Source organism: Bacillus sp. ISL-34, assembly GCF_018613325.1.
Taxonomy (GTDB): Bacteria; Bacillota; Bacilli; order Bacillales; family DSM-1321; genus Peribacillus.
In genome coordinates this window covers 115344-173014 of sequence record NZ_JAGGQJ010000026.1, presented here as the reverse complement: position 1 = coordinate 173014, position 57671 = coordinate 115344, and the positions used below count along the sequence as shown (strand labels likewise).

The 57671-nt window shown below is 39.3% G+C and carries 50 protein-coding genes (1 of these 50 only partly in view); 10 read left to right on the top strand and 40 right to left on the bottom strand.

All coding sequences use genetic code 11. From position 1 onward, the window contains the following. Positions 1-30 precede the first annotated feature (30 nt). The 6 genes from J7E52_RS19295 to J7E52_RS19270 form a co-directional block, all read right to left on the bottom strand. Positions 31-681, bottom strand: a complete 651-nt coding sequence (locus tag J7E52_RS19295; protein WP_214750063.1) for an amino acid ABC transporter permease — start codon at positions 679-681, stop codon at positions 31-33. A 14-nt stretch (positions 682-695) separates the two neighbouring features. Beyond that, entirely contained in the window at positions 696-1334 is a 639-nt protein-coding gene (locus tag J7E52_RS19290; protein WP_214750061.1) for an amino acid ABC transporter permease, read from the bottom strand. A gap of 106 nt (positions 1335-1440) precedes the next feature. Further along, on the bottom strand, positions 1441-2268 hold the full coding sequence (locus tag J7E52_RS19285) for a transporter substrate-binding domain-containing protein (RefSeq protein ID WP_101225415.1): 828 nt from the start codon (positions 2266-2268) through the stop codon (positions 1441-1443). A 22-nt stretch (positions 2269-2290) separates the two neighbouring features. Further along, positions 2291-3019 (bottom strand): amino acid ABC transporter ATP-binding protein, encoded by a 729-nt coding sequence (locus tag J7E52_RS19280; protein ID WP_214750059.1) that lies wholly within the window; start codon positions 3017-3019, stop codon positions 2291-2293. 415 nt (positions 3020-3434) lie between these two features. Beyond that, positions 3435-3845: a hypothetical protein gene (locus J7E52_RS19275; protein ID WP_214750057.1), complete on the bottom strand. Its 411-nt coding sequence runs from the start codon at positions 3843-3845 to the stop codon at positions 3435-3437. A 278-nt stretch (positions 3846-4123) separates the two neighbouring features. After that, the gene (locus J7E52_RS19270; RefSeq protein ID WP_076369576.1) at positions 4124-5026 is read right to left on the bottom strand and encodes an AEC family transporter; all 903 of its coding nucleotides are present in this window, start codon (positions 5024-5026) and stop codon (positions 4124-4126) included. A gap of 227 nt (positions 5027-5253) precedes the next feature. On the opposite strand from J7E52_RS19270, the gene J7E52_RS19265 reads away from it, so the two are divergent. The 3 genes from J7E52_RS19265 (at position 5254) to J7E52_RS19255 (ending at position 8733) form a co-directional block, all read left to right on the top strand. Next, positions 5254-5739, top strand: a complete 486-nt coding sequence (locus J7E52_RS19265) for a nucleoside deaminase (RefSeq protein ID WP_214750055.1) — start codon at positions 5254-5256, stop codon at positions 5737-5739. 31 nt (positions 5740-5770) lie between these two features. Next, a complete protein-coding gene (ade, locus tag J7E52_RS19260; protein ID WP_214750053.1) occupies positions 5771-7522 on the top strand; it encodes an adenine deaminase in 1752 nt (583 codons plus the stop codon). Positions 7523-7674: 152 nt separating this feature from the next. Continuing rightward, positions 7675-8733, top strand: coding sequence for a lactonase family protein (locus J7E52_RS19255; RefSeq protein ID WP_214750051.1), 1059 nt, complete (start codon positions 7675-7677; stop codon positions 8731-8733). Between the two features lie 63 nt (positions 8734-8796). Here J7E52_RS19255 and J7E52_RS19250 read toward each other — a convergent pair whose 3' ends face one another. The 5 genes from J7E52_RS19250 to J7E52_RS19230 all read right to left on the bottom strand — a co-directional run bounded on the left by J7E52_RS19250 (position 8797) and on the right by J7E52_RS19230 (position 14216). Further along, positions 8797-9594: an endonuclease I family protein gene (locus J7E52_RS19250; protein ID WP_214750049.1), complete on the bottom strand. Its 798-nt coding sequence runs from the start codon at positions 9592-9594 to the stop codon at positions 8797-8799. A 93-nt stretch (positions 9595-9687) separates the two neighbouring features. Further along, positions 9688-10302, bottom strand: coding sequence for an NUDIX hydrolase (locus J7E52_RS19245; protein WP_214750047.1), 615 nt, complete (start codon positions 10300-10302; stop codon positions 9688-9690). Between the two features lie 285 nt (positions 10303-10587). After that, complete coding sequence (locus J7E52_RS19240) at positions 10588-11928, bottom strand: aspartate aminotransferase family protein (protein ID WP_214750045.1); 1341 nt, start codon at positions 11926-11928, stop codon at positions 10588-10590. Positions 11929-11999: 71 nt separating this feature from the next. After that, positions 12000-13457 carry a CoA-acylating methylmalonate-semialdehyde dehydrogenase gene (locus tag J7E52_RS19235; RefSeq protein ID WP_286197903.1) on the bottom strand — a complete coding sequence of 486 codons (1458 nt, stop codon included), beginning with the start codon at positions 13455-13457 and terminating at the stop codon, positions 12000-12002. 210 nt (positions 13458-13667) lie between these two features. Next, on the bottom strand, positions 13668-14216 hold the full coding sequence (locus J7E52_RS19230) for a GNAT family N-acetyltransferase (protein WP_214750043.1): 549 nt from the start codon (positions 14214-14216) through the stop codon (positions 13668-13670). Positions 14217-14337: 121 nt separating this feature from the next. On the opposite strand from J7E52_RS19230, the gene J7E52_RS19225 reads away from it, so the two are divergent. Both J7E52_RS19225 and J7E52_RS19220 read left to right on the top strand, forming a co-directional pair. Beyond that, positions 14338-15294, top strand: coding sequence for a D-2-hydroxyacid dehydrogenase (locus J7E52_RS19225; protein WP_214750041.1), 957 nt, complete (start codon positions 14338-14340; stop codon positions 15292-15294). Positions 15295-15479: 185 nt separating this feature from the next. Beyond that, positions 15480-15680, top strand: a complete 201-nt coding sequence (locus J7E52_RS19220) for a cold-shock protein (protein ID WP_029714163.1) — start codon at positions 15480-15482, stop codon at positions 15678-15680. Positions 15681-15900: 220 nt separating this feature from the next. On the opposite strand, the gene J7E52_RS19215 is transcribed toward J7E52_RS19220, so the two are convergent. The 8 genes from J7E52_RS19215 to J7E52_RS19180 form a co-directional block, all read right to left on the bottom strand. After that, positions 15901-16755, bottom strand: a complete 855-nt coding sequence (locus J7E52_RS19215) for a crotonase/enoyl-CoA hydratase family protein (protein WP_214750039.1) — start codon at positions 16753-16755, stop codon at positions 15901-15903. Positions 16756-16969: 214 nt separating this feature from the next. Continuing rightward, the gene (locus J7E52_RS19210; protein ID WP_076369598.1) at positions 16970-17962 is read right to left on the bottom strand and encodes an ABC transporter ATP-binding protein; all 993 of its coding nucleotides are present in this window, start codon (positions 17960-17962) and stop codon (positions 16970-16972) included. Between the two features lie 13 nt (positions 17963-17975). Continuing rightward, complete coding sequence (locus J7E52_RS19205) at positions 17976-18989, bottom strand: ABC transporter ATP-binding protein (RefSeq protein WP_214750090.1); 1014 nt, start codon at positions 18987-18989, stop codon at positions 17976-17978. Positions 18990-19038: 49 nt separating this feature from the next. After that, positions 19039-19968, bottom strand: a complete 930-nt coding sequence (locus tag J7E52_RS19200) for an ABC transporter permease (protein ID WP_214750037.1) — start codon at positions 19966-19968, stop codon at positions 19039-19041. Beyond that, positions 19968-20897, bottom strand: coding sequence for an ABC transporter permease (locus J7E52_RS19195; RefSeq protein WP_141994689.1), 930 nt, complete (start codon positions 20895-20897; stop codon positions 19968-19970). Before J7E52_RS19195 ends, J7E52_RS19200 begins: the two co-directional genes overlap by 1 nt. Before the next feature lie 133 nt (positions 20898-21030). Then, positions 21031-22662, bottom strand: coding sequence for a peptide ABC transporter substrate-binding protein (locus J7E52_RS19190; RefSeq protein ID WP_286197900.1), 1632 nt, complete (start codon positions 22660-22662; stop codon positions 21031-21033). A gap of 706 nt (positions 22663-23368) precedes the next feature. Next, a complete protein-coding gene (locus J7E52_RS19185; RefSeq protein ID WP_214750035.1) occupies positions 23369-23803 on the bottom strand; it encodes a DMT family transporter in 435 nt (144 codons plus the stop codon). Positions 23804-23976: 173 nt separating this feature from the next. Beyond that, on the bottom strand, positions 23977-24555 hold the full coding sequence (locus J7E52_RS19180; protein WP_214750033.1) for a GNAT family N-acetyltransferase: 579 nt from the start codon (positions 24553-24555) through the stop codon (positions 23977-23979). Between the two features lie 518 nt (positions 24556-25073). Between J7E52_RS19180 and J7E52_RS19175 the strand changes: the two genes are divergently transcribed. From J7E52_RS19175 to J7E52_RS19165, 3 genes are all read left to right on the top strand, one after another. Further along, positions 25074-25700: a CAP domain-containing protein gene (locus J7E52_RS19175; protein ID WP_214750031.1), complete on the top strand. Its 627-nt coding sequence runs from the start codon at positions 25074-25076 to the stop codon at positions 25698-25700. 281 nt (positions 25701-25981) lie between these two features. Next, positions 25982-26863 (top strand): helix-turn-helix domain-containing protein, encoded by an 882-nt coding sequence (locus tag J7E52_RS19170; RefSeq protein WP_214750029.1) that lies wholly within the window; start codon positions 25982-25984, stop codon positions 26861-26863. A gap of 216 nt (positions 26864-27079) precedes the next feature. After that, a complete protein-coding gene (locus J7E52_RS19165; RefSeq protein WP_214750028.1) occupies positions 27080-27679 on the top strand; it encodes an exonuclease domain-containing protein in 600 nt (199 codons plus the stop codon). 153 nt (positions 27680-27832) lie between these two features. Here J7E52_RS19165 and J7E52_RS19160 read toward each other — a convergent pair whose 3' ends face one another. The 8 genes from J7E52_RS19160 to J7E52_RS19125 form a co-directional block, all read right to left on the bottom strand. Beyond that, a complete protein-coding gene (locus tag J7E52_RS19160; protein WP_214750026.1) occupies positions 27833-30229 on the bottom strand; it encodes a YhgE/Pip domain-containing protein in 2397 nt (798 codons plus the stop codon). A 410-nt stretch (positions 30230-30639) separates the two neighbouring features. Next, positions 30640-31638, bottom strand: a complete 999-nt coding sequence (locus tag J7E52_RS19155) for an NAD(P)H-dependent flavin oxidoreductase (RefSeq protein WP_214750024.1) — start codon at positions 31636-31638, stop codon at positions 30640-30642. A 171-nt stretch (positions 31639-31809) separates the two neighbouring features. Further along, positions 31810-32553, bottom strand: coding sequence for a Cof-type HAD-IIB family hydrolase (locus J7E52_RS19150; protein WP_214750022.1), 744 nt, complete (start codon positions 32551-32553; stop codon positions 31810-31812). A gap of 175 nt (positions 32554-32728) precedes the next feature. Further along, positions 32729-33724, bottom strand: coding sequence for a cation diffusion facilitator family transporter (locus J7E52_RS19145; RefSeq protein WP_214750020.1), 996 nt, complete (start codon positions 33722-33724; stop codon positions 32729-32731). Positions 33725-33995: 271 nt separating this feature from the next. Beyond that, complete coding sequence (locus J7E52_RS19140; protein WP_214750018.1) at positions 33996-34748, bottom strand: hypothetical protein; 753 nt, start codon at positions 34746-34748, stop codon at positions 33996-33998. Positions 34749-35028: 280 nt separating this feature from the next. Continuing rightward, positions 35029-36450, bottom strand: a complete 1422-nt coding sequence (locus J7E52_RS19135; RefSeq protein WP_396020296.1) for an APC family permease — start codon at positions 36448-36450, stop codon at positions 35029-35031. A 668-nt stretch (positions 36451-37118) separates the two neighbouring features. Further along, on the bottom strand, positions 37119-38249 hold the full coding sequence (locus tag J7E52_RS19130) for a histidine kinase N-terminal domain-containing protein (RefSeq protein ID WP_214750016.1): 1131 nt from the start codon (positions 38247-38249) through the stop codon (positions 37119-37121). Between the two features lie 251 nt (positions 38250-38500). Continuing rightward, a complete protein-coding gene (locus J7E52_RS19125) occupies positions 38501-40333 on the bottom strand; it encodes a sigma-54-dependent Fis family transcriptional regulator (protein ID WP_214750014.1) in 1833 nt (610 codons plus the stop codon). A 504-nt stretch (positions 40334-40837) separates the two neighbouring features. On the opposite strand from J7E52_RS19125, the gene J7E52_RS19120 reads away from it, so the two are divergent. Beyond that, entirely contained in the window at positions 40838-42319 is a 1482-nt protein-coding gene (locus tag J7E52_RS19120; protein WP_214750012.1) for an aldehyde dehydrogenase family protein, read from the top strand. A 388-nt stretch (positions 42320-42707) separates the two neighbouring features. Here J7E52_RS19120 and J7E52_RS19115 read toward each other — a convergent pair whose 3' ends face one another. From J7E52_RS19115 to J7E52_RS19070, 10 genes are all read right to left on the bottom strand, one after another. Continuing rightward, positions 42708-43355: a GntR family transcriptional regulator gene (locus tag J7E52_RS19115; protein WP_214750010.1), complete on the bottom strand. Its 648-nt coding sequence runs from the start codon at positions 43353-43355 to the stop codon at positions 42708-42710. Positions 43356-43525: 170 nt separating this feature from the next. Next, positions 43526-44272, bottom strand: a complete 747-nt coding sequence (locus J7E52_RS19110; protein ID WP_214750008.1) for a tyrosine-protein phosphatase — start codon at positions 44270-44272, stop codon at positions 43526-43528. Between the two features lie 21 nt (positions 44273-44293). Further along, a complete protein-coding gene (locus J7E52_RS19105) occupies positions 44294-45088 on the bottom strand; it encodes an ABC transporter permease subunit (RefSeq protein WP_214750006.1) in 795 nt (264 codons plus the stop codon). 25 nt (positions 45089-45113) lie between these two features. Next, positions 45114-45911, bottom strand: coding sequence for a phosphonate ABC transporter, permease protein PhnE (gene phnE / locus J7E52_RS19100; protein ID WP_214750004.1), 798 nt, complete (start codon positions 45909-45911; stop codon positions 45114-45116). Then, complete coding sequence (gene phnC, locus J7E52_RS19095; protein ID WP_214750002.1) at positions 45904-46725, bottom strand: phosphonate ABC transporter ATP-binding protein; 822 nt, start codon at positions 46723-46725, stop codon at positions 45904-45906. Before phnC ends, phnE begins: the two co-directional genes overlap by 8 nt. Then, the gene (locus tag J7E52_RS19090) at positions 46722-47657 is read right to left on the bottom strand and encodes a phosphate/phosphite/phosphonate ABC transporter substrate-binding protein (RefSeq protein ID WP_214750000.1); all 936 of its coding nucleotides are present in this window, start codon (positions 47655-47657) and stop codon (positions 46722-46724) included. Before J7E52_RS19090 ends, phnC begins: the two co-directional genes overlap by 4 nt. Before the next feature lie 507 nt (positions 47658-48164). Further along, positions 48165-48869, bottom strand: a complete 705-nt coding sequence (locus J7E52_RS19085) for a TerC family protein (RefSeq protein ID WP_214749998.1) — start codon at positions 48867-48869, stop codon at positions 48165-48167. Positions 48870-49179: 310 nt separating this feature from the next. Further along, positions 49180-50667 (bottom strand): tagaturonate reductase, encoded by a 1488-nt coding sequence (locus J7E52_RS19080; RefSeq protein WP_214749996.1) that lies wholly within the window; start codon positions 50665-50667, stop codon positions 49180-49182. An 83-nt stretch (positions 50668-50750) separates the two neighbouring features. Further along, positions 50751-51764: a zinc-binding alcohol dehydrogenase family protein gene (locus J7E52_RS19075; protein ID WP_214749994.1), complete on the bottom strand. Its 1014-nt coding sequence runs from the start codon at positions 51762-51764 to the stop codon at positions 50751-50753. Positions 51765-51808: 44 nt separating this feature from the next. Then, on the bottom strand, positions 51809-53314 hold the full coding sequence (locus tag J7E52_RS19070) for a UxaA family hydrolase (RefSeq protein WP_214749992.1): 1506 nt from the start codon (positions 53312-53314) through the stop codon (positions 51809-51811). A 231-nt stretch (positions 53315-53545) separates the two neighbouring features. On the opposite strand from J7E52_RS19070, the gene J7E52_RS19065 reads away from it, so the two are divergent. Next, entirely contained in the window at positions 53546-54415 is an 870-nt protein-coding gene (locus J7E52_RS19065; RefSeq protein WP_214749990.1) for an AraC family transcriptional regulator, read from the top strand. Positions 54416-54496: 81 nt separating this feature from the next. Here the strand turns inward: J7E52_RS19065 and J7E52_RS19060 are convergent, their stop codons facing one another. The 3 genes from J7E52_RS19060 to J7E52_RS19050 all read right to left on the bottom strand — a co-directional run. Then, positions 54497-55738 (bottom strand): MFS transporter, encoded by a 1242-nt coding sequence (locus tag J7E52_RS19060; protein ID WP_214749988.1) that lies wholly within the window; start codon positions 55736-55738, stop codon positions 54497-54499. Between the two features lie 154 nt (positions 55739-55892). Beyond that, a complete protein-coding gene (locus J7E52_RS19055) occupies positions 55893-56894 on the bottom strand; it encodes a LacI family DNA-binding transcriptional regulator (protein ID WP_214749986.1) in 1002 nt (333 codons plus the stop codon). 187 nt (positions 56895-57081) lie between these two features. Beyond that, positions 57082-57671 carry the 3' portion of an SDR family oxidoreductase gene (locus J7E52_RS19050; RefSeq protein ID WP_214749984.1) on the bottom strand. Its footprint extends 247 nt past the window's final position, so the window shows 590 of its 837 coding nt (coding positions 248-837); its start codon lies off the right edge, out of view — the gene reads right to left on this strand; the stop codon is at positions 57082-57084.

Below are 57671 nucleotides of genomic sequence, written 5' to 3'. Positions count from 1 at the left end.
CTGAAACGACTCATTACTGAGTCGTTTTTTTTAGGTTCGTTTCAATTCAAGTCTCTGGGCTACCAAAGAAAGGCTATAGTTCACTATGAAGTACATGAGAGCCACCAGGATCAAAATCGGTATTAAATACTTTTGACTTTGCCCATATATAATTTGACCATGATGGGTCAGTTCAGGCAAAGAAATGACAACAGCTAAAGAAGTATCCTTTAATAAAGAAATGAATTGGCTGACAATAGGAGGAACCATGCGGCGCAGCGCTTGGGGCAGAATAATATGTATCAATGCCTGTGTATAGCTCAAGCCTGATGAACGGGCAGCTTCCATTTGGCCTTTATCAATGGATTTCAGCCCACTTCGAATGACTTCAGAAAGCATGGCTGACTCGAAAATTGTCAAGGCAACAATGGCTGCTGGAATGATTTCCAGTTTAATCCGTACCTCCGGCAAAGCAAAATACGTAAAAAATATGATTAATAACAGAGGTAAATTACGTACCGTTTCTACAATCAAAGCTAATACTTGTGATAACACCGGCACCTTTGCGTAACGGATTATTCCTACAAGCCCGCCAATAATGAAACTTAGAATAATGGAGATAAAAGCTACCTGGAGCGTTACCCAAAATCCTTCTAATAAAAACTTAAGATTATCTGGTGAATAGGCACCTGCAAAATCCATATCTTATACCTCCCTCAATTACTCTTAGCCAGACGTTTTTCCAAATAACCAACGCCATAACTTAAAGGAATGGTAAGTATTAAGTAAAACGCTGCAACGAAAATGTACACATCAAACACGACGAATGTCCTTGAAGAAATCAAATCCCCGTGGTACATAAGATCGAGTCCTGCAACGACGGCTAAAATGGAAGAATTCTTTACTAGATTGATAAATTGGTTTCCTAAAGGAGGAATGACTATTTTAACGGCCTGCGGCAGTATGACGAGCCTCATTGCCTGTCCATATGTCAGACCTGAAGAACGGGCAGCTTCCATTTGGCCCTTTGGCACGGAAAGTATGCCTGCTCGAATTGCCTCAGCTATGAAAGATGAAGTGTAAATGGTCAGAGCTAAAGTCCCTGCGTATAGACCGCTTAGTTTAAGACCGAGAAAGAAGAAAAAGGTAATGATCAATAACGGTATGTTACGAATGAACTCGACATAAGCGGTACCCAGCCAGTTTAGTGGCTTTATTGGCGCAATCCTCATGATGGCAATTAGCACACCAAGAATCAAACTCGCTACCAGCGCGACCAAACTAGACATGATCGTATTTTTAAAGCCTAATAAATACATATCCAAATTCTCTGTTAAAATGGAGAAATCAAGCACGGCATACACTCCTTTAACTAGTAAGGATGAGCAAAACGCTCATCCTCACAGACAAATGTTCAAATGTTATTTCAGGTCAGCTTCCCTTATACATTTGCTAAAATGATTAATGTTTAATCCATTTATCATGGATTTCATCGTACTTGCCTGAATCTTTAAGTGACTTAAGGGCTTTATTCAACTCTTCAACAAATTCAGCATTTCCTTTTTTCACGGCAATCCCATAAGGCTCTTCCGTAAATGTACCGCCAACAAGCTCATAACTTGGATCTTCATCTGCCATTCCATAAAGGATGGAATCATCCGTGGTCAATGCATCCCCTTGTCCGGATTTAAGTGCAGCGAACGCTTCGGAATAGTTTTCAAATTCAAGCACTTGTGCTTCAGGAGCTTTTTCACGGATATTTATGGAAGAAGTAGAACCCTTGACGGCCAATACCTTTTTCCCTTTTAAACTATCAATACCCTTGATATCGCTGCCCTTTTTGACTAACAAAGATTGTCCGGCATCAAAGTAAACATCAGTGAAGTCAACTTCTTTTTTACGATCTTCCGTGATTGTCATGGTTGCTACAATCGCGTCAATATCACCATTATTCAATAATGCCATCCTAGTTTTAGAAGTCACTTCTTTAAATTCAACTTTATTCTCATCACCAAGGATTTCTGCTGCAAGTGCTTTGGCAATATCAATATCAAAGCCTTCTACTTCTCCAGTACTAGGGTTCTTTAATCCGAATAGCCTTGTATCATTTTTCACCCCAAAAACGATCTTATCCTTTTCCTTCACTTGTGCGAGAACATCTTTTTCTTTGTCTTTACCTCCACCCTCTTCAGCTTTGTCTGAATCATTCCCCCCGCCGCATCCAGCTAATAAAATGACAGCCAGTAATGATAACAAAGATAATTTTAACCATTTCTTTTTCTTCAACATGTAATTCACCCCTGTTTTTTATTTAATGATTTAATATACGGCTAAGGAATAAACGAGCCCTCTCTTCACGAGGATTGGCGTAAAACTCAGCCGGTGATGCCTCTTCTAAAACCCTGCCTTCGTCCATGAATACGATTCGATCCGCCACTTCACGGGCAAATCCCATTTCGTGCGTGACCACCACCATCGTCATTCCTTCATGGGCAAGTGCTTTCATTACATCCAGTACCTCGCCAATCATTTCTGGATCCAAGGCTGAGGTAGGTTCATCAAATAGCATGATTTCGGGCCCCATTGCCAAGCCTCTGGCAATCGCTACCCGTTGCTGCTGTCCACCTGAAAGCTGGGAAGGAAATGAATTCGCTTTATCTCCAATCCCCACTTTGTCCAGATATTTCAGTGCAATCTTTTTCGCTTCCTCTTCGGATTGCCCTAGAACCTTCCTGGGAGCAAGCATGATATTTTCGAGCACGGTTTTATGAGGATACAAGTGAAAATGCTGGAAAACCATGCCGATATTCCGCCGGAGTTTGTTTATGTCCGTTTTTTTATCCGCTACATTTAAACCATTTATGGAAAGGGAACCTTCCGAAATGGTCTCTAGACGATTAATGCATCGAAGCAGCGTGCTTTTCCCCGAACCGGAAGGTCCGATGACCACTACCACCTCCCCCTTCTTAATTGTAAGATTAATTTCTTTCAACACATGGAAATCGCCATAATACTTATTCACTCGGTCAAAAACTATCATAATTAGCCCCCCGTCCAAAACTGAAAATTTATAATAATCAGAATTCTAAATATAGCATTCTCTTTACTGTAATCAAATCTTATGTATAATCCTTTCTTCAAATATTATTTCCCAATATTTCGTTAATGATAGTGAAAAGACGAGATTTATTGTTATTTTAAACTAGTAATTTAAATAATATATTCAATATTCACATTTTTCATTATATATAATATTTCTTAAAATTACCATATAAACTTTAAATTGTTAAAAACGATATCATATTTCATGATATTATTGTTATATTTCATAAAACTGATAAATTTAAACTGATATTCCCTTAAAAAATTCCCTCTTTTTGTAAAAAAACATTTATTTCCCGAAAGCTTAATAATCTTTTAAAAATACAAAAAGACAGCAATTGCTGTCTTTTTCATCATTCCTTTATCGCATCTTCAAATGGTGCTGTATATAAACCCCTTGGCGCCAGCATATCCGTATCCGATTCACGGATTTCCCCGCCGTGAGTATATGGACCTGCTGGAAAAAAATCAAACAAATCACTTTCCTTATGTATGATCAAGAAATAATCGTATAAATCATCCATAAGTTCCTGATGTTCATCCAATTTCATGATTTCGCCACATTCATCAATTTCAAAGTTTGCATTAATTGCATCCTGAAGTTCCTCATTATTTGAGTACGCTATATAAAAATCGACATCTCCGCACTCCATGCATAGCAAGAGTTTTTCTTCTAGTGCTTCTTCATAGGTTTTCAGAACGATTCCCTTTAAAATGGCATCAATCTTTCCAGTATTAGTCAGTTCAATTTTAGTCTGGAACACAAAACCCCTCCAATCAAATACAGGCATTTAAAAAAGTAAACGCCAGTTTAACAAGCTCACCCTTTAATATTAAATGAATATAGTTGAAAATCAGTTTCCGATTAACACTTAAATCAAGTCCCTAAGTTCGTTCCCTAACCGCAAAGGGAACCTAGCCCAAGACTTGTCCATCAAAAGGGCAATTCATATAATCTGTCCTGATCCCTCTTTTAGTTAGCCAGGATTCCTCCGCTTCTTGTATATAATAAGTTTGCCCACATAATTAGAATGATAATCTCCTATAATACAAAGAAAAAGATGATTGGAAGCGTAATCAGGCTTAATGATGTACTTATGAATGTGGCACTTGATACGAATTCAGGCTCCGTATTGAATTGGAGCGCATACATCGTAGTGTTCGCGGCCGTTGGCATGGCGGCTACGATTATCATGATATGCCTGACCATATCACCCACTGGCAAGGCAAGAGATAACAGGAAGGCAATGGCTGGTGAAACGGCAAGTTTAAGGAGCAGCGAAACTGATAGCTTTCGATAGGCAATTTTTTTCAGTGAAATGTTTGCCAGCTGCATTCCCAGTGTAATCATGATTGTAGGGATCGCTGCATTTGCAACAAGGTTAATAGCTTCCATAACCGAATTGCTTAAAGGTATGTTCACGAACTGAAATACCGTACCTGCAATAGCTCCATAGACAATTGGCATTCGACATACTGCTTTAATCGCTGTTTGAACTCCATTACCTTCCGGGCTGCCCTTTGCTGCGAAATAAATGCCGATCGTGCACATCACTAACTGCTGTCCCACCATTAGGATGATTGCATAATCGAGCCCTGCTGCTCCGAATAACAGGAAAATGACGGGCGTTCCATAATTTCCGTTATTCATGAATGCCGATGCCAATATCATGCCGCTTGTCTCAGTGACTGTATAATTGCGGAAAAAAGATATGATGTAGACTACCAGTATGAGAGATAGGCAAAGTACTATCGTGAATAAGAACAGGTAAAAATAATTGATAGTAAATTCTGCTGAATAAAAAGTCCGGAACACAAGAAAAGGTGACATTAAATATAATGCCATCGTGGAAATCGATTTTGTATCAAGTTTGAACTTTTTCTGACCGATGAACCCTAAAACAAAAATACCGAATATCGGTAAAAGAACTCCCAAAAACCCCATGCACATCACCTTCATAATCCCAATGATTTTCTTCTAACAATATCAGTTTTATTATTATTTGTAAAAATTCTTTTAAATCATTTTGATTGCACGTCATATATTCTAACACAAAGTGTTTTTTCTTTATTTTCAGAAAATAATATTCCATTTCCCTATGCATATGGTATATTGTTTATTATATTTACGTTAATAAACGTAACATCAGTACTTTTCGGTTATCAATATATATGAAGGGGTGTTTTTTAGTGGATGTAAAATTCATGGAGATGGCTGTTCGGCTTGCATATGAAAATGTATTGGCGAAGAACGGAGGACCTTTTGGTGCTATAATCGTAAAAGATGGCAAAGTCGTAGGCAGAGGATGTAACAATGTGACAACTGCCAACGATCCTACAGCTCACGCCGAAGTACAGGCGATTCGTGATGCATGCAGGAATCTCGACAGCTTCCAGCTTACAGATTGTGAAATATACACTAGCTGCGAACCTTGCCCCATGTGCATCGGTGCTATTTATTGGGCACGTCCAAAAGCCATTTATTACGCATGTACTAAAGAAGACGCTGCAATTATAGGCTTTGATGATCACTTTATATACCAAGAACTTGCCCTGCCAATGGAAAATCGCACAATTAAAATGAAACAATTGTCTTTTAATGACCACGATTTACCATTCCGAACATGGGAAACCAATACTGAAAAAGTGAAATATTAACCGGTTATATTTTGCCAAAGGGGTTACGAATATGCAAAAAAACTTGCTTAAAAGGAGAATTGACGTTGCAACAGGAAGAAGACCAGCAGATTGCGTCATTAAAAACGGGCAAATCATAGATGTTTTCAATGGTGATATCTATACAGGCGACATTGCGATCGTCGATGGTTTCTTTGCTGGAATTGGGCGTTATGAGGGTATTTCGGAAATTGATGCTGCAGGAAAATTCGTATGCCCTTCATTCATTGATGGCCATGTCCATATTGAATCATCGATGGTCAGTCCTTCTGAACTCGCAAAAATCCTCCTTTTACATGGTGTGACCTGCATCGTTGCAGATCCTCATGAAATTGCCAATGTTTCTGGCAAAAAGGGCATGGAATATATGATTGAACAATCCGATCAACTTCCTTTTGACTTTTACTTCATGATGCCCTCTTGTGTACCTGCTACGGAGTTTGAACATTCTGGTGCTGTCTTAAGAAGTGAAGATTTAATTTCATTTTATCAAAACCCGAGAGTGCTTGGTTTAGCCGAAGTCATGAATTTCCCGGCCGTTTCACATACGGAGGAGGATATGCTGCAAAAAATATACGATGCAAATAGACTAGGCAAAAGCATCGATGGCCATGCAGCTGGATTATCCGAACAACAGCTCGATGTTTATATGAGTGCAGGCATTAAAACGGATCATGAATGCACTACAGCGGAAGAGGCAAAAGAAAGACTGCGTAAAGGAATGTATCTTATGATCAGGGAAGGCACGGTTGCCAAAGACTTAATAAACCTGGTTCCAGTTATTAATGAGAAGAACTCCCGCCGTTGTTTATTCGTAACCGATGACCGGCACCTAGATGATATTGTATCTGAGGGAAGTATCGATCACAACGTTCGACTTTCCATAGAAACAGGTGTCCCGCCAATTACCGCCATCCAAATGGCGACCATTAATGCAGCAGAATGCTTTGGTTTAAAAGAACATGGTGCAATTGCACCTGGATACAAGGCAGACTTCCTTCTATTGGATGATCTTAATTCAGTCATCATCCACTCGGTCTTTAAAGATGGAAAGCTTATGGTTCTGAACAATCGTTTGCTTAACTTTCCAGCTGATAAGAAACAGTTTATTGATGACGGGTTGAAACACTCTGTTCAATTTCATGAAATAACCGGAGATGATTTGGCGATACATTTTAAAAATGAGTTCGCTAATATTATTGAGATAACTCCAAACAGCTTGATTACAAAGCATACGATTGAACCGGTCACACTTAATCATGATGGTCTATTCCAGTTCTCCGAACATGTTGATCATCTAAAACTTGCTGTTATTGAAAGGCATCATCTGACCAAACAATTAGGTCTTGGAATCGTCAAAGGGCTCGGGTTGAAATCAGGTGCAATTGCCACGACAGTAGCCCATGATTCACATAATTTGATCATTGCCGGGACGAATGACCAGGATATGCTGCTGGCAGCTAAGGAAATCAAAAAAATGCAGGGTGGATTGATCGTAATCCAAAATGGGGAAATTCTCGCTTCCCTTCCCCTTCCAATAGCTGGATTGATGAGTGAATGCAATTATATGGATGTGGTTCATTCATTGAAAAAAATCGATGAAGCCCTATTGAAACTCGGTGCTTACAGGCATTTCAATCCATTTCTTACACTAGCATTTTTGGCGTTACCTGTCATCCCTGAAATTAAACTGACGGATCAGGGTTTATTTTCCGTTTCTGATTTTAGGCATATTCCTATTCAAGCCTCAAAGCCAGTCGATTAAATTTGACCCCCTAGTCGGGGGTTTTTTCTTCGCACCCCAAAAGTTTCTAAAAGAAAAAGGTTCCAACTCAACATAAACCGGGAAAAGGATATAATGGGTATCATCTATGTTAAAATAAAAATAAACACAAATCTTTCTTGGAGGAGATAAATATGGCAAAACATGATCAACAGAACATCATTGGATACATAGGCACTTACACAAAAGGAAACAGCGAAGGTATTTACCGCTTTACTTTAGATACAGTAGAAGGAAAACTCAGCACACCGGTTCTTGCAGCAGAATTGACGGATCCGACTTATGTCGCCATCAGCCAGGACAAAAAGAATCTCTACGCCATTTTAAAAGAAGCGGGCAGCGGTGGAGTTTCAGCCTATTCGATTAATGAAGAATCAGGCGAGCTTACATTCTTGGGCAAACAACTGACATCAAATGGCTCTTCCTGCCATATAAGTGTTGACAGCAAGAAACAGGTCTTGGTCACTTCCAGTTATGGAGAAGGCGTGATTGAATCATATCCGCTTCATGAAGATGCGACCCCTTTGCCTGTATCATCCTCTGTTCAACATGAAGGACAAGGACCGAATGAAGAACGTCAGGAAAAAGCACACACTCACTTCGCTGGTTTCACACCGGATGAAAGGTTCATTGCTGTAGTCGACCTCGGAATAGATAAAGTAATAACCTATAAAATAAATAGTGGGGTTTTGGAAGAAGTAAACAGCTTATCTGTTGCGCCCGGCAGCGGACCACGGCATTTGACCTTCCACCCAAATGGTAAATTTGCGTATGTCATGGCAGAACTTGTACCGGAAGTCATTGTTTTGAGCTTCGACAGTCAAACTGGAAGTTTTTCTGAATTACAAACGGTTCGGACCGTCCCGGAAGATTTCAAGGAAAATAACCAAGGAAGCGCCATTCATATTTCTGATGACGGGCAATTCATATATGCCGCAAACCGCGGACATGATAGTATTGCCGTTTACCAAATCAATCAAGAAACAGGCAAACTGGCATTCGTGGAACTGGTTTCTACCGAAGGACATTGGCCACGTGATTTTTCATTGGACCCTAGCGGAAAATTCCTGATCGCTTCTAATGAACAATCAGGAAACCTGACACTATATGCACGGAATGAACATGACGGAAAATTAACATTATTGCAAAAAGATGTTCAAGTTCCCTTCCCTGTTTGCGTAAAATTCTTATAATCTATTATAAAAAAGGATTGAAGCTTGTACTACAGCTTCAATCCTCTTTTTTATAATCCTTCTTTAATTCCATTTCTCCGCCATTTCGGGAAAATCTATAAATGGGTTACGATTACCCTGCATTTCATGTATAGCCTGGTTTCTATGTTTTTCATAAGTGCTGACCGGAAAAAGCCGATGCCATTCCAAAAGCAGTCCCAGGTCAATTTTGCCGCTATCGATGATTCCCTCGTATCTGAGTAAAAAGTACAAAGTAGCCCTCGCCACGATGCCTTTTCCGTATTCAGGCTCGAATTTACCTTCGTCTGATTTCCCGCAACCCGCTTTTATACCGGCAGCCGATTTTTCAGGGATATAATCCTCAAAATCATGGTATGGATAGTTACTCCGGCTGCTGTTACAAGTTGGTTCACAGGCGAACAGATGATGCAAATCCCCCCTCATCGGTTCTTTTTTATCGAACCATGATTGAGGTACGACATGTTCACAATTAACGAGAATATTCTCCGAATTTGTTGATGCAATGCCTCTTGACAACACTTCCAGTATACGGATATCTTCCTCAATGACTCGTACAGGATCCATCCCTTTACCGGAATACAGACTTTTCAGCTGGCCATTTTCCTGTAAGTCCACCCATGGGTAAACATGACGATGTGGTGAGTAGTTCAGCTGGTTTTTATGGGTTGCCACAAGTAGGTCCTTCAAACCTTCTCGGTCCAAGGAACCATCTTTGTAGTATGCTAGCTTTAGCTCCTGATCTTTGGTTTCATCATAGTATTCGCGGTTTTCATTGAAGTTGACTAGTGCAGCCATTGCCATTTCCCGTTCTTTTTCAAGTACTTCAAAACTATACTTCATCCACTCATCCCCCCGCTTCTATTAAAACCTAACTTTTACCATAATTAAAGTTTAATAGAAATCGACCGAGAAAAAAAGGTGCTTTAGAAGGGTCTAACGAAGAATTTCAATAAAATGGGTAAGGATTTTCGCCGTCATTCCCCAGATTACCCGACCATTATATAAGTAAAAATATTCTTCCATCTGTTTCGGCTGCCATTTATAATTCTCCCCGCCAACGACTAAATCATGGGGGAAGTTTTCATGCGGTTCTACTTTATATTTCACATGATAAATTTCTGGAGGTTTTTCCATGAAAAAGGATAGCGGGACCGTAAAAATGGTTTCTACCTCAGCTGGATTAGGTATTATCCGTTGATGGTTACGAACAAATCCTGCATAAGGATAGACAATCATGCCAAATGGGGATACCAAATAATCGATTGGAAAGACATTATCAATATCTTCTCTTCTCAAATTAAGTTCCTCATATGTTTCCCTTAAGGCAGCCGCCTGTTCATCATGGTCCAGCTTGTCTATCTTCCCGCCCGGAAAACATATATCCCCCGGCTGCCTTCTCAGTTTGTGTGAACGTTCTTCGAAAAGAACATGAATTCCATCTTCTTTCTCTATAAGCGGTACCAATACAGCATACTTTGAAAAATTCCCACTCCCTAAAATTTCAGGGATATGTAATGTTAGTTTTTTTGTTATATCTTCATTGTTCATGTCCCTCACCTCTTCTGCCGGTTAATATTGATTTTCTACCACTCCTTATCATTCCATTTTCGAACATCCGCTATAACTAAGCAAGGAAAACGATTCCAAAATATCGCCTTTAATTCATAATAGATCCCTTTTCCTCTTTTTCTTCCTTGATCATAGAAAAAAGCACCGATCAAAGCTCTGAACGGTACTAAAACTAAACGCAGCGGTCTCACCAAAAAAGTAAAGTATGTGTATCAGCAGGTACATACATGAATTTGACCGAATTTTCAGTTTTTTAACTTGTTTTCATAGTTCAGCTAGCGTTCGCTTTACCGTCGCTATGATGAATGAAAAATCCTCTTCAGTTATACTAAGTGGGGGAGCAAGAGTCAGGACATTATTGAAACCTGCTACTGTATCACCATTTTTACCTATGATCAGCCCCTTTTCTTTGCATGATGAAATCACTTTATTGATTTTGGAAAGTTCGATCGGTTGTTTAGTCAGTTTATCTTCCACTAATTCAATCCCTACCAACAAACCTTTCCCTCGTACATCCCCAACATTTGGATGAGATTTGATTTCTTCAAACTCTTGCAGAAGACGGAGCCCTAACTCCTTGGACCTTTCTATAAGTTTTTCATTTTCATATATTTCAATATTCTTCAAAGCGACGGCACAGGCAGCCGGATTGCCGCCAAATGTATTTACATGTCGAAAGCGGTCATATACGTCTGAGCCAATATATGCTTCATAAATTTCACGTTTGACGGCGGTAGCGGATAATGGCAGATAAGCGCTCGTTATTCCTTTAGCCATTGTTACGATGTCTGGTTTTACATCATAGTTCATAAATCCGAATTTCTTACCAGTACGGCCAAACCCGCAAATAACCTCATCCGAAATGAGAAGGACACCATTTTTCTTACAAATTTCTTTGACACGTTTCATATAACCATCAGGAGGCATCAAAATTCCTCCCCCAGTGATGATTGGTTCCATGATGACCGCAGCCACCGTTTCGCTCAGCTCCCATGTAATGGTACGTTCAATTTCCGCTGCACTTTTTTCACCGCTTTCATCCTCTGGATTTCGATAAGAATCTGGCGGTGATACATGAAGAAATCCTGGGGCGAGTGGTTCATATTTATATTTTCGCTGTGCCTGCCCGGTAGCTGACAGGGCTCCCATTGAATTGCCATGATAGCCGCGATAACGGGAAATGAATTTATAACGTCCATGTTCTCCTTTTTGCTGATGATACTGCCGCGCAATTTTAAAGGCAGTCTCATTTGCTTCTGAACCGCTGTTAGAGAAGAAAATCACATAATCCCCACCAAGCCATTCATTTAATTTCTCTGCTAGCTTAATAGCCGGAATGTGGCTATTCGTTAAAGGCGCATAAGGAAGTTCCTTCAGCTGCTCGTAAGCTGCTTCAGCCAGTTCCGTACGGCCATAACCAACGTTGACACACCATAAACCTGACATCCCATCCAGAAATCGATTCCCATCAACATCCGTAATCCATGCTCCTTGCCCTTTTTTTATCACCATTGCCCCGGGGCTGGGTTCAGCCCCTTTCATATGATGCCACACATATTTACTATCCATCGCTTTAAGATCCTGACTCTGTTTTTCAACCTGCATAAGCTACACTCCTCCTAAAATGATGTATAAAGGAAGGCCGACCACAATTTGCGTCGACCCCCTTTTTCCTATCAGTATCGTGCCGTTAACATTTTCTTTCTAGTGTAAAATTCCACGCCGTCTTTCCCATTGGCATGAAGGTCTCCATAAAACGAACTTTTATAGCCGGAAAATGGAAAGAATGCCATTGGAGCGGGTACTCCAAGATTAATTCCAAGCATCCCTGCATCAATTTCTTCGCGAAATTCCCTGATGGCTTTTGCACTATCCGTATAGAGGCAGGCACCATTGGCAAATTCGGATTGATTGGTCAATTCGATTGCTTCTTCAAGGGTATTAACCCGTACTATGGATAAGACAGGAGCAAAAATTTCATCACTCCATATTTTCATATTTGTTTTTACATGATCAAATAATGTCGGTCCAACGTAATAGCCATTTTCCTGATCGCCTTCATTCCTGCCATCACGAAGGAGGACAGCTCCTTCTTTTTCCCCGATTTCAATATATTGTTCTGTTCTCTTTTTATGGGTATCACGAATCACAGGTCCCAGGAAAACGTCCTTATCCATTCCATTTCCAATCTTGATGTCATCCGCTGCAGCCTTTAATCTCTCAACGAGCGAATCTCCCACTTCCCCCACCGCAACAACCACTGACGCAGCCATGCAGCGCTCGCCTGCAGATCCGAAAGCGGCATTCGTTATGTTCGTTACCGCATTATCCAAATCCGCATCAGGCATGACGATTGAATGATTTTTCGCTCCTGATAAAGCCTGGACACGCTTTTTATTGGCAGCTGCCGTTTTGTATACATACTCTGCGACAGGCTGGGATCCAACAAATGATACCGCTTTAATGTCTTCATGTTCCAATATCCCATTCACGACATCGTGGGCACCATGGACAATATTGACAACACCATCCGGAACACCGGCTTCCGTCAATAATTCCACAAGACGGTTGGCTAAGAGCGGTGTCCGTTCTGAAGGTTTTAAGATAAACGTATTTCCACAAGCGATTGCCAGCGGGAACATCCAACATGGCACCATCATCGGGAAATTAAACGGCGTAATCCCTGCAACGACACCCATTGGATAACGATACATGCCAGATTCAATGCCTGGGGAAATATCAGGAAGCTGGCTGCCCATCATCAAGGTGGGCGCACCTGCTGCAAACTCCACGCATTCAATCCCACGCTGAACCTCACCATATGCTTCTGTATAGCTTTTCCCGTTTTCGATCGTGACCAGCTTTGCAAGCTCATCCCAGTGTTCTATCAATAATTGCTGGTAACGGAATAAGAAGCGGGCTCTTTTTGGAACGGCCACCTTTTTCCATTCTTTATACGCCTTTTTCGCAACCTGCACCGCTTGGTTTACATCTTCCTTTGTTGAAAGGGGTACAAGTGCCAAAGCTTCTCCTGTTGCCGGATTAGGCACTTGTTCATGTTTCGATGTTGTGGAATCCACCCATTTGCCACCGATATAATTTTTCAACGTTTCTACATCATTAATTACTGCCATTAAAGAAGCCCTCCATTTCAACACGATTTCATAGTTTCATTATATTTTTCAAACGGCCTTTTTACATTAGACGTTTTGTATAGTTTTTGATTCAATATTTGCACATATTGTTTGTTTTTGATTTCCCATATACATAATAATCATGAACAGAAATACACGCTTAAACCGATGTATATTTCCTTCTCCTTTAATCAGCAGACCTCAAATCCATCATTTTATAATGGAATATAGCTTTAGGTCTTGATGCTTTCCCTTAACAAACATTCCTTTTCTTATGATCCCCTCAAATGACATGCCAGCCTTTTGCATGACTCGCTCTGAACCCAAATTTTCAACGAAACAGCGCGCTTGTATTCGAACTAGGTTCATATTTTCGAAGCCAAAGGCGATTATCTTCTGGGCTGCCTCCGTCATCAAGCCACTCCCCCAATATTCGGGTGCAAGCACATACCCGATTTCTGCACTATGATGATCAACCTGCCATGAAACAAAATCAATAGTACCAATCAACTTACCACTTTCTTTGTGTTCTATGCCCCATGGAGCGATTTTCTTATCCTCATAATTTTGTAGGATAAATCGGATAAAATCTTTCGTATCACTTAGGGAACGATGAGCTTCCCATGTGACGTAACGGGAAACTTCACTGATGGATGCATAAGCGAACATGTCTTCGGCATCATTCATGGTGACTTTCCTCATAACCAAACGTTTTGATTCTATAATAGGCAGCTGTCCATATATGTCTTTCACGTTCATGAATACACCCCATTCCATTGATTATAAGTATTATAGCAAGATTGTTAAGCAATCGCTTTCCCAATTGAAATATTTTCGAAACTTACGTATAATTCAGAAAAAATGAAGCAGGAGGTTAATTATGCCAAAAAGAAAACTCATAATAAGCCAAAATTTGAATGAGCTTTTATTACGGAAAATTAAAGAAGTGGTTCCCGAGTGGACGGTTATCACCGGAAGATCTCCGGAAATATGGAGAGATCATATAGCCGATGCTGAAGTGATTGCAGGCTGGAAAGCGGAAATGTCTGTATCGATTGATGCAAGCGAAGTAAAATGGATCCAGACATGGAGCGCCGGAGTGAATGCTTTACCCCTGGAAAATTTAGAACAAAAGAATGTTCAGATTACAACTGCAAACGGTGTTCATGCGTATCCCATTTCAGAAACGATTTTCGCGTTAATGCTTGCCTTAACAAGAAAAGTAGATACATATATTAAGCAACAGCAGGAAAAGACTTGGCATCACGCACATATGAAGCAGGAAATTCATGAAAAGACCATCGGAATCATCGGCGTCGGAAAAATCGGAAAGGAAACCGCTAAAATTGCCAAGGCTTTTGGCATGACCGTATTAGGAATGCGCCATTCCGGTAAATCAGAAGAATTTGTCGATGAGATGTTCACACAAAAACAATTGAACGACCTTCTTCCTAGGTGCGATTATATTGTCGTGACATTACCATTGACCCCAGAAACACGGAATATGTTCGGGAAAAAGGAATTCGAGTTAATGAAGCCCTCCGCTTTTTTCATTAATATAGGAAGGGGAAATATCGTCATTCAGAATGAATTGGTCCAAGCGCTAAAGGACAAAGATATTGCGGGTGCTGGACTTGATGTGTTTGAAACGGAGCCACTTCCTGAGAATAGCCCATTATGGGAGTTGAACAATGTAATCATAACGCCGCACACATCCGGAAATACGGAATTTTACGACCAACGGCTTATTCAGGATATTTTCATGCCGAATTTAAAGAACTATCTAAATGGGAAAAAACCTTCAACAAATTTACTTGATTACAAAAAAGGGTATTAAGAATTGTTCATTCTATATGTACAATAAATAATCTTCCTTTGTTTGCTTGCAGATTCCGACATTATCTGTTATATTTAAAAAGAATTATTTTTGTTCGGGAAGATTGATAAGTGAAAAACTTTTCGTCTAATGATTGAGCAAGGGTAGTAACACAATGTGTGGATTCACACTAGGAGGCAACAACAATGGAACAAGGTAAAGTAAAATGGTTTAACGCAGAAAAAGGATTTGGCTTCATCGAACGCGAAAACGGAGACGATGTATTCGTACATTTCTCAGCTATCCAAAGCGAAGGATTCAAATCATTAGACGAAGGTCAAGAAGTTACTTTTGAAGTTGAGCAAGGTCAACGTGGACCCCAAGCTACTAACGTTCAAAAAGCGTAATTTTAAATACAATATATAACGGACCCTACTTGTAGGGTCTGTTTTTTTTGATTGAAAAAGCAATCATTAAAAAAACCCTATTCACAGGGAATAGGGAACATGAAACAAGTTTAGTAAATGGTAAACCCAGTATAACACACTAAGAAAAGAAACCCTAATTTATCCGAAAAGTAAAAATTGTCACGCACTTCCCCTGGATTCCCTGACCCATACGATTCAATCATTTCTTATCCACTTCATATGTTCGATCCGTTCCCCATGGATAAAACGGAGGCATATCAGTACTGCTTTTCATTTTGAAATCAGCTTTCCTTTTTTCGAGGAAAGCTTCGATCCCTTCTAGTGCATCCGCTTGTTTTCCAGTCCAATGAATCATTTTCGATTCTATTTTGTGTGATTCAACAGGATGGTTTGCACCGAGCATGGTCCACATTAACTGCCGGGATAACGTCACAGAGACGGAAGATGTATTTTCCGCAATGTCTGTTGCAATTTCCATTGCAGCAGACATCAATTCGTCTGGCTCGACGATCTTGTTTACCAGCCTTCCCTCATATGCTTCACTGGCCGAAATCATCCTTCCTGTAAAAATCCATTCGGAAGCTTTACCCATTCCGACAAGCCTAGGTAAGAACCAGCCGCTGCATGCCTCCATCGTTATCCCCCGCCTAGCAAATACAAAACCCATTTTTGCATCTGTTGAAGCGATTCTAATGTCCATGGGCAAAGTCATTGTTATCCCAATCCCGACTGCCGCTCCATTTATGGCAGCAATCATAGGTTTCTTCATCTCAAAAATCCGTAATGACAACATTCCCCCTGCATCGCGATATTCAACCAAAGGAGTGTGATCCATAAAGGTTTCTGCACCTTTTTCCAAATCCATTCCAGCACAATAAGCATCCCCAGCGCCAGTTAAAATGACGGCTCGTACGTCATCATTTTCATCCGCTTCATCAAAAGCGCGAATCATCTCCTCACACATCTTTTCATTGAAAGCATTCATTCTGTCAGGACGATTAAGAGTAACAATCATGACACGATCGACGATTTCACAAGTTATCGTGGAATACAATAACATTCCCTCCTTCTCTCACAAATTGAAACATTCAACAGAATTTAATTTTACATATAATTACATTTTATATGTTTTATTTTCAGATTCCTAGTTATTTATTTTGACATACTGATAAATAATTTAAGTCTGCAGGATAATCGCTTCTATTCTAAAAATATTTTACATAAATGTGTAAAAAAAGACCAGTCGCAAATGCAACTGGTTTTTTTGTTTACCAATATAAATGACACGCAACGAAATGCCCCGGTTTTTGTTCTTTCCATTCAGGTACAGCACTGGAGCATATCTCCATCGCTTTAGGGCAGCGAGTGCGGAATACACAGCCGCTCGGCGGATTGATCGGACTTGGTACATCGCCTTTTAGTACGATTCTTTCCCGTTTAATAGTGGGGTCTGGAATCGGCACTGCAGAAAGCAAGGCCTGCGTGTAAGGGTGTAGCGGATCTTTCGTTAAAGAATCACTATCCGAAAGTTCCATCATTCTTCCAAGGTACATGACTAAAATGCGATCTGAAATATACTTGACCATCGATAAATCATGCGCAATGAATAAATAAGTCAATCCCATTTCTTTTTGCAGCTCTTTTAATAAGTTGACCACTTGAGCCTGTATCGAAACATCCAAGGCAGAAATTGGTTCATCACAAACGATGAATTTAGGATTTAAAGCCAACGCCCTTGCTATTCCAATACGCTGGCGTTGTCCACCACTGAATTCATGCGGAAAACGAGTGATATGTTCGGGACTTAAACCAACTAGCTTTAACAGGTCTTCCACCCGTTTTCTTCGCTCTTTACCTTTTGATATCCCATGAATGGCAAGTGGTTCCCCAATCAATTCCTCCACCTTCATCCTTGGGTTCAAGGATGCGTAGGGATCTTGGAAAATCATTTGTATTTCACGGCGGATATGTGACATTTCCCCGGGTTTGTAATCGAAAATATTTTTCCCCTGAAAAAGAACTTCTCCATCCGTCGGTTCATAAAGCCGCGTGATTGTACGACCTGCAGTCGACTTACCGCAACCGCTTTCCCCAACAAGACCGACAGTTTCCCCTGGATAGATTTTGAGATCCAAACCATCTACCGCTTTCAGCGATTGAGATCCAATAGGAAAATGCTTTTTCAGATTCTTTATTTCAACAAGAGGAGAATTTTCGTTGTCTGTCTTTTCTTTTACGGCCTTATTTTTCAGTGAAACCATTGGTTCTCCTCCTTTATACATTAGTCTGTGCTTGTACCTGTGCCGCCTTTGCCATTGGGTGGTGCAGCCAGCATGCGGCTGTCTGACCTACTTCCACTACTTCAAGCTCCGGATCATGGTCTTTGCACACTTTCATTGCTGATTCACATCTTGGATAAAATGGGCATCCTTTTGGCGGATCCAATAAATCCGGTGGTGATCCGATAATCGGAACCAACGGAGCCGTTTTTTCCATATCCAGCCTTGGCACCGTTTTAAGCAGACCTCTTGTATATGGATGCTGCGGGTTTGAAAATATAGCTTCTACCGTACCCGTCTCCACAACTTTGCCTGCATACATGACGACTACCCGTTCACAAGTTTCTGCAACCACACCTAAATCATGAGTGATTAAAATGATGGAAGTATCCATTCGCCGTTGGATATCTTTCATCAGTTCCAAAATTTGCGCTTGTATCGTTACATCCAAAGCAGTTGTAGGTTCATCGGCAATCAGCAATTTCGGTTCACAAGCAAGGGCCATCGCTATCATTGCTCTTTGGCGCATACCACCTGAAAACTCATGCGGATATTGCTGCATCCTTTTTTCCGGCTGAGGAATACCTACCAGTTTGAGCGTTTCCAACGCCCGTTCGTATGCATCATTTCGGGACATGTTTTTATTATGCTTTAAAATGCCTTCCATGATCTGGCTGCCGATTTTTGTCGTTGGATTGAGCGAAGTCATCGGGTCCTGGAAAATCATGCTAATTTCATTTCCGCGAATCTTCTGCATTTCCTTTTCACTCATTTTAAGAAGGTCATTACCGCCAAAGTTTATCGACCCTTTTCCATACTCTGCTGGAGGTGTTTCCAGTAATCTCATGATAGATTTCGCTGTAACACTTTTGCCGCATCCGGACTCCCCAACAATTGCAACGGCTTCACCTTTTTTCACATCAAAGTTCACGCCGCGAACCGCTTGCACTTTTCCTGCATAAGTATGGAAGGTGATGTGTAAATCGTTGACTTCTAATAGGTTCTCCATCATCGTCCCTCCTATTCTAGTAATATCAAATCTTTATGTTAGGACTCATTTATTTCCGTAGTTTTGGATCTAGGGCATCCTGCAATCCGTCTCCAGCCACATTGAACGCGAACATGGTTAAGGAAATCAATATTGCCGGGATTAAAAGTTGATAGAAATTCCCTACCAGAATGCTTCCCAGGGCATCACTTGTCAATGTTCCCCAGCTTGCCTGAGGTGCGGGCACTCCCAGTCCCAAAAAGCTAAGAGTAGCTTCGGCAAAAATAGCAGTAGGTACAGTCAACGTTAAATTGACAAGAATCGGTCCCATTGTATTTGGAATCATGTGTTTTCTTAAAGTCCAGCTCGTATTGGCTCCAGAGATGGTTGCAGCATGGATATATTCATTCTCTTTTAGTTGTAAAACCTGTCCCCGTACCAGTCGCGCCATCGGAATCCACCCTGTGATCGACATCGCAATGATGATCGGCAGAATACCAGGTTTTAATACGACCATCATTAAGATAACCATCAATAGGTATGGGATCGCATAGATTACCTCGGCAAACCGCATCATGATATTATCTGTGCGTCCACCGCGAATGGCTGAAATCCCGCCATAAAGGACACCAATTAAAAAGTCAATCAGCGCTGCCATCAATCCAATGAACAAGGATATCCTCGCACCGTACCATGCCCGCGTAAATAGATCCCTTCCTGATGAATCCGTTCCAAACCAATGCTCGCTATTTGGGCTAAGATTCCTTTTCTCGAAATCTTGTCCATAATAAGTATATCCGTTAATATACGGACCAAAAATCGCCATCAAGACCAAGAGGATTATAAGAACAAACCCCGTCATCGCCAGCTTATTTTCTTTAAAACGACGCCAGACGTCAGACCAATATGAAACAGTAGGTCTGGCTATTTTTTCGGCTTCCTTAAAGTTGCCTTCAGCGGGTTGGAACATATCTTCGGTTAAATGCACTTTATCTGCCATTATTTCTTCTCCCCCGTCACTTTAATTCTAGGATCAATCAACGTATAGGCTATATCAACGATGAATATCAATAGGATAAGTACCGCACTATACACAATTGTGGAACCAAGAATGACCGGGTAGTCTCTGTTGGATATTCCCTTTACGAACATATCTCCCATGCCCGGAATACCAAAAATACGTTCAATGATGAAGCTTCCTGTCACGATATTAGCCGTTAGGATGCCCAGAATCGTGATAATCGGCAATAACGCATTCCGAATCGCATGTTTGATTATGACACCGCTCCGTTTCAATCCTTTGGCCTTTGCTGTCAAAATGTAATCCTGCCCCATTACTTCAAGCATGCTTGTCCGCATCAATCTCGCGATGAAAGCAAGCGGCATCATCGAAAGGGCAATGGATGGTAAAATTGTATGCTGCCATGTCGCCCATGTAGCGACAGGGAATATATTCCATTTTATTGCAAAATAATTGATTAAAATAGTCGCCAGTATAAAGTTAGGAACGGAAATCCCTACGATGGCAATGACCATTGATAAATAGTCGGGCCATTTATTTCTTTTCAGTGAAGCCACTACACCCAAAATTAGCCCAAAGAAGATGGCAATCACCAATGCTTGTGCCCCTAAGTGCAAGGACACTGGAAATCCCTTCAAAATGTAATCATTCACAGAAATGGATGAGGATTTCAATGAAGGACCAAAATCAAATTGAACGACTTCCAATAAATAATTCCCATATTGGGTCAACAACGGCTTGTCCAATCCATAGTGGACTTGAAGGTTTTCATAAACAGCAGGAGGCATTGCTCCTTCTTTCGCAAATGGATTTCCCGGAATCGTATGCATTATGATGAACGTTAATGTAATAACAGCCCATAAAGTAATAATCGCCCATTTAAAACGGTTTAATGTATATCTCAACATGGTAATCACCCCAATCATCGATTTTCTAAGGAGTTGAAAACGGAAATGAATTCATGAAATATTCAAATTCGCAATTGAAAAATGGGGTATGTCCTTAATCGGACATACCTCCCATTTCACTTTTATCCTTCTATTATTTTTTATCCGCGTAAATAAAGTTCGGATAAGCATTAATCGGAGCAAAAACTCCAGTAACATTCGATTTAACCATATATGGTTTTGTATAGAAGTAAATCGGAAGGATCGGCATTTCTTCGATCAGAACTTCCTCTGCTTTATGTAAAGCAGCCATGCGTTCTTTTGGATCCAGTGTAGATTTTGCCTCTTTTAATAAACCATCATATTCTTTGTTCGACCAATTTGCATCATTATGGGCACCGTCCGTTTCCCAAAGCATGAAGGTCATTGGGTCAACATAGTCACCAACCCATCCTGCACGGGAAATTTCAAAGTCGCCAGCTTTTTCACGATCAAGCTTAACTTGGAATTCTGCATTTTCAAGTGTCACTTCAACACCCAGGTTATCGCGCCACATTCCTTGAACGGCTTCAGCAATTTTCTTATGAGTATCTAAAGTGTTATACAAAATTGAAAACTCAGGTAATTCTTTCATGCCTTCTTCAGCAAGACCTTCTTTTAATAATTTCTTGGCTTCAGCAACGTTTTCCTCAAATAGGTTACCTGTATTTTCCTGGAAATCTCCAGTTGCATCAGGAATGCCCGGCGGGATTACTCCATAGGCAGGCTTTTGACCGCCTTGAGCAACATTTTCGGTAATTTTTTTACGTTCGATAGCCATTGAGAGCGCTTTCCTAACCTTTGCATTGTTGAAAGGTTTTACTTCCGTATTAAAGTTGTAATAGTAAACAGCAAGTTCTTCGCCGTTTTTGAATTCTTTGTCTCCTGAATTAACCAATTGGCCTTGCACGTCAACTGGCAGCGGATAAGCGATATCCAATTCGCCACTTTGGTACATTTGCCATGCTGTATTTTCATCTTCAATTAGAGCAAAGTTAACCGCATCCAATTTGATTTTATCTTTATCGTAGTAATTTTCATTCTTTTCAATTTTCAGGCTTTCTTTATGTTTCCACTCTGTTAATTTGAACGGACCGTTCGATACGTGCGTTTTTGCATCCAAAGCCCATTTTGGATTTTCTTCCTGTACCTTTTTATTGATTGGATAGAAAGTATAGAAAGAAGTCAAGTCAAGGAAATATGGTGTAGGCTGTTCCAAAGTAACCACTAACGTATGTTCGTCTGTCGCTTTAACGCCTACGTCCTCTTCCTTCCCTTTCTTACTGTTATATGCTTCCCCGCCTTTAAGATAATAAAGTTGGTAAGCATAATCTGCAGCTGTTTCCGGTTTCAAAGCATATTTCCAAGCATATTCGAAGTCATTGGCTGTAAGCGGATCTCCATTTGACCATTTCAAACCATCTTTCAATTTGAATGTCCATGTTAATCCATCTTCACTGATTTCCCATGATTCTGCAGAACCAGGTACGATTTTGCCTTCTTCTGTTTTCTTTGTCAGTCCCTCAAACGTATGTTCAAGGATCCATGATTCATGAGTACCTTGTGCATTGGCAGGGTGAAGCGAACCAGGTTCACTCGAGTTGTTCACGTTTAATACTTTTGAGGCTGAGTCACCCGAGCCGCCTTCTTTTTCATTCGAAGTTTCCTTCGAACCGCCGTTGCATGCCGCTAGCATGAGCATGATGGCCATAAGAAGAGCAAGCACTGAAAATTTAGACTTTTTCAAACAATATTCCCCCTCATCTTTAATCTTTCTTTGAATATTCCCATTTAAGAGATTATCCATCTACCACCTATTAATCTTCCATATAGTACATATAATGTCAGCGAGGTAAGTTAGAAGCATACATTGCAGGAATTCACTAAAAACAACTAGCGAACCGTTTGCATAAATCTGAAACTCTTCCTAAAAAAGAGATTAATGCAGTTTACTAGTAAAAAACCACCCTCTTTCCAACCTCGCTAAGGGTACTATACCTCGAATTAAAGATGTTGAATTTTAAGTATATTACGAATAAATCAAAAAATCAATAAACCGATGAGTACTTTTTCACAATATAGTAATTTATTGCTAATCAATTCGATCTAGATCCTAGGTAAAAAGAAATGAAAGCCTATTTGACGTAAAAAGGACTTCCGCCTTCCAGTAGTTTTTTCTACCTCTTTTATACCAGTATTCATATAGGTTCGCTTGCCTATTTATTTCTAAATATTCTAATAATTCAAGCGATCTTGGTTGCTAAGACCAATTTCCTAGCAAACCATTCCTAATCAAATAATATATTTTAGTAGAATAATGCATTTCTTCACCATAAAATCGAGTTCTTTTTAAATCAATTCCAAATAATGGGTAAAAACTATGTAAGAATAGAAATATCCATCAGTCTCTATACTATATGTACGCGTTAAACCCAATGGTTAACGACCCCGCCTCATTTATGATTAAATAAATATAAAGATACGAAAAGTAAACAAATGCCTGCCACCTTTTTCGCATCCAATGGGATACGTACTCCTCCAAATAAACCGAAGTGGTCAATGACGGCCCCAATCAGTATCTGGCCTGCAATGACCCCGACCATTGCAGGGGCCACTCCAATCTGGGGAACGACCAATACTATCACAATGACATAAATCGCCCCTAAGATTCCGCCTATCAATTGCCATCTGGGTACAGACGCGACGGCAGAAATATTTCCATTTCCTGCAAATAAAACAATAAATAATAAAGCGAGTGTCCCGATTCCAAACGAAATGAAAGAAGCTTCAATGACCCCTACTTTTTTCCCTAATCCACCATTGATTTGCCCTTGTATGGCAATGGTGATGCCGCCTAGGACCGCAAGCAACGGAAATAATATCTTCACAATGATTTTGCTCCTTTTTATGTCCATCCGGACTGATTAATGAATCCGCATTCCATTTTAACATGAAAAATATGCATAATGTCCTTTACTGATATAAAAACATCTGTAAGTGAGAGATAATCTACAAATAAAAAAACTGGCACTTTGGGCCAGCTGCAATGTTCTATACTAAACTAAAATCTATTTGATCCGTGAACACTTTGTTTGCGTAACCGGCAATACTCTGAGCTTAACAAGGAAAATACCAGGGCATCATGCGATTGTTCACGAAGAAAAAGATAACTTCGGAGGCTGCCTTCCTCTTTAAACCCAAATTTCTTCAATAGGTTTCTGGATGCAATATTATCCTTGAAAGTTAAAGCGGCGATTCTGTTTAGTCTCAATTCTTCAAAGCAATAGCGCAACACTTCGTTGACAGCTTCAGACGTAAAGTGTTTCCTCCAATATTCAGGATGGATTTCATATCCTATTTCGGCGCGTTTGTTGGCAAGGCTCAATTGATTTAGGCCAACGGTCCCGATGAATTTTCCTGAATCCTTTAAAATGACTCCCCACCGCATCCCACGCTTGTTTATGTAAGCACTTTTAAACGAATCGATTAAGCGGCGGGCATCTTCAACTCGAGTTAAACTTTCTATCCCATCATATTTGGTCACTTCATCTTTAGAGAGGATTTCAAACAGACTCTCAGCATGATGGTGACCTATTTCGATTAAACGCAGCCTTTCTGTTTCCAATTCCTTAAACCACATCGAAGAATCCCCCCGTATATTCAGCTGTCTACTTAATTCTATTCATGAAGAAGAGATACCTGTCTTAATGGACAATACTTTTAGAAAAAATCCCATTCCTTAACATACAATGCCGATTCCTCATGTCCAAATCCCTGATGATTTGTAAAAGAATGGCACTAAAAGCCGTCCGTTTCCGCAATACCAATAATAAAAAAACTAAAAGGATGATATTTTTTGCTCAGTTCCATATAACCATCTATCATTTTTGATTTCCTTATTATTTATCCTGACAAACAAAGTCAGCAATCGTAAAATGATTCTTTATCTACATGAGATAATTCTTCCGATCTATCAAAAAGCCCTATGATTTTGGATTGCCATTAACACTTCCAGGTTATTTGGACCCTTAACATTCTGTTCCCATTCAATACCTTTTTCCCATAGCAACTAAGAACGTGAAAGAGCTAGTTTTACACAAAACTATTTTTATAGCATACTATACTTCCAATCCAGAAATTCTACTAGGAGGAAACAAAATGAAGAAAATCATCCTTTTATCGGCACTGTCTCTATCACTATTATCTCCAAAAGTTGCACTGGGAGCCAATACTTACGAGGTGGCAAAAGGAGATACCTTATCGAAAATTGCTTCTGAATATGAAGTCAGCATTGACGAATTACTCAAAACGAACTCTGCTATAAACGATGCAAATCAAATTCGAATCGGACAAATCATCAATCTTCCCACATCCAACACCACAGTTAAACGTGAAGAAAGTCAATCAGTTGAACAGCAGGTTCTTAGTTTAGTAAACGAAGAACGTTCAAAATCGGGCCTCCCTCCCCTTAAAATGGATACAGCCATTTCCAACGTAGCAATCCTGAAATCTGAGGATATGCGTGATAATAATTATTTCAATCATACAAGCCCAAGTTATGGATCGCCTTTCGATATGATGAAATCCTTTGGAATCAGCTACGAGTACGCAGGGGAAAATATCGCAGCAGGTCAACCTAGTCCGGATGCTGTCATGAAATCATGGATGAACAGCCCAGGACATAAGGCCAATATCCTGAACAAGAACTATACACATATTGGAATTGGGCATGTGACAGGGGGGAAATACGCCCACTATTGGACCCAGCAATTTATTGGAAATTAAAAACGTTAGAGGCGGCAGTTTGCCGCCTCTTTTTTTATCTTTATATTCCAAATCTAAAGCTTGCTATTATCCGTGATCATAGACCTTTCTCACTTTATATAGAAAAGACGTCATTTTAATTTGATCGCTTCAATAAAACGTTATTCATTATTTTTTATTGTAGGGATACGCTAGGAAAACAAGTAAAGTAGTTATATCATACCATCTTTCAATTATCTTACTGACAAAAATAAATTATGTTAAAATAGAATTCTAGAAATAGGTACAAAGGGGCAATTGTAATGAAAATAGAGGTTGGCTCTGTTATCAACGAATTACGAATAAAACAAAATCTTACAAGGGAAGAGCTGGCTAAGGATATATGTGAACCTGATGCCCTGTCAGATTATGAAAGAAGCATCACTTCTCCGACCATTGATGAATTGGCACTTTTTGCGGATAAACTAAAAGTTGACCTGCCGTATTTCTTCACTACCAAAAATGAACCGATTTATAATTACATAGAAACCATTAAACTTTTGGTAAACAAATATAAACGCACACGTAATTATGAAGCAATTTATGAAATTGTCCAAAAAGAAATGGCAACGGCACCGGAAAAATCGATATCATTTTATCAATTCTTGAAATGGCATGAAGGAATCTCTTTTTTTTATTTGTACAATGACAAACAAAAGGCTATAGAATTATTGAATGAGGCCATTCAGATTACAATGGGTAAACGGGTCATCCTTCATCAGCAGGAGATAGAAGTTTTAAATAGTATCGGAATCATTCATTTTAAAACGAAGAGTTATGAAGAGGCTCTCACCATTTTCAATGAAGCATTGGAATTTATCGAGAATATTCCCCATGTGAATCAGGAAGGTACCATTATCGTGAAGATCATTCATGGATTAGCACAAACTTTGACTGAACTTCATTACTATCAGGAATCATTAGTTTATACCCTTAAAGGGATCAACATTTGTAATTCGATAGAATCATTATATTTATATGCGGAACTCCATCTTTTAACTGGCAAGAATCTGATCCATCTTCAACAACCTGAAGAGGGAATCCACTATATAGAGCAATCCAAGAACATTTTCAGTCTTCAAAAAAACGAAGAATTCGTACAAATTGCCGAACATGAATTGGAAAACATTTTGCAATGCTTGTGAACTACAACAATGGATAAAAAAAGATAGAGATTGCTTTGTAAAAAGCAAAACTCTATCTTTTTTTAATGTCGTTAGTTATCCCTTGCCTTCAATCAATTTCAGGATGTCTAATCATTTTCACGTTAAAAATGATACTATAAAACAATCATTACACTTTCAATAGCTATTATATGTCAGCTATAATAGAAGAATGTAACCCAACTGGAGGAAAAAAAATTGTCTAATAGATTAGGTTTAGTGCTTGACGTAGAAACAACTGGTTTACGTCCCTCTTCAGATGAAATTATTGAGCTTGCTCTTATACTCTTTACATACAGCAGTGAAACAGGGGAAATTATTAATCTTATTGATCAGGAATCATTTTTAAGGGAGCCTATCTCTTATGGAGCAAGAAGGAATTATGATCAAGCATACAGAATTCATGGAATTCCATACAGCTCCGTCGAAGGAAAAAGTTTTCACGATGAAAAAATTAAATCCTTCATTTCCCGTACCGATTCGATTTTCGCACATAATGCCTCTTTCGATAGAAGTTTTCTCTATCAAATGTATCCGGAAATCAATGATCAAAAGTGGTTCTGTACGATGCGGAATGTACCTTGGAAGCAATACGGCTTTGAGAATAGTAAACTCTTAACATTACTGCAGGCACATAATATCACCAATTTTCAAACACACAGGGCTATGGACGATATATCTTACCTTATTGACCTTATGAGAAAACCAGGACCTTCTGGCCATCCTTATTTAAAGGATGTCATTTCAAAAAATCCGATGAAGAAATATGCACCTGCATCTCAAAAGACAAGGGTATAGCTGTTTTAATAATTTTCATCCTTGTACAGGCTGTACTAAAGATTCGTCACAAATTCTCATTTCATGAGAACAGGAATACATATCTTTACGATGGCGTTATTATCATGTAATTGATCAAAAAACAGCGACCCATGACGGGTCGCTGTTTTTTGATCATTGTACAGTTGCTTCTTCCTGTTTTTCATTAAATGCGCCGTTTAATTTCTTATACCGATACATAAAGTAAAGAAGTGATAATATTAATGCTGCAACGAGGAAAATGGCCAATATGCCAAGATTTTGCCACATGAAGCTAAAATCTCCTGTTGAGATCACTGACCGAAAAGCATTAATAGAGTAAGTCATCGGTAAGAACGGTGTGAATCCTTGCAGGAAGCCAGGAACCAATTCATTTGGGAATGTTCCGCCACTGCTGGTCAGTTGAAGAATCAAAATCAATAATGCTATGAACCGGCCAGGATTGTCAAAGGCTGAACCAAGGAACTGAATGATTGCCATGAATGTGCAGCTAGCAAGAATGCTTACTGCAAAAAATAGCGGCAGGCTCGTAACATTTATTCCAAGGCCTAAAATTAAAATCGAGTCCACCAATATGGCTTGACAGATTCCTATGAGTGCCATGACGCTGTATTTACTAATAAACCAGCTAAATCCACTTGCAGGTTTAACAGCAGGATCTCTTAACGGGAAAATGATCGTCAGAACGATAGCCCCGATAAATAAACTTAATGAAATTAGATATGGTGCAAAACTAGTGCCATAGTTCGGTACATTATTGATTGGTAATTTATCCACTTTAACCGGGCTTGCAAACATGTCATATACTTCTTCATTGGATTTTATCTTGCCTGCTTCGTTTGCCCCATCATTTAATTCCTCATGTAATTCTGCAGATCCATCTGAAAGTTTGGCGATTCCATCTTGCAACTTAATGGCACCATTCGCCAGTTCTCCCATGCCACTAGTAAGGCTGGAGGAACCTTCCTTCAACTTATCCGTTCCTGTAACCAGACCTTTCGAACCTTCGGAAAGCTGTGAGGTTCCACTAGATAATTGCTTGGAGCCATCTTCAAGCTGATCAAGCCCGCTAACCAAGTTATTGCTGCCTTCGGTTAACTGTCCAAGCCCACTCTGCGCTGAATCGATACTATCGCCAAAAGTTGTCAATCCAGACACCAATTGACCTTGACCATTTTTCAGTTCATTCGCCCCATTGGCGAGTTTATCCTGAGCTTGCTTTAATTGAGTGAAACCACCGCTTAATGCACTTGTGCCTTCACCTAGCTGATTTGCTCCATCACTAAGGCTATTTGAGCCTTTAGCAATTTCCTTTGCACTGGCTGATAGTTTCCCTACTCCTTCAGAAACTCCTTTACTACCTTCACTGATGCGGGTTAGAGAAGAAATCACTTCCTCCAAACGCGCTTTCTCGGCAGTATCATCCGCAGCTTCAGATTGTTGTTTCAATCCGGAAATAACCTCATCCAAACCTGCTGAAACTTCAGATGCCCCCGCTTTTGCTTCGTTCGATGCTGCACTCCAATCAGACAATGAACCTGAAAGCTGTGCAGCACCAGCCGCTACACCATTTGCTCCCTCAGTCAAGGCGGGAAGCTTTTCTTCTATTTGATTGAACCCCTCCAATGACTGTTGCAGTCCAGAGGCCAATTCACCAGTTCCCGCTTCAGATTTCTTGGCTCCTTGCAAAAGCTCTGATTGCCCATCTTTCATTTGTCCGACACCCGAGCTAAACTGTTGTAACCCATGATTGAGTTCTTTTGATCCTGCAGCTGCCGAACCGACCCCATTCGAAAAGGTCAATGATTTTTCAGCTAATTTTTCCAGGTTTTCATGAATTTCGACAGAACCTGAATGAAGGGAATCAATTCCTTCATCCACTTTTTTGGAACCTTCTTTAGCCGAGTTTATCCCTTCACCAAGTTCACTGGATCCGTTCTGCACTGAATCTGTCCCATCTTTCAATTCCCCAGCTCCATCACTGGCACTTTTGAGTCCGTCAGCCACTTCGTTCAAATTATCGAACATTGACTCCGCATAGGTTTTCGTAACGGCTGACGAAACCTCCCCTTTAATTCTCTCCGAAGCTGCGTCACCAATTTTAGTGGATATATAGTTGAACCCTTCATTGGACGTATAAATTAAATCAAGTTTTTCCGGATTGTCCTCCTGTAAGGTCGTTGCATTCTTCGAAAAGTTTTTCGGGATTTCTATTTTCATGTAATAATCTTGATTTTCCAAGCCTTCATTGGCTTCTTTTTGACTGACGAAATGCCAATCGAAATCCTTCTTATCCTTTAATTCCTTGACTAAATCTTTTCCTATTGTAAGTTCCGATTCGTTGAACTCCGCACCCTCATCCATATTGACAATGGCAACAGGCAATTGGTCCACCTTACCATATGGATCCCAAAATGCCCACAGGAACGTGCCGCTATATAATAAAGGAATCAGTATGATCCCTATTATGGAAATGAGTATCATAGGATGTTTTATTATGGCTAAAAATTCACCCTTTAAAGATTTTAACACGCCTACCAAGCCCTCCTATACGACGCATATGCTGTCGTTTATTAATCTATCCCGGTGAAAACGATTGAAGGATACATAATTAAGTCATTTGCTTCAGCAATATATATTTAAAATACTTCATCTTCACCTTAATATATTACTTTTTAAACAACCAATAATTAATGACTATATTGTTCATTTGGTCATTATCACGAAAATAATATAACATTTATCCTTCTTTTTATCAATATTTTTTCACAGTCTTACATCCTTTATTTACTGCTTTTCTCTTTATATCCTATTTAGATTGCCTTTTTAGCTGATAAAGACCTTATCATGAATTAACTCTGATATTACATGTCAAAAAAGGGTATCCATGAAGGATACCCTTTTTGTTAGCTATATTAACATTTTAATAAAGCGCTTTCATATCATTTCGATATAATTCCTTTTAATTTTTCGGCCTGCCCGGTCAATTTCTTCAAGGACTCCTGATACTCTTTTTCTAATTGTTTAATGATGCCGGCAGCGGTATCTATTTTTTTAATTGCCCCTACACCGTGACCCGCTGACCAAATATCACGCCACGCTTTAGATTCGTTTGATTTGGACATGCTGTCAAAATCGACTTTTTCTTTTTTGGCTAATTGTTCTGGATCCATGCCTTCCTTTCTGATGCTCGGTTTCAGCATATTACAATTAACACCTGAAAATGCATCAGTCAAGATGATGTCATCATGATCACAATCGACAAGCATTTCACGATAATCATCATTTGCCCTGCTCTCTTTTGCTACGATAAAACGTGTTCCCATATATGCAAGATCTGCTCCTGCAGCCTGAGCTGCCAAGATACTGTGACCAGTACTGATGGATCCGGCAAGCAAAATGATTCCCTCCCAGAATGTCCTTACACTGTCCACGAAAGCAAAGCTATTTATCTCACCCGCATGCCCACCGGCTCCCGCAGCAACCAAGATCAAACCGTCCACTCCTGACTCTGCAGCTTTTTTTGCAAAATCCACAGAGCTGACATCCGAAAAGACCAAGCCGCCATAGCTATGTACAACATCCACCACATGTTTTGGTGAACCTAATGAGGTAATGACGATGGGAGGCTGATGCTTTTTGACCAATTCCAATTCTTCGTCAAGCCGGCTATATGTGCGGTGGACAACCATATTCATTGCCCATGGAGCAATCTTTGAGCCTGGTTCTTTATCCTTTGCTGCATTCAATGTATCGTTTATGTCACCCATCCATTGATCCAGCACCTCTATCGGCCGCGCATTCGGTGCTGGAAAAGAGCCGATCACCCCATTCAAACAGCATTCTTTCACTAACTCAGGACCGGATATCAAAAACATAGGTGCTGAGATAACTGGTAAAGATAATTGATTCCACCACTGTTCAGGCACACTTCTAGTCATCCATTAAACCTCCCATTATTAATATATTACCAAAATATAACACTACAAGATTATCATACTTCTAAAATACACAATTTTCAAGAAATTAATCCAGCAGCTAAAAATTCTTTGTCATGCAGCCCCATTCAATAAAAAACTGTATATGGAATACGTCCCATATACAGTGTCGATTCAATTTGAAAGCGCCCATTTACGAATGGCCTTAGCCACACCATCTTCATCGTTTGTTGCTGTAACCCAATCTGCTTTTTCTTTCACAATTTCTTGGGCGTTTCCCATTGCCACACCCACTTTTGCTTCAGAAATCATCGCAAGGTCATTTAGGCTGTCACCTACTGCCATAACATTATCCATAGTAATATCGAGCAATGAACATACAAGCTTTATCGCTTTTGCTTTATTGACGCCCATGGCATTCACTTCAATATTCGTTGGACTTGAATTGCTTATTTCAAAGTTTCCTTTTGATACCAGTTCATCCATGATGATTTGGCGGATGCTTTCATCATTTGTATCAAATCCGAATTTAAGCCATTGCGAATCATGAATTCTTTCAGGCATTTCAGCCCTGTAAATATTATCGCAGCTAATTGCCCAAAAATGTGTACCATGTTTTTGGCTTAATTCCCACATCCATTGTATGGACTCACTATCGACGATATTCCTTTCCACCAGTTTTCCTTGATTATCGTAAACTTCGCTTCCGTTTACCGTAATGAGGTATGATTGGAGTTCCATTGACTTTGCAAAATCACTGCATGTCGCATAGGATCTTCCTGTGCTCAATACCACAAAGATCCCTTGATTTTCAGCTTCTTTTATCGCTCTCCGATTTCCTTCAGATATCTCTCCAGCCTTATTGAGAAGCGTGCCATCCATATCAAGTGCAACTAGCTTAATATCTTGTTTCTCCATTCTTATTCACCCTTCCATAATCCTTCTTTATGTACCTAAGTCCATGATAGCTTATAATGCATACTCAAGGAAAGTACGTGAAGAATTGAACAGGCAATATCATTAGTGACATGATTTTATAATCAACGATATATCCTTATCGAGACACTTTGTATTCTGCCATTCTAAACATCTTCTACTCCCTGTCTTTTTTCATTTCATTCAATTCTTTTTTTATCTGACCTTCCCATTTTGGGACACCATCATTTTCATCAAATTCTATAATGACATCCGTTACCCCTCTTTCCTTGAATATCTCATTAAACAGCCGATCTTTAATGTCATCCGCTTGGGCGATTGAAATATGGGGATCAAGTTCAACTTCAAGTTCTACATGAAAGTCTTCCCCTTCTTTTATTACGGCCAGTTTCTGTATATCCCTTACGTCTGGATCATCCATGACCATCGTTCCAATTTTTTTTCGCATGTCAATATCGGCTTCCCCAAGAGCACCTGCAGCATTATCAAGAAAAACCCTTCCAACCACATAGAACATACCGAGACCGATCATGACGGAAGCAACTCCTTCCGCTTGGATAAAAGGCGTAAAGTTTGCTAATAAAATGGCAATGATTGCAAGTACCCCACCACCGGTTGCTACCATATCTTCCATAAATACTAATTTTGTCGCTGGTTTTGCTCTTTTTAAACCAGTGAAGCTCTTAAATATGACGGCTGCTCCTTTAGCTTCGATTCCAGTCTCATGCACCACTTCTTTCATCGCTTTAAATAATACATATGTTTCCAACACAACCGCTAACGAAAGGACGGACAAGTTAATAAGGATACCAGTTGATTCTGCAGGGTGCAAAATGTGATGGAACCCTTCTTTAATCGTTTCATAAGACATGATCCCGACAACCAATACTGCCCCTAATAATACGAGGTTAACCAAACGTCCAAAACCATCAGGGAATCGATCAGTTGGTGACTTTTTACTTAGTGCGGAACCTATGAAGACGAAAAACTGATTCGCAGCATCGCCCAAAGTATGTAAAGTTTCAGCAAACATAGCGACATTCCCTGTCATGAAATAAGCAATCCCCTTTAGCACAGCGATGATACTATTCACACAGGCAGCAATGAACGCCGATTTATTACCTTGTTTTAATAACCGAAATAATTCTTTCATATAAAAACCCCCCCTAATCTTTATAAATCCATTATCATAATGTATTATCCCCAACACTGGAATATATGAAACCACAAAAGCGAAACCCTTAACAATACGATTCGAGAATAACTTGCATTACTTCTCCCACAAACGAATATATTCCAGGATCGGACTCATCTATTCTAATAAGTTCACGATGAAAGCATCCATTTCTTTAGAGAACTGATTAATGCAACAAAAAATGGAGTAAGCGGTGGCTTACTCCCTATCATCCAAGAACTTCATGCGTTTAAGCTTCCTTTTTCACTAACTTAGATGGATTATTTACTTTATACCGTATTTCTTTATTGTATTTTTTATCAACCACTTTTCCATCAAATTCGATTTCGTCCCCTTCTTCGAGCTCAGCTTTTTTCAATGTCTTGCTATATCCACACCAAGCATCGCCGATAGTCAATTCAGGTTCCGTTGTCACTTTGACATTCTCCAAAAGTATGACTTCATCTTCTTCACCAGTAAAATGGTTCACTTTCGCCGTGAACTCCTTGATGGTCGCGATAAAATGCACCTTTTCCCCAGGTAGGTCCAACTTAGGTTTTGCTGTCGTTTTTTTAGTTTTGGTTTTTGCCTTTTTTGGTTCTTCACTTAGCTGATCGGAGCCTTCCGTAATTGGTGCTTCCATCACCTGCTCAGTTTCATTAGGAACTGCGGCTGTTTCGGAAACCGGGCCACTCAACAATTCTTTTCCGAAATTGGAGCTTTGCATTTCCTTTAAATAGGAAGGGTTAATGCAACTAAGCTTACCATTTTCAAATTGAACGACTACAGTGTCAAGTCCGTTGCCATATTGTTCATAACCTGCCAATTTGACTTTTGCTTGAAAACTTCCGCTTTTATATAATAGTTCTCTTTTTACCGAACGGGCAGTGAATAATTTCCATTCCAATCCTTTAGCGATATAGTCCGTATCATCTGAAAAAGGGATATACTCTCCTTTTGGTGCGATATAATGAATCAAATCTTCAGCTGGAGTTTCAGCCACAGTCACCACTCCTAATCTTTTCTATAGATTATATTCTAGCAAAGGATTTCAAAGTTGCAAATGAATGGTATCATAATTACAATCTGCACCAAAAATCAGCCAGACATGAGAGTAATAGAAAACTGTTTATATCCAAATTTCCCACGAGTTTTTTGCGAAATAATTGCCATCCTGTTGGACCAAGCAAAAAAGCTGCTCACTAAGAGCAGCCCATTAATAACAATAATCAATCTTTGTGGCATATGGTTCGCCAAAAATGCCTCAGATTAATTCATTCCTTTTACCCTTCTTTCACCTCATCCATTGGCAACTGGTCTGCGTTGTACTTCATTTCGCCAGAACTATAATTTTTTCTCATTTTAAACATGAGGAGAAAACCAATAGCCCACCAGCCTGCAAAAATCAGCCATTCATAAGGCCAAATTAAAGCCGCTGGCATACCTGGTAAGTATAAGGCAATAAATCCTATGCTAAGAACCAATGCGATCCAGCCCACGATATTTGATTTTCCAGCACGGAATGGCCTTGCCATCTCAGGAGCATTTTTTCTCAATTGAACAAAGGCAATTGCAACGAATAAATATGCCAATACAATAGCCAGTCCGCCAGCATCCACCAGCCAAACTAACATAGGTCTCCCTAATAAAGGACTAATCATGGATAAAGCACCTATAAACAATACAGCATTTGTAGGCGTATTTGTTTTCGGATGTAATTTACCAAACCAAGCTGGAATCATCTTTTTTTCCGCCATTGAATAGAGAACTCGGCTGCCACCAATGATAAATGCATTCCAACTCGTCAAAATACCTGCAACACCACCTATTATCAAGATGGTTGCAAAAATGCTCGATCCATAGACGGTGGCCATTGCATCTGCCGTTGGTAATACAGAAGTTGTTATTAAATTTTTATCTAAAGATACTCCTACCGCGTATATAATGGCAATATACCAGATAACGGCAAGGCTTACTGAAAATACAAGAATTTTCCCAATTAATTTCGGCTCAACATTCATTTCTTCAGCTGTTTGAGGTATTACATCAAAGCCCACAAACATGAACGGAGTCATGATCAGTACAGTTATGATTCCTACTGTGCCATCCAAAAATAGTGGTTTCGCATCTCCCAAATCACTAGTGAATCCGGCTCCAAAGATTAACATCAAACCAATGAGACCTATTACAATGGTTAAAACCATTTGGAGAATGGCTGCCGATTTCACACCAAAATAATTAATCAGTGTAACTAAAATGGAACCTATTACCCCAACAAGCACCCATGTTAAATACACATCATATCCAGTAATAGAATACATGAATCCTACCTTATAATTAGGAAATACATATTCAATGACAGTTGGCAAAGCAACCGCTTCGAAAGCAACCACAGATATATAACCTAATGCGAGGGCCCATGATGCTACAAATGCAGCTTTTGGACCGACGCCCCTTAATACATATGATAGAGCACCTCCAGCAGCCGGCATAGCTGAAGCTAATTCTGCATAGGTCAGACCTACAAAAGTGACCAATACTCCACCTATTAAAAATGCTATCATCGCTCCAAGTGTACCTGCTGATTCAATCCATGTACCTGATAATACTACCCAACCCCAACCAATCATGGCCCCGAATGCCAAAAATAATATATCTACCTTAGAAAGAACTTTATTTAGACTTTTAGTTTCTTTAATGGTAATCCATCCCTTTCTTGAAAGACTGTAGACCAAAACAAAAACTTGAGAACTTTTTTCAAAGAAATAATGATAGAAATAATAATAAAAAAGCATTTGGTTGATATGTATAGAACTTATGGACATTTCTGCATTATTAAGGATTAATTGATTATGTATCTGAATCCACCAAATTCATCTATACCTGACTATTTTCCCAAATAAAAACATCCTTTCTCACTAAAAAATTTGTAATAATATAAATAAAAGCAATATCCATGCCAAAAAAAGGATAGTTATTTTATTAGGGTTTAACGCTTTTATCCATTTAAAACGATTCAATATTGAATTATAGATTCAATTTTCGATTCATATATTAATTATCGACCTTTTTTGATTCATAATCGAATCAAATAACTGACAATATAGTTGTTTTCTTTTAATATTTCGACACACTTATATTCTGAAAAATAACAGGTATAAAAAAGAAGATGCTAAAAATCCAATTATGATTTCTTGGCATCTTCCAAATAGATTTATTTTCGCTGAGAATGATTTTATGTAAAATACCGGCAGACCCGGAATGCCCTCCTGCTATTAATTAAAGTTCTATGTTTACAAGCTTCAAAAAAGTTCGATATGTATTTAATGCTGTATGTATAGTTACCCTATGATATGTATTAAACCCTTATGATTCAGTTCTGAACTTCGGGGAAATGGATGCTGAAAGTGGTTAAATTTTCATTGGAGACACAATTCATATATCCATCATTACTTTCAATGATCTTTTTACATACGTATAATCCAATTCCCGTTCCTAACTCTTTCGTTGTGACAAAAGGCTCAAAAATAGATTCAATCAATTCACCTGCAATGGCCGGACCATTATTTGAAATTCGAATTATTCTTTCATTCGCCTCAATTAAAGAGTTTATCCTCAAAATTCTAGGATGTTCCTTATCCTTTAAGGCATCAATGGAATTTATAAAAAGATTCAAGAACACTTGTTTTAACCCATCCTTGCTCGCCGTCATGAAAAAGTTTGGATAAATATCTATTTCCACTTTAACGCTGGCATCCACAATATTTGCATAAGTCAGTTCTTGTATTTCTTCAATTAACTTTAATACGGAAATTGCCTCTCTTTGTTCCTCATTAAAATCAGATTTAGATGTATGGAGGAATTGGGTTATCCTGAAATTCAACTGATTTAACTCATAATCAATGATATCCAAATATTTCAATTCAGGGTTTTCCCTCTTCAGTAATTTATTGAACCCCATGATAGCTGTAAGAGGATTTCGGAACTCATGTACAAAGCTTGATGATATTTGACCCAGTACCGCTAATTTATCTTTGTGGTTTTCACTAATATAAGACTTCTTTTCCTCAATCACTTCTTTTGTAAGATTCGTATATCTCGTTACTGCATGGTAGCTGAACGTATCAAAGTGCAGGTTAATGTCATTAATGAATCTCTGCAGATAATTAATTGGGATATTGGCGCCAAAAACATTTCTGATTATGATATTTCTCCCCAAATTGATATTATATAGAAAATCCCCAATGTTGATATTTGCTTCAAGACGTTCTTTTGCAACCTGGTAAGCCAATTTTATCAGCACATCATCAGACAATACCTCCTTGAACGTTTGGATGACCAGTGAGTACATCCCATAACCATTTTCTTTAATTCTTTCTTTGTAGGGGTCTATTTCATTGATCTTAATAGTCTCGTTCCATTCATTTAAAAACACAGATTCATTTTCTTCCAAATATTGAATCAATACATGTTTATACTTCTTATGTTCAGATGACAACTCCATACTATTGACCACACATCCCCTTGCGGAATTTAGATACTACATCAATAACATCATTCTATATGAAATTTTGATATCCTGCACATCATTATTTATTGTTTTTCAAGGTGAAAAGTAGCTTATAAGGAGACAGGTATGCTGGTCCGCATATAGTTACTTGCGATAACAAAGAACTGACCAAATCAGGTCGGGAATCTGAGATTGTAATAAAAAGAAAACTCATACTTTATATTTTTTTATATACTAAGAATCTCTTACTTTTGTAAGTTGATTCCATATTTTTTGATTTTTCTATAAAGCGTATTTCGGCCGATGTCGAGCTGTTTCGCTGCATGACTGATATTTCCATTTGTTCGTTCCAATGCATTCCTGATAAGTTGGGTTTCTTGTTCTTGAAAGCTTCTTGGTTCTCGATCGGCTCTTACCCCTTCCTCATGTGTAATGGAAGAAACAGGACAAAGTGCCATAAGCAATTCCCTTGTAATCGGGCCATTATCAGCTAGGAATGTAGCCTGCCCGAGCACGTTTTGCAATTCACGGAAATTTCCTGGCCACGAATATTCCAAAATGAATGTTTTAGCTTCGTCAGTTAGTTCGGTATGTTCGCTCTTAAAAGGTAAATCCGCTAAAATGTATTCTGCTAACAGCAACAAATCTTTACGACTCCTTAGATTTGGTAGTTTTAAAGATAATCCACAAAGGCGGAAAAATAGATCTGCACGGAATTCTCCAGCTTCAATTTCTTTTTGTAGGTCTTTGTTGGTGGCGGCAATGACCCTTACATCGATTGGAATTGAAGCATGTCCGCCGATACGCGTTACACATCGTTCCTGAAGAACGCGGAGCAGAGTCGCTTGAGCTTGAAGCGGCATGTCCCCGATTTCATCCAAAAACAGGGTTCCGCCATCTGCAGCTTCGAATTTACCCTTATGCCCGCCGCTTTTTGCGCCAGTAAAGGCACCCTTTTCATACCCAAATAACTCACTTTCCAATAAGTTTTCGGGAATTGCGCTGCAATTGATGGCGATGAATGGCTTATCACTTCTTAAGCTAACCCCATGAATGGATTGAGCGAACAGTTCTTTTCCCGTTCCGCTTTCCCCAGTGATTAGCAGGCTGATATCAAGTGATGCAGCTCTTTTAGCAATTGATATGGTTTGATTCATTTGCGGATCATTACTTATGATATCGGTAAATTGATAACGATTAGTTGTTAAACCATCAATCAATTTTTGTTTTTTTAATCTTACGATCACAGAGGATTGATGTTCTATATTTTTGCCAAGGGTTTGTACCAGGAATTCCTGGTCTTTAATTGAAACCTTCTGTTCTAAAACAAGTGGGTCTGTTCCTGATATTATATTCGATACCGGTTTTTTCAATGTACCGATAACATGTGACGCCGCTATATTGAGATCTGTAACTTTCCCCTCTTTATCAAGGGTAATTAACGGATCAGGGTATGAATCATATATAAAATAAAGGTTTTTCTCCCTTTTTTGTGTATGTGACAATAAGAGTGCTTGTTTGATGCTATCAGCCACCCTCTGAACTAAACTAATGGAAAAAGGATGATAATTCTGTTGGTGACTGCTTAAGTTCAAAACACCAAGCAGATGCCCATCAGGGTGATATATGGGCGATGCGGCACAAGTAAGGAAATGGTTATCCTGATGAAAGTGTTGACTGCCATGAATCAATACAGGGTTTTTCTCTACTATGGCTGTTCCTATTGCATTTGTTCCTTTTGATTCCTCTAGCCAATTGGCCCCTTTTCTCAGGGAAACATTATCTGCATGTCGAATGAAAGCTGGATCCCCAACTGTTTCGATGATATATCCTTCAGGGGCAGCAAGTAATAAAATGGACTCCAAACCATTAATCGAGCGATAAACTTCTTCTAAAATGGGGGAAGAATGGTACAGGAGTTCCGCATATCGATCGTGGTATTCGGCCAACTCAAATGCACCAAGCATATCTTCCTTATCCATCATGCTTGGCTGAAGTCCCTTCGAAATGCACCTCTGCCATGATTCTTGAATAAATGCCGGTACGGTTCCTTTATCCGCGCTTATATTAACAGACATTGAATAAACCTCCCGTATGTATAATCAGTAAATCGGCCACTGTTTTTTATTCAATTTCATTATTGAAACTCTATGTAATCCAAAGAGCATTCAGGGTTCGTTCATTCAATTTAATTATAACAGAAAATTCAGATTTCCACCAAAATGAAAACAGGCTTATGCGAACCACTAAACTTTTTTGTTTCATATTGGCACAACTGCCTGTTCCAATATGGAACAGTATGCTACCTTTCCATGTCTCTCCAGCATCTTCTTTACTGGTTTCATTGGTTTTTTGTTATGGCATCAGTCTTGCATAATTACTTGTCGAGAAATTGATTCCTTTTGATAAGGGGGGGAAAGAATTCAAGTAATCCAGTTTTTAAAGATATTCAGACCTGCTGCACGTCAGCCAAAGAGAATTATATCAAAAACATAAGATTATGCCTGATCCTTTTACTTAGAGGAACGCCATTGTCCGAACAGATATCGAACTTAAAATTCAAATGAAAAGGGGTATTATACATGGAACAAACTATTAAGCTTAATCCGCGAGTGCAAGAATTCTTGAAGGGCACTAAAAAGCTTTTAATTAATGGGGAATTGGTGGAAGCTGCTTCAGGAAAAACCTTTGAGACCCTCGATCCTTCAAACGGAAAGGTTTTAGCGGTTGTGAGTGAAGCAGGTCCGGAAGATGTGGATAAAGCTGTCAAAGCAGCCCGTAAGGCTTTCGACAATGGTCCTTGGAAAAAAATGAGTGCATCGGAACGCAGTCGCCTCATTTATAAATTAGCGGACCTCATGGAGGAACATAAAGAGGCGTTAGCACAATTGGATACCCTGGATAATGGCAAGCCGATTGGCGAAACCACTAATGCCGATGTCCCCCTTGCAATCGATCACTTCCGTTATTATGCTGGATGGACCACTAAGATAGTGGGACAAACAATACCTGTTGCTGGGAATTACTTCAATTATACCCGTCATGAAGCAGTCGGGGTGGTAGGACAAATCATCCCTTGGAATTTCCCTCTACTTATGGCCGCATGGAAATTAGGCGCAGCCCTTGCAACCGGATGTACGATCGTTTTAAAACCAGCGGAGCAAACGCCGCTTTCGGCATTATATTTAGGTCAATTGGCGCTTGAAGCAGGTTTTCCTCCTGGCGTTCTCAATGTCATACCTGGATTTGGGGAAACAGCAGGGTCACCGCTAGTAGACCATCCAGATGTCGATAAAATTGCCTTTACCGGTTCAACCTCAGTAGGGAAAATGATCATGCGCCAAGCTTCGGGAACTGTGAAAAAAATCTCGTTGGAATTAGGCGGGAAATCACCTAATATCATTCTACCGGATGCAGATATGAGTAAAGCCATTCCTGGCGCGTTAATGGGCATCATGTTTAATCAAGGACAAGTTTGCTGTGCCGGTTCCCGCCTGTACATTCAAAAGAAATCCTATGACAACGTGGTAGCTGACTTAGTCTCCCATGCAAAAAACATTAAACAAGGTGCCGGTCTTGATCCATCTACCCAGATAGGGCCTTTGGTATCAAGTGAACAATTGGAGAGAGTGGGCAGTTATATTGAAAAAGGAAAGTCTGAAGGAGCTGAAGTGGTTACCGGGGGCAAATACGGACAAGGAGAGGGTTATTTTGTAGCACCTACCATATTTGCAGGCGTTGAAGATGAAATGACAATCGCTAAAGAAGAAATCTTCGGTCCTGTTGTAGCTGCGATGCCTTTTGACGATTTGGATGATGTGATAAACCGTGCAAATAATTCGGAATATGGATTGGCTGCAGGTTTATGGACACAGGATGTAAAAAAAGCCCATTATGTGGCGAATGAATTAAAAGCAGGTACAGTTTGGGTAAACTGCTATAACGCCTTTGATGCAGCTTCTCCATTTGGCGGCTATAAACAAAGCGGAATCGGTCGCGAAATGGGCAGTTATGCTTTGGATAATTATACGGAAGTCAAAAGTGTATGGATTAACTTAAACTAAATAAAAGAGTGAACGTTCCATTTGGCTCAGGTATCGTGATTGAAATGCAGCTGGAAATTTGTAATTACCTCTCTTTCCTTTCATGCATTTAACAGCATGTTATCGTTTCCTGATTCGCAAAAGGATATACCAAAGTGCGGACTTTGGTTGTTATTTTTTTAAAAAAAAGGATCAAACATATTAGCCTGCTAATATGTTTGATCCTTTTTATATTTATTACACAAACGCACCCGATTGCGGAAGATTTAGAATACATTTTCCTTAACTCCGTCATTGGTAAGACCCAAACCATCCTAATTCATCACCAACAACTAAATATAAGTGATTCATTCAGATAGTCTTTGATTGGGATATACGACCCTATCAACTATTTTTGTGTCAAAAATTTTTAAAATGCTGTGGACATAATTATTCTATCTCTGTTTTTTAAGAATGTTTCTTTACAAATCTGCTTAATGCTAGAGTAATTATCTGAACAAATGGCTTCATAAATTAATTTATTTAATTGATTTGCAGAATAATGTTTTTGGTTAGGGGTTAATTTCCAATTAACCATAGCCATTCGTACAAATTTATCTTTCAACGAATCCATGAATTCTATCATTGTTTTATTGTTTGCAGATGAAATCATACATCGAGTAAAAAGAATAGAGTATTGAACATAATTATAATAGTCCTCATTCATTTCTGCTTCAAGTTGTAGGTCTAAATACATTTTTAATTCCTCAAGATCGAAACAGAGACCCCTTGACTCTACTTCATCTACAGAAAATTCTTGCAAAAATAAGATTACTTGCGAGATGTCCAGCAATTCTTTCATAGAAATCTCTTTCACGAAAATTCCACGATTTTTAATAGATGAGACAAATCCCTCTGACTCTAAACGTGAGATTGCGCCTCTAATAGGGGTGCGGCTCATATTTAGTTCTTTTGCTAATACATTTTCCGATAAAAGCATTCCTGGCATATAATTTGCAGTAATTAAATTTTCACGGATTTTCTTATAAGCTATTTCAACAAGTGAGTGTTGGGTCATTTTTACAATTCCTTTCAACAAAATTACACACAATAATCGTAAATCACCATACGATTATCGGCAATTAAGCTAGTATATTCTATTCACATTGTTGTTGGTGAATTTCAAACATTGAGAAAACGAAAGAAAGAAGTGCTCTAACATTTTCCTTCTAAACCTTATAACCGTCTCTATGATGCAACCGTTTCACTTATACCTAAAAACCGTCGCTTCACTCGTTCAATCACATCCTGCCCCACATCTTTAGCCATCAAATATTGATCAACACTTTGATAGGTATGAAGGATGTACTCATAGGCTATTAGAATGTTTTCCCGATTAGAATATAAGAACTCCTTTGGAATATTTTCAAATTGATTTTCATACTGTTGAATGGACTCCAGATTGGTGTAGGTTACTTCATAATTCGAAACAATATCCTTCTTTTCTACTCCTGCTAAGCCTAACAGCAGCATGGCTAAGATCCCTGTTCTATCTTTTCCTGCCGCGCAATGAAAGACGATGCAGCCTTCTTCAGCCTGATCAATTGCATCAAAAATTGTCTTCACCGAATCTTTTTTTTGCTCCATCAAATCAACATAGAAATCTCCTACGGATAACTTATAAGTAGATAGAGTAATATCTGATACCTGCTCAGTAATAAAAGGAATATTATGATATTCGCAAAAATCCTCTTCTGCCAGTGGATTTTTATGCGTTTCAATTTCATCTTCTCCACGCAGATCAATGACGGTTTTCACCCCATACTCTTTTAAAAAGACGATGTCCTCTCGAGTGAGCTTACTCATGTCACTTGATCTTAAAAAGGAGTGCCACTTTGTTTGTTGTCCGAATTTCGTGCTGTACCCACCTAACTCCCGACAATTTTCCAGATTATCAATGGGCAAGCGAACCCAATTTAATTTAGCATTTTTCATAATCTTATTATCCTCCTATAATCAACTATTCCCAAATTTAATATTATTTTTAACCTTCGTCATCACCAGTTCAAGCACGATCATGAGTAAACAAATCATTAAGACAATTGTCGTTGTTTGTGCATAGTTATACGTATTAATGGCTTGTGTCAATAAAAGACCAATCCCTCCGACCCCGATGATTCCTAAACCGATAGATTCAGAAACATTGGATTCAAAGCAAACGGTAATCCAAGCAACAAAAGCGGTAATACAAAGCGGAATCAATCCGTGATAAACAATTTTGAACCAAGAAGCCCCTGTTGACTTCATTGCTTCAATAATCTCGCCGCCCGTCTCTTCAATACTCCCTGTAAAAGTTTTGGTCAGAAAGCCGACAGCAGAGATCAAAATTGCAACAAAACCTGACACATTGCCAAACCCTAGACTCGCAATCACCATTAGCCCCCATACCAATGAAGGAACGGAGCGAATGATGGCGAAAAAACCTTTTATAAAAATCGCTAAGTATCGATTCGGAGCAATATTCGATGCTGCTAAAAAACTTAAAAGCATAGCTAAAAAAACAGCCACTACCAATGTTAACAAAGCCAATGCTAAACTGGTCAAAATATTCAAAAGAGCAACAGGAACAATTGAAAAATCGACAGCCATCATTCGACTTAAGACGTCGGGAACATTTTCTAACCGTTCATAAAATTTTTGCAAATCTAAGTTAATAAGCTTCACAGCTGCAATAAACACAGCACCCAATATAAAAACAAGAAGAATCGACTTGCCAACACTTCCTTTTGAAGTGACTCGAATGTGCTCCATTGTGTCTTCAATCCCCTTACTTTAATTAAACAAAACGTTTCCGTATCGAATTGGTTGCTAACTCTGTTAATAAAATAATCATGACGATTACGGCAATAATGGTAATAGCTTCACCGTATTTAAACAAATTAATATTTGTATCAATTAAGACGCCAATACCCCCAGCCCCAACGAGACCTAAAACAGCAGATGCTCGGACATTAATTTCAAAGGCAAATAACGTCCAATTAATCCAAGCTGGAACAAACTGCGGGATGACTCCGTGAAACAAGATTTGAAAGTAAGAGGAACCATTCGCCCGTAACGCCTCAAGCTTGTCTCCAGAAATTTCATCAATCGATTCTGCATAGCTTTTACTTAAAAATCCGATTGTTACAAGATTCAACGCCAAAACGCCAACAATCCCGCCTATACCGAAAATATAAACCAATAAGGCTCCCCAAATGATAAAAGGGATATTTCGCAAAATCGATACAAAACCGCGGGTAATCACCCGTAATGTTTTAAACTTATTGGTATTTTCCGAGATTAATATCCCGAAAATAAACGCAATAATCGTAGAAATGTAGGTTGAGATGACCGCATAACCGAGCGTATCGATCACCGCAGGAATATATTGCTGTAAATTCTCCGCGTTTGGCGGAAGGAACTTTTCAAAGAAAAACATAACAAAGCTTGGTAAGCCCATGAACATATCTATAAAGGAAATCTCTAAATAATAAACTGAAAAGATCAACACGGCAAAGATGGCTGCCACAATGACAAAGGTTCTTTTAGAATCTCTTTGATCGAGCGGGATCTTATGTATTGTTTTACTATTCATCGTTTTGCCCCACAGCCAATTGCATTCCCACCGCATGTCCAATTACACCCTGAAGCGTCATTTGCGATTCTTTTCCTTCATAGATATCTCGAATCATTTCATCTGTTAATCGTGATGGAGCTCCATCAAAAACAACCGCCCCTTTTTTGATCCCAATAATTCGTGTGGCATACTTTTTGGCATAGTCCACTTGGTGGAGGTTCACAATACAGGTTAATTTCTTTTCTAGAGAAATCGTATGAAGCTGCTGCATGACATTATTTGCAGAGAGCGGGTCCAGCGACGCGATCGGCTCATCTGCGAGAAGCAGCTTTGGTCTCTGCAAGATCGCTCGACAAATTCCAACCCGCTGCATTTGCCCCCCAGAAAGCTCATCCGCACGTTTGTAAATTTGGTCTTGAAGACCCACTTTTTTTAGAAGTTCAACGGCTTCTTGCTTATCTTCATGACGATAGAGCCCTAGCAAACTCTTGTATAATGGAATGCTGCTTAATTTGCCATGGAGAACATTTTTAATCACATTCGTTCTGCCAACCAAGTTATAATGCTGAAAAATCATCCCAATTTTAGATCTTTCTTTTCGCAGATTCCGTCCACTGAGTTTCTCAAGATGCTTACCATCGAATATAATTTCCCCTTCGGACGGGTCCACAAGGCGATTGATGCATCGGATAAAGGTGGACTTTCCAGCACCAGAAGGACCGATTACAACAATAAATTCACCCGGATAGAAATCTAAGGAAATTCCATTCAAAGCACGTGTATCTTTACCATAGACCTTAACTAAATTTTTTATTGTTAATAATGGTTTCATTTTGCTTCTTCCTCTAAAGCATTTATAGCATCTAGCATTTCAATCGTAGGATCATAATAATCTTGTTCAGTCACTACAAAACGAGCCTTTGGATCATTATGGACGCCTTTAAAATACTCCTCATCTTCAAATGATACGAACGCATCCCTTAACGCCTTTTTAAAATCTTCTGGTAAATCCTTACGAACGATATAAGAAGCATCAGGAATATCATCTGTCCGTCCGATCGTTTTGAATTCATCTTCCTTAATGGTTCCTGCCTCAATCATACTATCCAGCTGACCTTTAGCTACCGCTGCTGCGTCAAAGTCACCCATCTTTACACCCATGACACTGTTTGCGTGGGATTCGGAAAAAGTCACATTTTCAAAAAAGTAGCCAGACTGTTCGACCAAATCTGGATCTAAATCAAACTCTTGAACAAGGGTTCCCTTTGGGTAAAGATAGCCTGAAGAAGAAGCCGCATTAACAAATGCAAAGTTCTTGCCTTTTAGATCCTCCATCTTGTTGATTTTTTCATTATCCTTTTTTGTAATAAAAGCAGTAAAATACTCAAGGCCCTCTACTTGGGGAGTAACTAACAATTCTGCTCCTGCCAGTTGTTCTGCTTGGTAATAGCTCATTGGACTAGCGAGCATAATATCTAACTTCCCACTTGCTAGTGCTTCAATTCCAACAGCGTAACTGCCTCCTTCAAACTCTTTCACTTCAATTCCTAATTCCTCGGAAAGGTGATCTCTTAAGGATGTATGCATGGAAGCTGCATTTGGATTGTTTTCATTAGGCATTTGAACCAAGGTCAGTTCTTCCGGCCATCCCTTATTTTTTGTACCTTCGGAAGCGGAGGATGTTGAATTCGCCTCATTCCCACACGCTGCCAAAGTGGATACAAGTCCTACTGTTAAAAAGAATTTTGATAATTTTTTCATCATTTTGTTTATCTCCTTCTTTGAATTAATTTAACAATCATTTAATGGATCACTGACCTCAATTTTGTTAAACAGTCTCCAAATTTTTAATTACCCCCTAATGTCTTCTTAACTATCAAAAATTATAAATTGGATTTGCCTCACACCTCTCTCGGTATTCAACTTGTATTCAACTAATAATATACAGATAGATTATTAAGTGAATTTTTGCCTTGTTTAAATACTAGGTAAATAATTGTAAAGTAAAAATATCGAATCCTTCCTAATGAAAGGAAAAGCTCTACACCCCACCTTACATCGATACCACCGAAATAGAGTGATTGGACGTATATAATAAAGAAACCCAGCTAATCTTCTCATGTGAAGATAGCTGGGTTTTTAAAGTTGTATATGCAAAATAGCACTTTAATTAAGTACAAACTACCTCTTAAAGTTGTTTTGTAACTTATATCATTCGGGCTTAGACAAAAAGAAGAGACCTTTCATTTTCGAAAGGTCTCTTTGTATCCATTATCCATTACGTTCGATTTGCATTTTTTCTCTGTTTGCTTTTTCTTTTTCTATATTTTTCTGCCTTGAAGTCCCAGCAACCAGGATTCCAATCACCACTATCGCTTCAAATCCATATTTAATGAATGGATTTACAAAGTAGTCGTGCATGAAAGGTTCAGCTACGATCATTTTAGCAGCAGTCCAGCCTAGTATTCCCGCTCCAATTATTATGATGACTGGGAAACGTTCAATCAGTTTCAGGATCAAAGTGCTTCCATACATCACTACTGGGATAGATACAAGTAAACCGATCACGACTAAAGTGAAGTTACCATGAGATGCACCTGCCACCGCTAGGACGTTATCCAATCCCATCAAAGCATCCGCAATAATAATAGTTTTTATGGCAGCCCACATCGAGTCTGCAGGCTTCAAATCATGTTCCTCTTCTTCGATAAGGAGCTTATAAGCGATCCATACAAGAAGTAATCCCCCTATTAAATGCAGTCCAGGCACCTCTAATAGCCAAACAACCAGCAGCGTTGCGATGATCCTTATAACAATTGCCCCGACCGCTCCCCATATTATCACCTTTTTTTGCTGTTCTTTTGGAAGCTTTCTTGCAGCCAATCCAATAAGGATCGCATTATCACCGGCCAGAACCAAATCTATCATAATGATCGCTAAAAGTCCTGAAATAAATTCACCTGTTAAAAAATCCAACACAGTTTCCTCCCTTTTACAAAAATAAAGAGACCTCTGCCATAAATGGCAAAGGTCTCGCTAAGCACTAAATGAATTAGGCCAATAAAGCCGGTGGAATTCCCACGTAATGACGACTTTATTTCAGGTTATCCCTGACGCTACTCCCCTTCACGGGAATAAAGAATATGTAATTCTTTTAATATCTTTCCATAGGAAACTACCAAGAAAAAATATCACTAATTCAGTATACCAAAAATACAAATAAAATAAAGAAAAAAATAAGAGATAGGAAGGAAATTCATGAACTTAACCTTGCCCAAAGATAATTTCAGTCAATCATCCCTTCTAGATATTGGCATAATTCGTTTCCTAGGTTCGGGATATCGCTCAAATCCTTCCCCCATAAATATTGATTACTTAAGGTGGCCTCTATCAATTGTCTAAGCGGGATTTCTCCCCTCTCATAACGAAGCCATTGTTCCCTAAAAAATTCAATTGACTTTATATCGTCTTTGACGACATAGACTTTACCCGAAAAGCTTTTACCAATATAATCCCCCTTCATTTCGTGAACCTTATAAAATCGGATCAGGCCCGAAAAACCTCGTACGATACAGTCAGGCAGCCTGCCTTTCACCCTATGATATTCCTCTAATGTGGGCAGGAGACGAACCTTAAACTTCGAAATGCTGTTCAGCGAAATATCGGCCAGGAGGTGATGTACAAAAGGATTCTTAAATCGCTCAAGAACACTTTCCCCATATAGCATCATCTCATTTTGATCAAAAGGTAATGAAGGAATTATTTCCTTTTGAATGGCATTGCTCAGAAATTGGTTGAATTCCGAATGATCGATTGCCTGTTTTACTTCTTCCAATCCAGATAAAATCCCTAAAGGAGCCATCAAGGTATGTGAACCATTAAGAATCCGAACCTTCCTCATTTGATAAGGAGTTAAATCTTTTACCCAACGCACATTTAAGCCGGATTGTTGTAAAGGCAGACGTTCATCAATAGAAGGGTCACCTTCAATAGCCCATAAATGATAGGGTTCTGCCGTATTTAGCAGAGTATCCTCATATCCCCATGCCGCGAATAGCGTTTCCGACTCATTGGCTGGGAATCCTGTAACGATACGGTCTACAAGCGAGTTTAGGAATAGGTTGTCCCGGTCCACCCACTCCATGAATGGCTTTGGTAAATCCCAATCCCCGCTATGCTTAAGAACACATTGCTTCAATGAATCACCATTTCTCTCTAAAAGCTCACATGGAAGCATGATCAGTCCTTTTTTGGCATCTCCGTTGAAATGCAGATAACGATGATACAAAAATGCAGTCAGTTTTCCTGGAAAAGATTCAATCGGCTTTCCATCTTCCAAAGGAATCGGCTGGTATTTGAGTCCTGCTTCAGTCGTGTTGGAAACTACAAATTCCAATTCAGGATTTTCGGATAGTGCTAAAAATCCCATCCATTCTTCATATGGATCAATCACCTTCGAAAAAACGGAAATGATCTCTGTATGTTCCACCTTCTCCCCTTGGTGAAAACCACGTAACATTAAGGTATACAGTCCATCTTGCCGCTTTACTTCCTCTATTTTCCCTTTTCCGGCGGGGCGAGGCTGGGTAACTGCAATACTTCCCATGAAATGACCTTGTTTATTACATTCATGAATCATCCAATCAAAGAAGCCTCGAAGAAAATTCCCCTCCCCAATCTGCAATACTTTTATGGAAAAATCCATCATATGTGGATTTTGGACAGCTTTTGTATCTTTACTCAGACGCTTCAGTTGACTTTTATTTATGTTCATGATCAAGGAACTCCTTTCTAATAGAAATATCCAATTAGGATTGCGCTTTCAAGAGGTTGCCCTTATGACAGCATACAGAATGCTTATATTTCGACAATCGCCTTGATCACTTTAGCTTCAGGAGTTAACCACCCTTCAAACAGATTGATCATTTCATCCAAATGTGTGCGGTGTGTAATATACTGGCTCATATCCAGCTTGCCATTCTTCAGCGTATTCACGACATAATCAAAGTCATCCCTTGTTGCATTACGGCTTCCCATTAATGTAAGCTCTTTACTGTGGAATTCAGGATCATTAAAGGAAATTTCCGCTTTAACTAATCCTACATAAATCAATCTTCCGCCGTGAGCAGGATATTTAAATGAATCCATCATTGATTTAGCATTACCTGTCGCATCAAATACCACGCTTGGCATATCTCCATTCGTCAACTCGGCTAATTTTTCAATTGGATTCTCCAAAACGTTCAAAGTATAATCGGCATTTGCCCATTTGCCAGCAAATGCAAGGCGTTCATCATTTACATCCATCGCGATCACCTTCGCACCCTGTTCTTTAGCGAATGCCATGACTCCCAAGCCAATTGGACCAGCACCGATCACAATTGCAAATTCCCCTTTTTGTATAGCAGCGCGCCTGACTGCGTGAGCCCCTATACTTAAAGGTTCTATCATTGCGGATTGGTCAAGTGTGAGACCCTCGGTTCTCACCAAATGATTGTAAGGAACCGTAATCCACTCACTCATGCCGCCTTCAGCATGTACACCCAACACTTTCATATCTGTACAGCAGTTCGTTTTTCCACTTCTGCAAGCCAGGCATTTTCCACATTCCATATAGGGGATGATCGATACTTGATCCCCTACATTAAGCCCTGATTCATTCTCTGGTATGGACTCAATATAACCGGATAATTCATGGCCAAGTATTCGAGGATAGCTAAAAAAGGGCTGATTACCTCCATAGGCATGAATATCCGTACCGCATATACCTATGCGCCGCACACGAATCAAAGCTTCCCCCGAGTTTGGTACGGGTTTTTCCGACTGTATCATCTTAAATTCAAAAGGCTGTTCACAAACGATACTTTTCACTGAATAACACTCCTTTTTAATAACTTAATAGATATGTACACCTGTTAGAGAATGACGCCTTCTTTAAAGATGCTTATCTCCCTATATCCGAATTTTTCATTATTCGTTTTCTTTTTACCTGATGAAAGCTCAAGAATGTATTGGAATAAATCGTCCTTTAATTCATCGATCTTTTGACCTTCAATTAACTGCCCGGCATTATAATCAATCCAGTATTTTTTACGATCGGCTAAATCTGAATTCGTTGCTATTTTCACAGTTGGCACCGGTCCGCCAAATGGTGTTCCCCTTCCCGTAGTGAACAGAACGATATGTGCACCCGCTGCTGCCAAAGCCGTCACCGAAATCAGGTCATTTCCAGGCGAATTGATTAAATTCAAACCATGCTTCACTACCCGTTCTCCATATGGACTTACATCCACTACAGTGGCATGGCCGCCTTTTTGTGTGCACCCAAGTGATTTTTCCTCCAGCGTACTTATGCCGCCTTCCTTGTTTCCGGGTGAAGGGTTTTCATAAATTTCCTGATCATGGCGAATGAAATACTGTTTGAAATCATTAATAAGGCCAACGATTTTATTAAAGGTTTCTTCATCTCTTGCCCTATTCATCAATATCGTTTCCGCTCCAAACATCTCAGGAACCTCTGTCAATATCGTGGTCCCTCCATTTTCTACTATAAGGTCGGAAACCGCACCAACCAATGGATTAGCGGTAATGCCAGAAAATCCATCGGAACCCCCGCACTTCAAGCCTATTTTCAACTTTGAAACCGGTACGGGCATGCGTACGAACCCCTCCGCATATTCCACTAATTCCCCCATTAAACGTAAGCCGGTCTCCAATTCATCTTGAACCTCCTGGGCTTTTAAAAATTTAATGCGATTTGGAGGAAATTCGCCGATGACTTCTTTAAATGCTTCGATTTGATTGTTCTCGCATCCTAATCCTACAACTAAAACGCCTGCTGCATTTGGATGTTGAACCAAGGCCGCTAATAGTTTCTGTGTATGTGTCAAATCATCTCCCAATTGAGAACAACCGTATGGGTGGGAAAAGTGGTGAACCCCATCGATTTGCCGATCTTTAAACTGCTCATTTCCCATTTTAGCGAGAACTTCACATGTTTTATTAATGCAGCCAACCGTGTTGATGATCCAAATTTCATTCCGGATACCCACTTCCCCATTTTCACGGATATATCCTTGGAAGGTATGATTTTGACTATGCTCTTTTATATTTTGACTGCTGGGTTTATAGGAATAATCCAATATACCATGCAAACCGGATGCTAGATTATGGGTGTGGACCCAATCGCCAATGGAGATATCTTCTTTGGCTTTTCCGATCGAGTAGCCAAATTTGATTACGTCTCCTCCTCTTTTAACCGGTTTCACTAACATTTTATGCCCTTTAGGAATGTCGTCACTTGCCTTGATATGGATCATTCCCCTGTCTACCGTTTGAATCTGGAGGCTTTGTCCTTTATGAATCCCCTCCAAGGAAATAACAACATCATCGTTTGAATGCAATTGAACAAATTTATTCATTTTGTCCCTCCTTATCTTGAGTGAAGGCGTTCAAAACCAAACGTCAACCCATTCCGAAAGCCCTTTCATTTTTTGCTTGAATTATTTAATTTTTAAATCTATTTTAATTTTTAAATCTATTTTAATTTTTAAATCTATTTTAATTTTAACATCAATTTTTGAAATAAAAATTGCATATTTTGCTATAAATATACTCATTCTTGTTGTATTATACTTTCAGGAGATGAACAAATGAAAAAAATCCATAATGCATTAAATCATGATTTACTCTTCCCATTTTCTTTTGTCTATCAAGATACGAAAAGTCCGCAGAATGAATTGTCCGATCATATGCATGACTATTATGAAATTGTTTATGTTTATAACGGTAAAGGGACCTTTTTTATCGGTGATGTGTTTTATGATATGCAGCAAGGGGATGTATTCCTGATCCCGAATAATACCATTCATAGGGCATTACCGAATAAGGACGACCCTGTTACCTCCACCATTATCTTTTTCAGTCCCACATTGATATATAAAGATATGGTAGATGATTCTCTTTCATATTTACATTTGTTTGATCTGACAAAAAAGAGTAAGAATTATAAAATATCATTGCCGCAAAAGAAACAAGTAAAGTTGGAGGAACAGCTACAGCTCATCCTGCAAGAAACAACTGGCCAAACAACGGGCTCGAGGCATGCTTGTTTGCTGATCGTTCACCAGATCATACTTGATTTATACCGTACCCGGAAAAATGGCAAAGAAGATTTACCTGAGGGCAATAGCTATAGTTCAGAATGGATCAAAGATATTTTAATCTATATTAGTGAACATATCGATGATTCATTGAATTTGACAATACTTGCACAAAAAGCTTTGGTCAGTCCCGCTCATTTCAGCAGAGTTTTTAAGGAAACGACTGGAATTGGCTTAATCGTGTATTTAAATACGAAAAGAATCATCAAGGCAAAGGAACTTTTACTGGAAACGAATCATACCATTGCCAATATTGCTGAAATGTGTGGTTTTGAAAGCATGCCCCAATTTTTTCGTACCTTTAAAAAATACACTGAAAAGACACCAGCTACATTTCGAAAAGAAAATCGGATGCGCTAGGCATGCCTATTAAACATGCATATTATCCATAAAAAATGGAAGTGTCTTCCTTTTGGGAGACACTTCCATTCTAACAATCTATTACACAGGCTTTACAATCGGTCGTACAAAACGGATGACTGCAAGCGATGCAACGATGGCCAAACCACCTGCAAGCAAGAATGCAACTGTGTATGTGCCTGAGGTATCGACAATGTATCCTGTTAACGTCGGTCCGATGATTCCTGCTGTATTTGCCAAGAAATGCATAAAACCTCCAACAGATCCAACATTACCAGGGTCTACGACATCGTTGACGATTGCCCAGTAAATGGCACCAGTCAAATAGAGGAAGAAGACGGATAGTGCGACAAGCGTTACCGCACTGACCGTTGTCGATACAAGTCCGGCAAAACCGATACATACCGCCGATAAGAACAAACATGTTACAAGCACGAGTTTACGTGAGAATAAAACGCCTTTTTGAGCGAACTTTTTAAAGAAGAAATCCGACACGAATCCACCCAAAGCAAGTCCGATGAATCCAAAAATCCAAGGAATCACAGTAATGATACTCATATTTTCTACACTTAGGCCGCGTGCATCCACCAAATAGCTTGGGAACCAAGTTAAGAAAAAGAAGAGAATATAGTTGTAGGAAAAAAACGCTAGAGCTGTAAACAAAACCGTTTTTTGTTTTAAATAAAAGGTGAATTTCAACTTCCCTTCAGATGTTGCCGCTACATAAGATTTCCCCGTATATTTCTGTTCTTTTGACTCTTCTGGTTTTTCTTTAACGAACTTCCACCAGCAAATCGCCCATATAAGACCAATCACCATTATGGCAATGAAAGAAACTCTCCATCCATATGAGATGGCAATAAATCCAACAATCGGACCTGCGATGGCGCCACCAAGTGGCGTCCCGCTATTCGTCAAACCAACGACAGATGCCCGTTGATTAGCCGGAAACCAGTTATTCACCATTTTATTGATGGTTGCCGAAAGAGGGCCTTCTCCCATTCCAAACAAGATGCGGATGATTATCATACTGACAAAACCGACAGCCAGTACAAGTGCACCACTGAATAAAGACCAAACGATCATCGCCACGAAAAGCGTAAGCTTTGCACCCCATTTATCGGACGCCATTCCTCCAAGGAAATTAAATATGGCGTAACCAACTGAAAAGCTACTAAAAATAATCCCCATCTGTGTTGCTGTTAAAGATAAGTCATCTTGGATGAACGGAGCTGCAATGGACAGTGCAGATCGGTCCAGATAATTTATTACCCCTGCCAAGAACAAGAAAACGATGACCATTCCTCTACCATTTGAAAACATAAAGTACCCCCCTATACGTTTCAATAAATGCAGCAGCATTTTTGGAAACGTTTCCAATTAATAACCAATAGTAAAGCCTATTTCTTTAACTAAATCGGTTTAGAATTCCCGTAAAAAAGCGCTTTCTTTTTTACGGGAATTCTTACATCCGGCCCTAGCAAGAATTCCTTGATAACAAAGTCGGTTTCAAGCGATGCACGCTTGTATCCTCTTTTCCTGTTTTATTGATTTGGCTAAGCAATAACTCTGCTGCCAAGTTGGCCATTTCGACAGCTGGCTGATTAACGGTTGTGATGGTCGGTGTATAGAAACTGGCATACGGTACCTCATCGATTCCTATGACCGCCATGTCATCAGGTATATTGATTTCATGCTGTTTCATATATCGCAATACTTCATTAAGAACGATATCATTTCCTGCCAATATGGCTTGTGGCGGCTTTTCCAATTCGAAAAATTCTGAAAGTGCAACCGGGATTTCATCTACGTTCACTGTTTTAATATATTCAGCATTGAATGGTATCCCATGTGACGCGAGTGAATCCTTGTAGCCTTGGATCCGTTCGATTCTGGGACTGATATCGCGTATGATTGAAGTGGTTATGATTGCAATGTTTTCAAAACCCTTTTCAATAAACCGGTCGATCGCTAACTTGGATGCCAGGTGATTATCGAGCAAGACTGTTGCAATATCCAATCCTTCGATCGTCCTATCCATGAAAACAATCGGGAATTGATCACTCTTCATACGTTGATATAAATCAAGATTATCCCCTGTAGGGAAAATGATGATCCCATCCACTTGTTTAGCTCTTAGCATTTCAATATAATTCTTTTCCTTTTCAGGATTGTCATCTGCATTGCATACGATAATATGAAACCCTTGTTCATAAAAGTAGTTTTCTATAGCTCTAATAACTTGCGTTGAAAACGTGTGAAGGATATTGGCCACCACTACCCCAACAGTAAATGTTGATTTTTGTTTTAAACTGCGCGCTATTATATTAGGCTGATAGTTCAACTCTTCTATTGTTTTTTCAATTTTTTTCCTTGTTTTTTCACTCATATATTCGTAGCGTTTGTTCAGGTATTGGGAAACTGTGCTTTTTGATACTTTCGCGTGATTGGCGACATCAGTAATTGTAATGGTTTTCATTTCATTCATTCCTGTCGTGTGATTTCATTTCTCTGCCCAATAACAAAATGGCTTATATATAAGGAATATTCTATTATAATAAGTAAAGCTTTACAATCACCTTCTGATGCAGTAAAAAAGTCAATTTCCCATACCGTGGAACTAATTTAATCACGTTCACTTGTTTGCCTTTTTGTTGGACCTGGCTTCAGACGCCCGAGTATGCCATGAAACCCCCATCGACCGGTACCGTAATTCCTGTGACAAAGCCCGAATAGGATTCATCAACAAGCCAAAGCAAGGTACCAAGTAAATCTTCAGGCTGCCCGAAACGCTTCATGGGTGTTGAAGTAATGATTTTATCAGACCTTGCCGTCAGGCTGCCATCTTCATTAAGCAAAAGATCGCGATTTTGCTTCGTCAAAAAGAATCCTGGAGCAATGGCATTCACCCGTAAACCTTCTTCGGCAAAATGAACAGCCATCCACATGGTAAAATTATTTATCGAAGCTTTGGCAGCGCTATATGCTGGTACTTTAGTCATTGGAGCGTAGGCGCTCATGGATGATACATTCACGATAACTGGTGCTTCCACTTGCAATAATTCTTTACCAAATACCTGACTTGCCAAAAATGTACCGGTAAAATTACTGGCAAAAACTTGGGAGAAACCATTTTCATCCAGATCAAAAAATGATTTTCCTTCTGCTTCTTCCCCATATTTCTCTGGAGCTGTAATGGCATCAGGATGATTGCCTCCCGCTCCATTTATTAATAGATCAACTCTTCCGAACGTTT

Bases quoted from the DNA above. Each gene is read 5' to 3' on its own strand.
- J7E52_RS19295 (WP_214750063.1), bottom strand. From the start codon at position 681: ATGGATTTTGCAGGTGCCTATTCACCAGATAATCTTAAGTTTTTATTA.
- J7E52_RS19285 (WP_101225415.1), bottom strand. From the start codon at position 2,268: ATGTTGAAGAAAAAGAAATGGTTAAAATTATCTTTGTTATCATTACTG.
- J7E52_RS19280 (WP_214750059.1), bottom strand. From the start codon at position 3,019: ATGATAGTTTTTGACCGAGTGAATAAGTATTATGGCGATTTCCATGTG.
- J7E52_RS19270 (WP_076369576.1), bottom strand. From the start codon at position 5,026: ATGGGGTTTTTGGGAGTTCTTTTACCGATATTCGGTATTTTTGTTTTA.
- J7E52_RS19265 (WP_214750055.1), top strand. From the start codon at position 5,254: ATGAAGGGGTGTTTTTTAGTGGATGTAAAATTCATGGAGATGGCTGTT.
- ade (WP_214750053.1), top strand. From the start codon at position 5,771: ATGCAAAAAAACTTGCTTAAAAGGAGAATTGACGTTGCAACAGGAAGA.
- J7E52_RS19255 (WP_214750051.1), top strand. From the start codon at position 7,675: ATGGCAAAACATGATCAACAGAACATCATTGGATACATAGGCACTTAC.
- J7E52_RS19250 (WP_214750049.1), bottom strand. From the start codon at position 9,594: ATGAAGTATAGTTTTGAAGTACTTGAAAAAGAACGGGAAATGGCAATG.
- J7E52_RS19245 (WP_214750047.1), bottom strand. From the start codon at position 10,302: ATGAACAATGAAGATATAACAAAAAAACTAACATTACATATCCCTGAA.
- J7E52_RS19240 (WP_214750045.1), bottom strand. From the start codon at position 11,928: ATGCAGGTTGAAAAACAGAGTCAGGATCTTAAAGCGATGGATAGTAAA.
- J7E52_RS19235 (WP_286197903.1), bottom strand. From the start codon at position 13,457: ATGGCAGTAATTAATGATGTAGAAACGTTGAAAAATTATATCGGTGGC.
- J7E52_RS19230 (WP_214750043.1), bottom strand. From the start codon at position 14,216: ATGAACGTGAAAGACATATATGGACAGCTGCCTATTATAGAATCAAAA.
- J7E52_RS19225 (WP_214750041.1), top strand. From the start codon at position 14,338: ATGCCAAAAAGAAAACTCATAATAAGCCAAAATTTGAATGAGCTTTTA.
- J7E52_RS19220 (WP_029714163.1), top strand. From the start codon at position 15,480: ATGGAACAAGGTAAAGTAAAATGGTTTAACGCAGAAAAAGGATTTGGC.
- J7E52_RS19210 (WP_076369598.1), bottom strand. From the start codon at position 17,962: ATGGTTTCACTGAAAAATAAGGCCGTAAAAGAAAAGACAGACAACGAA.
- J7E52_RS19205 (WP_214750090.1), bottom strand. From the start codon at position 18,989: ATGGAGAACCTATTAGAAGTCAACGATTTACACATCACCTTCCATACT.
- J7E52_RS19200 (WP_214750037.1), bottom strand. From the start codon at position 19,968: ATGGCAGATAAAGTGCATTTAACCGAAGATATGTTCCAACCCGCTGAA.
- J7E52_RS19195 (WP_141994689.1), bottom strand. From the start codon at position 20,897: ATGTTGAGATATACATTAAACCGTTTTAAATGGGCGATTATTACTTTA.
- J7E52_RS19180 (WP_214750033.1), bottom strand. From the start codon at position 24,555: ATGTGGTTTAAGGAATTGGAAACAGAAAGGCTGCGTTTAATCGAAATA.
- J7E52_RS19175 (WP_214750031.1), top strand. From the start codon at position 25,074: ATGAAGAAAATCATCCTTTTATCGGCACTGTCTCTATCACTATTATCT.
- J7E52_RS19170 (WP_214750029.1), top strand. From the start codon at position 25,982: ATGAAAATAGAGGTTGGCTCTGTTATCAACGAATTACGAATAAAACAA.
- J7E52_RS19155 (WP_214750024.1), bottom strand. From the start codon at position 31,638: ATGACTAGAAGTGTGCCTGAACAGTGGTGGAATCAATTATCTTTACCA.
- J7E52_RS19150 (WP_214750022.1), bottom strand. From the start codon at position 32,553: ATGGAGAAACAAGATATTAAGCTAGTTGCACTTGATATGGATGGCACG.
- J7E52_RS19145 (WP_214750020.1), bottom strand. From the start codon at position 33,724: ATGAAAGAATTATTTCGGTTATTAAAACAAGGTAATAAATCGGCGTTC.
- J7E52_RS19130 (WP_214750016.1), bottom strand. From the start codon at position 38,249: ATGGAGTTGTCATCTGAACATAAGAAGTATAAACATGTATTGATTCAA.
- J7E52_RS19125 (WP_214750014.1), bottom strand. From the start codon at position 40,333: ATGTCTGTTAATATAAGCGCGGATAAAGGAACCGTACCGGCATTTATT.
- J7E52_RS19120 (WP_214750012.1), top strand. From the start codon at position 40,838: ATGGAACAAACTATTAAGCTTAATCCGCGAGTGCAAGAATTCTTGAAG.
- J7E52_RS19115 (WP_214750010.1), bottom strand. From the start codon at position 43,355: ATGACCCAACACTCACTTGTTGAAATAGCTTATAAGAAAATCCGTGAA.
- J7E52_RS19110 (WP_214750008.1), bottom strand. From the start codon at position 44,272: ATGAAAAATGCTAAATTAAATTGGGTTCGCTTGCCCATTGATAATCTG.
- J7E52_RS19105 (WP_214750006.1), bottom strand. From the start codon at position 45,088: ATGGAGCACATTCGAGTCACTTCAAAAGGAAGTGTTGGCAAGTCGATT.
- phnE (WP_214750004.1), bottom strand. From the start codon at position 45,911: ATGAATAGTAAAACAATACATAAGATCCCGCTCGATCAAAGAGATTCT.
- phnC (WP_214750002.1), bottom strand. From the start codon at position 46,725: ATGAAACCATTATTAACAATAAAAAATTTAGTTAAGGTCTATGGTAAA.
- J7E52_RS19090 (WP_214750000.1), bottom strand. From the start codon at position 47,657: ATGATGAAAAAATTATCAAAATTCTTTTTAACAGTAGGACTTGTATCC.
- J7E52_RS19080 (WP_214749996.1), bottom strand. From the start codon at position 50,667: ATGAACATAAATAAAAGTCAACTGAAGCGTCTGAGTAAAGATACAAAA.
- J7E52_RS19070 (WP_214749992.1), bottom strand. From the start codon at position 53,314: ATGAATAAATTTGTTCAATTGCATTCAAACGATGATGTTGTTATTTCC.
- J7E52_RS19065 (WP_214749990.1), top strand. From the start codon at position 53,546: ATGAAAAAAATCCATAATGCATTAAATCATGATTTACTCTTCCCATTT.
- J7E52_RS19060 (WP_214749988.1), bottom strand. From the start codon at position 55,738: ATGTTTTCAAATGGTAGAGGAATGGTCATCGTTTTCTTGTTCTTGGCA.
- J7E52_RS19055 (WP_214749986.1), bottom strand. From the start codon at position 56,894: ATGAAAACCATTACAATTACTGATGTCGCCAATCACGCGAAAGTATCA.